Origin of the sequence: Halomonas sp. AOP13-D3-9 (assembly GCF_052379125.1) — a bacterium.
Classification (GTDB): Bacteria; Pseudomonadota; Gammaproteobacteria; order Pseudomonadales; family Halomonadaceae; genus Vreelandella.
The window spans coordinates 57672-115342 of sequence record NZ_JBQSYH010000008.1; the positions used below are offsets into that span (position 1 = coordinate 57672).

48 protein-coding genes (2 of these 48 cut by a window edge) are annotated in these 57671 nt (G+C 55.3%); 21 read left to right on the top strand and 27 right to left on the bottom strand.

Annotated features, from left to right (window positions below; all coding sequences use genetic code 11):
• Window positions 1–130 carry the end of a DMT family transporter gene (locus tag ACT3UM_RS10365; RefSeq protein WP_498898493.1) on the top strand. Its footprint begins 758 nt before the window's first position, so 130 of the gene's 888 nt are visible here — the last part of the coding sequence; its start codon lies off the left edge, out of view; it ends in the stop codon at window positions 128–130.
• Window positions 131–224: 94 nt separating this feature from the next.
• On the opposite strand, the gene betC is transcribed toward ACT3UM_RS10365, so the two are convergent.
• The 10 genes from betC to ACT3UM_RS10415 all read right to left on the bottom strand — a co-directional run bounded on the left by betC (window position 225) and on the right by ACT3UM_RS10415 (window position 13213).
• Window positions 225–1739: a choline-sulfatase gene (gene betC / locus ACT3UM_RS10370; protein WP_498898495.1), complete on the bottom strand. Its 1515-nt coding sequence runs from the start codon at window positions 1737–1739 to the stop codon at window positions 225–227.
• An 86-nt stretch (window positions 1740–1825) separates the two neighbouring features.
• Window positions 1826–2635 carry an electron transfer flavoprotein subunit beta gene (etfB, locus tag ACT3UM_RS10375; RefSeq protein WP_498898497.1) on the bottom strand — a complete coding sequence of 270 codons (810 nt, stop codon included), beginning with the start codon at window positions 2633–2635 and terminating at the stop codon, window positions 1826–1828.
• Entirely contained in the window at window positions 2625–3938 is a 1314-nt protein-coding gene (gene etfA, locus ACT3UM_RS10380; protein ID WP_498898499.1) for an electron transfer flavoprotein subunit alpha, read from the bottom strand. Before etfA ends, etfB begins: the two co-directional genes overlap by 11 nt.
• Entirely contained in the window at window positions 3935–5938 is a 2004-nt protein-coding gene (locus ACT3UM_RS10385; protein WP_498898501.1) for a (Fe-S)-binding protein, read from the bottom strand. Before ACT3UM_RS10385 ends, etfA begins: the two co-directional genes overlap by 4 nt.
• 221 nt (window positions 5939–6159) lie before the next feature.
• Window positions 6160–8244 (bottom strand): dimethylglycine demethylation protein DgcA, encoded by a 2085-nt coding sequence (gene dgcA, locus ACT3UM_RS10390; RefSeq protein ID WP_498898503.1) that lies wholly within the window; start codon window positions 8242–8244, stop codon window positions 6160–6162.
• A 23-nt stretch (window positions 8245–8267) separates the two neighbouring features.
• Window positions 8268–8813, bottom strand: coding sequence for a DUF5943 domain-containing protein (locus ACT3UM_RS10395; protein ID WP_498898505.1), 546 nt, complete (start codon window positions 8811–8813; stop codon window positions 8268–8270).
• A gap of 180 nt (window positions 8814–8993) precedes the next feature.
• Window positions 8994–9995, bottom strand: coding sequence for a dipeptidase (locus tag ACT3UM_RS10400; protein ID WP_498898768.1), 1002 nt, complete (start codon window positions 9993–9995; stop codon window positions 8994–8996).
• Window positions 9996–10205: 210 nt separating this feature from the next.
• Window positions 10206–11351: a choline metabolism transcriptional regulator GbdR gene (gene gbdR / locus ACT3UM_RS10405; RefSeq protein ID WP_498898507.1), complete on the bottom strand. Its 1146-nt coding sequence runs from the start codon at window positions 11349–11351 to the stop codon at window positions 10206–10208.
• Between the two features lie 413 nt (window positions 11352–11764).
• Window positions 11765–12448 carry a LuxR C-terminal-related transcriptional regulator gene (locus tag ACT3UM_RS10410; RefSeq protein ID WP_498898509.1) on the bottom strand — a complete coding sequence of 228 codons (684 nt, stop codon included), beginning with the start codon at window positions 12446–12448 and terminating at the stop codon, window positions 11765–11767.
• 207 nt (window positions 12449–12655) lie between these two features.
• On the bottom strand, window positions 12656–13213 hold the full coding sequence (locus ACT3UM_RS10415) for a response regulator (protein WP_498898511.1): 558 nt from the start codon (window positions 13211–13213) through the stop codon (window positions 12656–12658).
• A gap of 246 nt (window positions 13214–13459) precedes the next feature.
• On the opposite strand from ACT3UM_RS10415, the gene ACT3UM_RS10420 reads away from it, so the two are divergent.
• From ACT3UM_RS10420 to ACT3UM_RS10430, 3 genes are all read left to right on the top strand, one after another.
• Window positions 13460–15340: a putative bifunctional diguanylate cyclase/phosphodiesterase gene (locus tag ACT3UM_RS10420; protein ID WP_498898513.1), complete on the top strand. Its 1881-nt coding sequence runs from the start codon at window positions 13460–13462 to the stop codon at window positions 15338–15340.
• A complete protein-coding gene (locus ACT3UM_RS10425) occupies window positions 15340–16305 on the top strand; it encodes a GGDEF domain-containing protein (RefSeq protein ID WP_498898515.1) in 966 nt (321 codons plus the stop codon). The genes ACT3UM_RS10420 and ACT3UM_RS10425 overlap by 1 nt, the downstream gene beginning before the upstream one ends.
• Before the next feature lie 609 nt (window positions 16306–16914).
• Window positions 16915–17535 carry a LysE family translocator gene (locus ACT3UM_RS10430; protein ID WP_498898517.1) on the top strand — a complete coding sequence of 207 codons (621 nt, stop codon included), beginning with the start codon at window positions 16915–16917 and terminating at the stop codon, window positions 17533–17535.
• A gap of 141 nt (window positions 17536–17676) precedes the next feature.
• Here ACT3UM_RS10430 and ACT3UM_RS10435 read toward each other — a convergent pair whose 3' ends face one another.
• From ACT3UM_RS10435 to ACT3UM_RS10455, 5 genes are all read right to left on the bottom strand, one after another.
• Complete coding sequence (locus ACT3UM_RS10435) at window positions 17677–20454, bottom strand: aminotransferase class I/II-fold pyridoxal phosphate-dependent enzyme (protein ID WP_498898519.1); 2778 nt, start codon at window positions 20452–20454, stop codon at window positions 17677–17679.
• A gap of 48 nt (window positions 20455–20502) precedes the next feature.
• Entirely contained in the window at window positions 20503–21552 is a 1050-nt protein-coding gene (locus ACT3UM_RS10440; RefSeq protein WP_498898521.1) for a C45 family autoproteolytic acyltransferase/hydrolase, read from the bottom strand.
• Window positions 21549–23021, bottom strand: a complete 1473-nt coding sequence (locus tag ACT3UM_RS10445) for a biotin carboxylase (protein ID WP_498898523.1) — start codon at window positions 23019–23021, stop codon at window positions 21549–21551. Before ACT3UM_RS10445 ends, ACT3UM_RS10440 begins: the two co-directional genes overlap by 4 nt.
• A gap of 185 nt (window positions 23022–23206) precedes the next feature.
• Entirely contained in the window at window positions 23207–24085 is an 879-nt protein-coding gene (locus ACT3UM_RS10450) for a carbon-nitrogen hydrolase family protein (protein WP_498898525.1), read from the bottom strand.
• Window positions 24086–24955: 870 nt separating this feature from the next.
• Entirely contained in the window at window positions 24956–25186 is a 231-nt protein-coding gene (locus ACT3UM_RS10455; protein WP_498898527.1) for a hypothetical protein, read from the bottom strand.
• A gap of 98 nt (window positions 25187–25284) precedes the next feature.
• On the opposite strand from ACT3UM_RS10455, the gene ACT3UM_RS10460 reads away from it, so the two are divergent.
• Window positions 25285–26373: an ADP-ribosylglycohydrolase family protein gene (locus tag ACT3UM_RS10460; RefSeq protein WP_498898529.1), complete on the top strand. Its 1089-nt coding sequence runs from the start codon at window positions 25285–25287 to the stop codon at window positions 26371–26373.
• Here the strand turns inward: ACT3UM_RS10460 and ovoA are convergent, their stop codons facing one another.
• Both ovoA and ACT3UM_RS10470 read right to left on the bottom strand, forming a co-directional pair.
• Entirely contained in the window at window positions 26374–28521 is a 2148-nt protein-coding gene (gene ovoA / locus ACT3UM_RS10465) for a 5-histidylcysteine sulfoxide synthase (protein WP_498898530.1), read from the bottom strand.
• Between the two features lie 188 nt (window positions 28522–28709).
• Complete coding sequence (locus ACT3UM_RS10470; RefSeq protein WP_498898533.1) at window positions 28710–30017, bottom strand: MFS transporter; 1308 nt, start codon at window positions 30015–30017, stop codon at window positions 28710–28712.
• 230 nt (window positions 30018–30247) lie between these two features.
• Between ACT3UM_RS10470 and ACT3UM_RS10475 the strand changes: the two genes are divergently transcribed.
• From ACT3UM_RS10475 to ACT3UM_RS10510, 8 genes are all read left to right on the top strand, one after another.
• Entirely contained in the window at window positions 30248–30724 is a 477-nt protein-coding gene (locus ACT3UM_RS10475) for a LabA-like NYN domain-containing protein (protein ID WP_498898535.1), read from the top strand.
• A 332-nt stretch (window positions 30725–31056) separates the two neighbouring features.
• Window positions 31057–32409 carry an NADP-specific glutamate dehydrogenase gene (gdhA, locus tag ACT3UM_RS10480; RefSeq protein ID WP_498898537.1) on the top strand — a complete coding sequence of 451 codons (1353 nt, stop codon included), beginning with the start codon at window positions 31057–31059 and terminating at the stop codon, window positions 32407–32409.
• A 111-nt stretch (window positions 32410–32520) separates the two neighbouring features.
• On the top strand, window positions 32521–32934 hold the full coding sequence (rnk, locus tag ACT3UM_RS10485) for a nucleoside diphosphate kinase regulator (protein ID WP_498898539.1): 414 nt from the start codon (window positions 32521–32523) through the stop codon (window positions 32932–32934).
• A gap of 205 nt (window positions 32935–33139) precedes the next feature.
• Window positions 33140–33994 carry a diguanylate cyclase domain-containing protein gene (locus ACT3UM_RS10490; protein WP_498898541.1) on the top strand — a complete coding sequence of 285 codons (855 nt, stop codon included), beginning with the start codon at window positions 33140–33142 and terminating at the stop codon, window positions 33992–33994.
• Between the two features lie 129 nt (window positions 33995–34123).
• A complete protein-coding gene (locus ACT3UM_RS10495) occupies window positions 34124–34810 on the top strand; it encodes a TonB-dependent receptor domain-containing protein (protein WP_498898543.1) in 687 nt (228 codons plus the stop codon).
• 127 nt (window positions 34811–34937) lie between these two features.
• Window positions 34938–38342 carry a bifunctional diguanylate cyclase/phosphodiesterase gene (locus ACT3UM_RS10500; protein WP_498898545.1) on the top strand — a complete coding sequence of 1135 codons (3405 nt, stop codon included), beginning with the start codon at window positions 34938–34940 and terminating at the stop codon, window positions 38340–38342.
• 119 nt (window positions 38343–38461) lie between these two features.
• Complete coding sequence (locus tag ACT3UM_RS10505) at window positions 38462–38869, top strand: hypothetical protein (protein ID WP_498898547.1); 408 nt, start codon at window positions 38462–38464, stop codon at window positions 38867–38869.
• A gap of 102 nt (window positions 38870–38971) precedes the next feature.
• Window positions 38972–39205, top strand: a complete 234-nt coding sequence (locus tag ACT3UM_RS10510; RefSeq protein ID WP_498898549.1) for an NAD(P)-dependent oxidoreductase — start codon at window positions 38972–38974, stop codon at window positions 39203–39205.
• Window positions 39206–39337: 132 nt separating this feature from the next.
• Here the strand turns inward: ACT3UM_RS10510 and ACT3UM_RS10515 are convergent, their stop codons facing one another.
• From ACT3UM_RS10515 to ACT3UM_RS10555, 9 genes are all read right to left on the bottom strand, one after another.
• A complete protein-coding gene (locus ACT3UM_RS10515) occupies window positions 39338–40771 on the bottom strand; it encodes an NAD-dependent succinate-semialdehyde dehydrogenase (protein WP_498898551.1) in 1434 nt (477 codons plus the stop codon).
• Window positions 40772–40981: 210 nt separating this feature from the next.
• A complete protein-coding gene (locus ACT3UM_RS10520; RefSeq protein WP_498898553.1) occupies window positions 40982–41302 on the bottom strand; it encodes a HigA family addiction module antitoxin in 321 nt (106 codons plus the stop codon).
• Window positions 41303–41316: 14 nt separating this feature from the next.
• Window positions 41317–41610 (bottom strand): type II toxin-antitoxin system RelE/ParE family toxin, encoded by a 294-nt coding sequence (locus tag ACT3UM_RS10525; RefSeq protein WP_498898555.1) that lies wholly within the window; start codon window positions 41608–41610, stop codon window positions 41317–41319.
• 147 nt (window positions 41611–41757) lie between these two features.
• Entirely contained in the window at window positions 41758–42939 is a 1182-nt protein-coding gene (argE, locus tag ACT3UM_RS10530; RefSeq protein ID WP_498898557.1) for an acetylornithine deacetylase, read from the bottom strand.
• Window positions 42930–43688, bottom strand: a complete 759-nt coding sequence (locus tag ACT3UM_RS10535; protein ID WP_498898559.1) for a FadR/GntR family transcriptional regulator — start codon at window positions 43686–43688, stop codon at window positions 42930–42932. The genes argE and ACT3UM_RS10535 overlap by 10 nt, the downstream gene beginning before the upstream one ends.
• Window positions 43685–45100, bottom strand: coding sequence for a YfcC family protein (locus tag ACT3UM_RS10540; protein ID WP_498898561.1), 1416 nt, complete (start codon window positions 45098–45100; stop codon window positions 43685–43687). Before ACT3UM_RS10540 ends, ACT3UM_RS10535 begins: the two co-directional genes overlap by 4 nt.
• A gap of 203 nt (window positions 45101–45303) precedes the next feature.
• The gene (locus ACT3UM_RS10545) at window positions 45304–45429 is read right to left on the bottom strand and encodes a hypothetical protein (RefSeq protein WP_498898563.1); all 126 of its coding nucleotides are present in this window, start codon (window positions 45427–45429) and stop codon (window positions 45304–45306) included.
• The gene (locus tag ACT3UM_RS10550; RefSeq protein WP_498898565.1) at window positions 45422–45946 is read right to left on the bottom strand and encodes a cupin domain-containing protein; all 525 of its coding nucleotides are present in this window, start codon (window positions 45944–45946) and stop codon (window positions 45422–45424) included. The genes ACT3UM_RS10545 and ACT3UM_RS10550 overlap by 8 nt, the downstream gene beginning before the upstream one ends.
• A gap of 2 nt (window positions 45947–45948) precedes the next feature.
• Entirely contained in the window at window positions 45949–48177 is a 2229-nt protein-coding gene (locus ACT3UM_RS10555; protein WP_498898567.1) for a glycosyltransferase, read from the bottom strand.
• Between the two features lie 132 nt (window positions 48178–48309).
• On the opposite strand from ACT3UM_RS10555, the gene ACT3UM_RS10560 reads away from it, so the two are divergent.
• A complete protein-coding gene (locus ACT3UM_RS10560) occupies window positions 48310–48990 on the top strand; it encodes a TVP38/TMEM64 family protein (RefSeq protein ID WP_498898569.1) in 681 nt (226 codons plus the stop codon).
• Between the two features lie 579 nt (window positions 48991–49569).
• Here ACT3UM_RS10560 and ACT3UM_RS10565 read toward each other — a convergent pair.
• The gene (locus ACT3UM_RS10565) at window positions 49570–49782 is read right to left on the bottom strand and encodes a hypothetical protein (protein WP_498898571.1); all 213 of its coding nucleotides are present in this window, start codon (window positions 49780–49782) and stop codon (window positions 49570–49572) included.
• A gap of 388 nt (window positions 49783–50170) precedes the next feature.
• Between ACT3UM_RS10565 and ACT3UM_RS10570 the strand changes: the two genes are divergently transcribed.
• The 7 genes from ACT3UM_RS10570 to ACT3UM_RS10600 form a co-directional block, all read left to right on the top strand.
• Window positions 50171–51793, top strand: coding sequence for a BCCT family transporter (locus ACT3UM_RS10570; protein WP_498898573.1), 1623 nt, complete (start codon window positions 50171–50173; stop codon window positions 51791–51793).
• Between the two features lie 498 nt (window positions 51794–52291).
• Entirely contained in the window at window positions 52292–52984 is a 693-nt protein-coding gene (locus tag ACT3UM_RS10575; RefSeq protein WP_498898575.1) for a GntR family transcriptional regulator, read from the top strand.
• Between the two features lie 39 nt (window positions 52985–53023).
• Window positions 53024–54241 carry a CaiB/BaiF CoA transferase family protein gene (locus ACT3UM_RS10580; protein WP_498898577.1) on the top strand — a complete coding sequence of 406 codons (1218 nt, stop codon included), beginning with the start codon at window positions 53024–53026 and terminating at the stop codon, window positions 54239–54241.
• 13 nt (window positions 54242–54254) lie between these two features.
• The gene (locus ACT3UM_RS10585; protein ID WP_498898579.1) at window positions 54255–55544 is read left to right on the top strand and encodes a TRAP transporter large permease; all 1290 of its coding nucleotides are present in this window, start codon (window positions 54255–54257) and stop codon (window positions 55542–55544) included.
• 122 nt (window positions 55545–55666) lie between these two features.
• Window positions 55667–56713 carry a TRAP transporter substrate-binding protein gene (locus tag ACT3UM_RS10590; protein WP_498898581.1) on the top strand — a complete coding sequence of 349 codons (1047 nt, stop codon included), beginning with the start codon at window positions 55667–55669 and terminating at the stop codon, window positions 56711–56713.
• Between the two features lie 11 nt (window positions 56714–56724).
• A complete protein-coding gene (locus ACT3UM_RS10595) occupies window positions 56725–57237 on the top strand; it encodes a TRAP transporter small permease (RefSeq protein ID WP_498898583.1) in 513 nt (170 codons plus the stop codon).
• A 77-nt stretch (window positions 57238–57314) separates the two neighbouring features.
• Window positions 57315–57671 carry the start of a hydroxymethylglutaryl-CoA lyase gene (locus ACT3UM_RS10600; RefSeq protein ID WP_498898585.1) on the top strand. Its footprint extends 576 nt past the window's final position, so only the first 357 of its 933 coding nucleotides appear in the window; its start codon is at window positions 57315–57317; its stop codon lies off the right edge, out of view.

Genomic DNA, 57671 nt, shown 5'->3' on the forward strand with positions numbered 1-57671 from the left:
AGAAACCCCCACCACCTCGACGCTGGTCGGCGGTGGCGTGGTTATCCTAGTGCTGGTACTGCATGCCTGGCTAGGATTGCGCCTTGAAAGGCAGCATCTGCAGCTTTACCCAGGCTTTAACGTCAAATAGCCAATAAACAGAAAGCCCGCCAGGAAGCGGGCTTGAACGGTGATTAGAGACGAGATGGGGTTTTCGTAAGTAGCTGTCGAGCGGTTATCGCTGCTTACTCTCCACGGGGAAAGCGCTTATTCTCTTCGAGTATATTGAGATCCATATGGTTGCGCATGTAGCGCTCTGAGGCCACCTGCAACGGCTGGTAATCCCAAGGGTAGTAAGCACCATTGCGCAGCGCCTCGTAGACGATCAGTCGGCGTGCCTGGCTCTCGCGCACCTCGGCGTCGAAGCGAGCCATGTCCCAGCGCTCGCGGCAGTGTTGCTGAAACTCATTGAGCAGTTCGGTATGCGCAAGATCCTCGGCCAGATTGTTAAGCTCCTGCGGATCTTCTTCGAGATTAAACAACTGCGGTGGATCGAGCTCGCAGTGGTTAAACTTATAGTGACCCTGACGGATAGTCACCAACGGCGCATAGCTGCCCTCAGCGGCGTACTCCATGTATACCGGAGTCTTGCGGCTGCCCCCCTGCATAAGCGGCAGTAGCGACTCACCGTCGGTCCACGGTTCGATCGCGCTAAGGTCGATACCCACCAGGTCGGCCAGGGTGGCATTAACATCCATCGCCGATACCGGATCGTCAACCCGGCGCGGTTCGATTCCCGGCGCGCTAATCATCAACGGCACGCGCGATGAACCTTCGTAGGGGCTCATTTTGAACCATAATCCGCGCTCCCCGAGCATATCTCCGTGATCAGAAACAAACAGAATAATGGTGTTGTCGAGCATGCGGGTGCGCTCAAGCACGTCAATAATGCCACCCACTTTGTCATCGATGTAGGACAGGTTGGCAAAATAACCCTGGCGCGCGCGGCGGATATTCTCAGGCTGAATATCAAACTTGGTATAGTCGTTGGCGTTGAAGATGCGCTGCGAGTGAGCATCCTGCTGGTGGTAAGCAATCTCGCTCACTTGCGGCTCAAGGTGCTCGCAGTCGTTATAGAGATCCCAGAACTTGCGCCGCGCCACGTAAGGGTCGTGGGGGTGAGTAAAACTCACGCACAGCGCCCAAGGTCGCTCCCCTTGACCACGCGCCAGATCGTAGAGTTTCTGCTCGGCATGGAAAGCGACCTCGTCGTCATACTCCATCTGGTTGCTGATCTCAGCCACACCGGCACCGGTCACCGAACCCAGGTTGTGGTACCACCAGTCAATACGCTCACCGGGTTTGCGGTAGTCAGGCGTCCAGCCAAAGTCAGCCGGATAGACATCGGTAGTCAGGCGCGACTCAAAGCCGTGCAACTGATCCGGGCCGACGTAGTGCATTTTGCCTGATAGGCAGGTGTGGTAACCGGCACGGCGTAGATGGTGCGCCCAGGTCGGAATGCTTGAGGGGAACTCGGCGGCATTGTCGTAGACACCGGTTCGCGATGGGAGCTGACCCGACATAAAGGCGGCACGACCGGGGGCGCACAGATAGCTGGGAGTATAAGCATTGCGGAAGCGTACCGAGCGCTTGGCCAACGCTTTCAGGTGTGGCATGTGCAGAAAGTCTGCTGGCCCGTCATCAAACAGCGTACCGTTAACCTGATCAGCCATCAGTACCAAAATATTAGGTTTAGTCATTGCCGCCCCAGTATTGTTGAATTTGGATATTGCAGGCTCAGCGTGCATTTATTTGCGAAGGAAAAACGCGCTAACTTAGATTAACCTCAACGCAATACACCTTCTTCCTTGAGTAGCGTAAAAATCGCCTCGGCGCCCTGTTCCGGCGTCACATCACTCAGCAGTTGACCACCGTTACTATCGGCCTTGGCGGCAGCTGCTTTGAAACGGTCACGCGCCGAGGCAGACTTGACGATCTTAAGCCGCTTGGGCCGCTTGCGTGCAGGCTGAACGCGCCACTGTGCTTGTAGTTCGTCAATCACGCTAGCACAGGCGCAATCAGCCAGCTCACCGCGTCGCGCTGGGCCAAAGGCGCTCTGGCGAGCGGCCGGCGCGCTGTTATCCACCGTGGCGATGGCAGGTAAGCGTACCCGCAGACGACGGCGCTTACCTCGCGGCAGGGCCTGTAGCACCGTGGCCACTCCCTGATCGATGCTTTCCACTTTGGCTAAGCCACTGATAAGTGGCCAGCCCAGCATTTCGGCCAGCATATATGGCACTAGGCCCGAGCCCTCACCCGTCTCGGCGCGCGTCCCCGTCAGCACCAGTTGTGGTGCCGCGAATCGCAGTATGTTTGCTAAGGCCGGGACAACATCGGCATTTGGGGCCTGCTGAATGCGTTTGACCCTGCTAATTCCCATCCCCAGATAGCCACGCAGGGCTTCCTCACTGGAGGTAGCACTGTTGTCAGCATGAATGAGTTGAACGGTGGCGTCACCAAGGGACAATGCCATTTCCACCGCACGGGCGTCATGCTCAGCATGCCGCGCCCGCGCGGTCAGTGGATGACGCCCCACCGACACCAGAACGGCAACGCTGAACCCGTCGCTACTCAATGACTTGGCGTTATGCGGCATCGCGATTCTCCTGCTGCTGTTCTTGATAACGCTCGACCCGAGCGACCAGCGCAGCAAGCACCTCACCAGCCTCGCCAATCACCGCGAGATCAGCACGTTTGACCATATCGCAGCCAGCATTGAGATTGATAGCCACGACCTTGTCACAGTGCTGAATGCCCTGTAGGTGCTGGATAGCCCCCGAGATGCCCACCGCCACGTAGACACGCGCGGACACCCAGGTGCCAGACGCCCCCACCTGACGGTCACGGGCCATAAAGCCATCGTCCACGGCAACACGCGATGCCCCTTCGGTAGCGCCCAGCACTTTCGCGGCGTGGTGGAAGGCATCCCACTGTTTAACTCCGTTGCCACCGGAGAGGATGAACTCTGCCTCAGCCAGCGCTACGCCAGCGGGATCCACGGCCACCTGCCCCAGGTCTTCTATACGCGATAGGGTGGTGGGGATTGTTGCCGCCAGACTCAGGTGCTCAGCCGCGTGACGCGTCTCATCCACCGGCTCGGCGCACTCGGCCAGCGCCAGCGCAACACGCGGCAGAGGGCGCTGGATATCCAGGCTCCCAGCGGCACCACGGGCAGTACAGCGCCAACCCAAAGAGGCCTCATTATCCGCTTCCACCTGCCACACCCCCGTGGCAGCGCGTTCACCCAGACGTAAGGCAAGCCGCCGCCCCAGGTCGGCTCCGCCCAGGGGTGAGTCTGGCAATAGCCAGAAGCGCGGCGTCATCTCCCGTTCGACGGCGCTTAAAGCCGCCAAACGCGCTTCAGGCGCAAACCCCGCGTAAAACTCATCATCAAGATGCACGACGCGATCGATACCGGCTTCGCCCAGCGCCCGCTCCTTAAGCTCGCCGCCCCCCTCGCCCTTATACTCACCAAACAGGATCGCCACCACAGCGCCGGGCTGTTCGGCGTCGGCATCCGCCACACGTCGGGCCAGGCCCAGCAGGTCCTTGTCGTGACCTGAGAGACGCCCGCCGGTCATATCGGGCACCACGGCCACCAGGAAGGCGGGTTGATCAATCGTCACCGTGCGGCGGCTATCGCGGGCCGCCGTCGTTGTTGCGGTGGACTGCCCTCCTTGCTGGAGGCCACTACGGTCAATCCGTTTGACGCCATTGGGGCCGATAAAGCCGATGGCACGAGGATCCTTGCGCACCACGCCGTTGGGGCCCATCCATTCGCTAACCGCTCCGCCGCCCCTGTTTACACCCAGGGCGGCCAGCACCGCGGCGTTGTCGGGGTGCAGACGGTTTCGGGCGATCCACTCACGACGTGGGTCGCGGCGAATAATCTCACTCATACGATCACCTCTTCAGCAGTCGTCGATGCAGTGGTTCGGCGGGGTGCGCCGGACACATCGTCAGCGGAACGCTCAACCAGCGCATCGGCCACCAGTTCGGCGATATCGCGCACTTCGGCGCTGGCATCCACCACCCCTTCCAGCATGGCGGTACATTGAGGGCAGCCCACTGCGACCAGTTCGGCGCCGCTCTCTTTGACGTCATTCATGCGCATGTCGGGAATCCGCTGCTTGCCGGGAATATCGGTAATCGGTGCCCCGCCGCCGCCGCCGCAGCAGCGCGAGCGGTAACCGGAGCGTTCCATCTCCTTGACCTCGATGCCCAGCGCCTTAAGCACGTTACGTGGTGCCTCGTATTCACCATTATAGCGGCCCAGGTAACACGGGTCGTGATAGGTGACGCTGCCGCCTTTCCAGGGGGCAAAGGTCAACCGGCCAGCCTCGTACAGTTCGGCGATAAAGGTGCTGTGATGACGTACCTCATAATGACCGCCCAGCTCGCCGTACTCATTGCCCAGCACGTGAAAGCTGTGGGGGTCGCAGGTAACAATCTGCAAGAAGCGATACTTGGCCAGGGTGGCAATATTGCGCTTCGCCAGGGACTGGAACGTCGCTTCATCGCCCAGACGCCGCGCCACGTCGCCGCTGTCGCGCTCTTCAGCCCCTAATACCGCGAAGTCTACCTCGGCGGCCTTCAACACTTTAATGAGTGCCCGCAGAGTGCGCTGGTTACGCATATCAAAGGCGCCATCCCCCAGCCACAACAGCACGTCGACCTGCTTGATGTCGGCCATGAGCGGTAGGTTAAGATCCGCCGCCCAGTTGAGCCGCGAGCCAGGGTCGAAACCGCCGGGATTGTCGGTGGCGATCAGATTATCGAGCACTTCGGCGCCTTTGTTGGGCGTTTTACCGCGCTCGAGCGTCAAGTGGCGGCGCATATCGACAATCGCATCCACGTGCTCGATCATCATCGGGCACTCTTCGACGCAGGCGCGGCAAGTCGTGCAAGACCAGAGAGTGTCGGCGTCAACCAACGCTTTCCCTTGCAGAGCCACAATGGGCCCATGGGGAGAGCCCTGGTACTCGCCCACTGGCTTATCAGGATAAGGAGAACCGGCATAGCCAGCATCGCTCCCCCCAGCCATACCCACCACCATGTCCTGGATCAGCTTCTTGGGGTTGAGCGGCTGACCGGCGGCAAACGCCGGGCACACCGCTTCGCAGCGACCACATTGTACGCAGGCGTCGAAGCCAAGCAGCTGATTCCAGGTAAAGTCGGCAGGCTTTTCCACGCCCAGAGGCGCCGCTTCATCCTCAAGGTTGAGTGCCTTGAGGCCCGTTGACCGGCCAGCGCCCCCTTTCTTGGAGGAAAAGCGTTCGGCGCGTCGATGGAAGGCCAGATGTAAAGCACCGGCGAAGGCGTGCTTCATGGGCCCGCCCCAGGTCATGCCGAAGAACATCTCCCCCAGGCCCCAGGCCACGACGCCCGCTAATACCAGTGCCAGCAGCCAACTACTGCCCCCTTCAAGCAAACCTTCAGGCAGCAGACCTACCGTGGGCAGCGTGATCAGGAAGACGCTTATCGAAAACGCCATCAGACTCTTGGGCAGGCGCATCCAGGGGCCCTTGGAGAGCCGAGCAGGAGGGTTAAGCCGCCGCCGCGCCACGAAGAGACTACCGATGAACATGGAGGCGCTAGCCAGTAGCAGTAATCCGCCTAACAATGGGTTGGCGATACCCAGACCGTGCACCAGGATCATCAACACGGCGGCAGCCACGAAGCCACCGGCGGTGGCCACGTGGGTGTTGGAGATCATTTTGTCACGCCCCACTACATGGTGTAGATCCACCAAATAGCGGCGCGGCAGGGCCACCAGCCCCTTAAACAGGTTTACCCGCGAGGGGCGGCCCTGACGCCACAGGCGTATACGGCGTACAGCGCCGATTACTGCCAGAGCCAAGGCAGTAAAAATCAGTATCGGCAAGAGCGTTTCGAGCATGGTGCTCACCTCATCTTTGGTACCATTGGCTTTGGCGGCGGCGCTGCGCCGGGGGCAGACCTACGCGAGGGCGCTGTAAACCCATCCTTGGGCGCTACTTTTGCCATCTGCCCGCCATGGATGGCGGAAATGCCGTAAACTTATGGAACTGTTTTACGGCCCTGGCAAAAGACCCTCGCTACGGCCTGCCCCCGGCGCGCTGGCGCTGGCTCTCGCTCAGATCAAAAGTCCTTGCAGATCCGCAGGGCATCGTAGATGGCCGCATGGGTGTTACGCGGTGCCGTGCAGTCGCCCAGACGGAACAGCAGGAAGCCATCTCCTTCCTTGCCTTTCTCATCAACCAGGCTCGGCTGCGGCTGAATAGCGTAAAGCGCTTCCAAATCCACCTGTCCCTTGTTGCGGGACTGTTCTTTAAGTGCGTAATAAAGCGCTTCATCGGGGCGCACGCCGTTCTCGACCACCACCTGATCCACCACGCGCTCTTCCAAAGCCCCGGTGTACTCATTTTCGAGCACCGCCACCAAGCCGTCGCCCTCGCGGTAAACCTTATGCAGCATCAGGTCGGAGGACATGATCACCTCCTTCTCGTAAAGGCTGCGGTAGTAGGTGGGGAAAGTGGTTCCGCCCACCGCCGCACCGGGCTTGATATCGTCGGTGACGATCTCCACCTTGGCGCCCTTGTCGGCGAGAAAATCTGCTGCAGAGACGCCTGAGAACTCGCAGATGGCGTCGTAAATCAGCACGTTGTTACCTGGCGCCACTTTGCCTGAGAGAATATCCCAGGTGCTGACTACCAGGCTCTCCTCGGCATTCTCCGAGTAGCCCCAGTCTGGGTGCTGGCTAAGGAAGGGCTGGCCACCGGTGGCAAGCACCACGATATCCGGACGCAGATCGAGCAGCGTTTCCTCATCGGCGCGAGTACCCAGACGCAGGTCGACTTTTAGCCGCGCCAGCTCTAGTTGAAACCAGCGAGTGATACCGGCAATCTGATCGCGCTGTGGGGCCTGGGCGGCAATCGTGATCTGCCCACCCAAAGCGTCAGCAACCTCAAACAGAGTGACGTCGTGACCGCGCTCAGCAGCGACACGCGCCGCCTCCATCCCGCCGGGGCCACCGCCCACCACGACGACTTTGCGTTTGGCGCCCTCGGTTTTCTCAATGATGTGGGGCAACCCCATGTACTCCCGGGACGTCGCCGCATTCTGGATGCACAGTACATCCAGCCCCTGGTACTGGCGGTCGATGCAGTAGTTAGCGCCCACGCACTGTTTGATCTGATCAATCTGGCCCATCTTGATCTTGGCGATCAGGTGAGGGTCGGCAATATGTGCCCGGGTCATGCCTACCAGGTCTACGTAGCCCCCTTCGAGGATACGCTGAGCCTGATTGGGATCCTTAATGTTCTGGGCGTGAATCACCGGCACGTTCACCACTTCCTTGATCCCCGCCGCCAAGTGCAGGAAAGGCTCTGGCGGGTAGGACATATTAGGAATGACGTTGGCCAAGGTGTTGTGGGTATCGCAACCGGAGCCGATGACGCCGAAGAAGTCCACCATACCGGTGGCATCGTAATAAGCGGCGATCTGTTTCATATCGTCGTGAGAAAGACCGTCCGGGTGGAACTCGTCGCCGCAAATGCGCATGCCGACGCAGAAGTCGTCGCCCACTTCAGCACGTACGGCTTTAAGCACTTCCATACCGAAGCGCATACGGTTCTCGAAACTACCGCCCCACTCATCCTCACGCTTATTGACTCGTGGGCTCCAGAACTGATCGATCAAATGCTGGTGCACGGCAGAGAGTTCAACGCCGTCGAGGCCCCCTTCCTTTGCACGCCGCGCGGCCTGGGCGAAGTCACCAACAATACGCCAGATCTCTTCTTCCTCAATGGTCTTGCAGGTCGAGCGGTGCACCGGCTCGCGGATACCAGAGGGTGATACCAGGGTCGACCAGTCGAAACCGTCCCAGCGGGAGCGGCGCCCCATATGGGTAATCTGGATCATGATCTTGCCGCCATGCTTATGCACAGCATCGGCCAAATTCTGAAAGTGCGGAATAATGCGATCAGTGGACAGATTTACCGAGCTCCACCAGCCCTGGGGGCTATCGATGGAAACCACCGATGAGCCACCGCAAATACATAGACCACAGCCCCCTTTGGCCTTCTCCTCGTAGTACCTGACGTAGCGCTCCGTGGTCATACCGCCGTCGGTGGCATGCACCTCAGCGTGAGCGGTGCTGACCACACGGTTGCGAATGGTCAGCTTGCCGATGTCGATAGGCTCGAAAATTGCGTCGAATGCCATGTTTGTCTCTCCTCTCCCCCTGGCTAGCGGGCGGCGTCGGTCAACGGCTGGACGGTAAAGAGGCCGATGTCACAGCCCTCTTCGGCGGCACTCTGGGTCTGCTCGGCCACAGTGCGCAGCGAGCTCCCGCTGGCAGCGAGGATTTGATCCATGGCACCGGCGAACCAGCCGGTGAACATGTACTCCTCTTTTTTACCGGTCTTGCCCAATTGGTAAACGAAAGCGCTGTGTTCGAGACGCACCTGAGCCGTGCCCGACTCGAGATCGATCTGCTCAGTAAGGAAAAGCCCCCAGCCGCGCTGGGAGAGACGGTTCATGTAGTGTTCGAAGACGGCCACACCTTCGATGCCGTGGCATTCGGCCTCTTTTTCACACCAGTGCCAAGCACTCTTGTAGCCGGCGTGATAGAGAATCTCGGCATACTTCTCGGCACCCAGCGCCTCTTCGACGGCCACATGGTTGTTGATAAAAAAGTGCCGTGGTACATAGAGCATCGGCAGGGCGTCGCTCGTCCAGACGCCTGTTTCGCTATCCACTTCAATGGGCAGTGCGGGGGCCAGTTTGGTCACGGTTGTATTCCTCGAATCATTGTTATGTCAGGTTATCGACGGGGCTACCCCGGGAGCATGCCTACGAGGAGGCGCTATGAATCCATCCTTGGGACGCTACCGACGCCATCCCTGGCGTCGGACCTCCTCTACGGCATGCTCCCGGCGCCCCTCACTTCGGAGACAGCCGCCTGCACTTAGTCAGGCGCCCCAGACATCCTTAAGCACGCGCACCCAGTTCTCGCCCATGATCTTGCGCACCTGGGATTCACTCATACCGCGCTTCAAGAGCGCCTCGGTGAGATTGGGGAACTCACCAATGGTGCGGATACCCTCAGGGTTGATGATCTTGCCAAAGTCCGTCAGGCGACGGGCGTAGCCCTTGTCATGAGTCAGCCACTCGAAAAACTCTTGACCATGCCCTTGAGTGAAATCGGTACCGATGCCGATAGCGTCCTCACCGACGATATTCATGATGTACTCGATGGCCTCGCAATAATCCTCGATGGTGGAATCGATGCCTTTTTTGAGGAACGGGGTAAACATGGTGACACCCACAAAACCGCCGTGGTCGGCAATAAACTTGAGCTCTTGATCGGATTTATTGCGCGGGTGCTCTTTGAGACCCGAGGGCAGGCAGTGGGAGTAGCAGACCGGTTTTTGGGATTCGAGAATGACTTCCTCTGAGGTTTTGGCACCGACGTGGGAGAGGTCGCACATAATGCCGACGCGGTTCATCTCTGCAACGATTTCACGACCAAACCCGGATAATCCGCCATCCCGCTCGTAGCAGCCGGTACCCACCAGGTTCTGGGTGTTGTAGCACATCTGTACGATGCCCACGCCCAGCTGTTTGAAGATCTCTACGTAGCCAATTTGGTCTTCAAAGGCGTGGGCATTCTGGAAGCCGAAGATAATGCCGGTCTTGCCCTCTTCTTTTGCGCGAGTGATGTCAGCAGTCGTCCGTACCGGGCGCACCAGGTCGCTACACTCCGCCATCAGCTGGTTGGACTTGACGATATTATCGACCGTGGCCTGAAAACCTTCCCACACGGAGACGGTGCAGTTGGCAGCGGTAAGACCGCCGCGACGCATGTCCTCTAGCAGTTCACGGTTCCATTTGGCGATGATCAGACCATCAATGACGATGGCGTCATTGTGCAATTCAGAGGGGGTCATGGCTAAGCTCCAACATTGGTTAATGTAGCGAGCATAGCGCTGACGTTGGATTGGACTGCTCTTGGAAACGACGGCGGAAATTCCAAAAGCGTCATGGTGTCGTGAACACGACCACTACCCGCGCACCCGCTAACCTTTGCAGAGGAGGAGGAGTACTTTAGAGATAGCAGCCACTAAAAAACCTGCTGCCCGGAGGTGGGCAACAGGTTTGAAATAGTGGTGACGAAGTACCTATCAGCTCAGTAGCGTCACGCTGGCAAAGGTAGGCTCGCCCTGGGCATGGGCAAGCGCCTGCTGGGCACTCGAAAGAGGTTCGCTTTTGTAAGGCTCGCCCCCCCATCGCTTAATTAGCGATGGCGACTTAGCGGGGTTATTTCCTTGACGGTCATGCACACCCAAGCGCTCATTCCTCGGCGGCACCCCAAAGTATTCACGGTAACACTTGGAAAAATGGGGCGTAGAGACAAAGCCGCAAACGGACGCAATTTCGATGATCGAGAGAGGCGTTTGCTTGAGCAATTGCCGGGCACGCACCAAGCGTAGCTTGAGGTAATAGCGAGACGGAGAGCAGAGTAGGTAGCGCTGGAACAACCTTTCTAACTGGCGCCGTGAAACATCCACATACCTTGCCAGCTCATCGAGTTCGATCGGCTCCTCAAGGTTGGATTCCATCAACGCCACAATCTCCAGCAGCTTGGGCTGGGTAGTACCTAGCACGTGCTTGAGCGGCACACGCTGCTGATCCTGCTCGTTACGCACACGCTCGTAGATAAACATCTCGGAGATACCTGCCGAAAGCTCACGCCCATGGTCGTGGGCAATCAGATTTAGCATCATATCCAGCGGTGCGGTGCCGCCAGAGGCGGTGAACCGATCACGATCAATAGAGAAAAGGTGCGGGGTCAGAATGACGTTAGGGAACGCTTCCTGCATGGAGGCCAGGCACTCCCAGTGCACGCTGGTTTGGTAGTAATCAAGCAGCCCCGCCTGACCCAGCGCCCAACTGCCCGTACAGACCGAACCTAATCGTTTTAGCTGGCGCGACTGGGACTGCAGCCAGCGCACGTGCTCGCGGGTGACACTGTGGTGAGGGCCTACCCCACCACAAACGACCACCCACTCAAGCGATAGCGGGGTATGCATAGAGGCATCAGGGGTCACATGCAGCCCATCGCTGGCACGCACGGGCATACCGTCTTGAGTCAAGGTATACCAGCGATACAACTCACGGCCGGCTAATTGATTAGCCATCCGCAAAGGGTCTATCGCGGAGGCCAGAGAAATCAGTGTGAAATTATCTAACAGCAGAAAGCCAAGGGTTTGCGGTTCACCCGCCCGATCAGTCTTTGCTGCCGGGTCTTTTGCTTGATTTGATGTCATGGTTTTACCCTCCGTCACCTTTTAATCATCATTTTTTTCTTATTAGTATAGGCGTCGCTGGCGTATTTTAGTTTCCCCCCTTACTGTCGTGAATACTTTGCTCGTGCAGGAGGGGCATTGCTCTTTGGTCGTATATTGGCATGAACAGGACGGAAAGCGACAACACTATCACGCGAATCTGGCGATCAGTCGCAAATACAATGCTGGAGGTCGCTTCCGAAACTCTTGGTTAGGTTAACGGAGACAACAAATTCAGACTTAACCGCAGCTCTCTCCTCGCATCATCTTCTCTAATCAACAGAGGAAAAGCTGCTATCCACTAACTGATATATGAAGGACGGCTAGGCGACGCGATTATGGTCAGCTTTTCTGGCATCGGAGAAGCCAGCTGTCAGATTTCCAAGCCGTAAGCTTCAACCAGGCCCATCAGTGTCTTGGGGCGTCTCCAATAAGCCCAGCCGAATAGCTTCGTGGACTAAGCCTGCCGTGTGCCTAACGCCTAGGCGGCGCATGATATCGGCACGGTGGGTTTCAACAGTTTTAATACTAACATTGAGCTGATCGGCAATGGCTTTACTGCGAAAACCGCTGGCCACCAGTTTTAGTACTTCGTTTTGACGTGAGGTTAACGGGTTTCCCTGGAATGCCGCCGCCCCCACCACCGAAGCGGCATCGACAAATTTAGCGGGCTCCATAGCCGTAAATACAAACCGCTCGCCCAGCACTGCTTTTCGAATAGCCATTTCCAGTTCATTCACATCCGCATTCTTGTGAAGAAACCCATAGGCGCCCTCCTCAAATAGACGGCGAATAAAGCTATCGCTGGAATAAGTGGAAAGTACTACCACCCGAATACCGGGGCAAAGATCACGCAGTCTGCTCAGCGTCTCAAGCCCTTTCAAATAGAACACTGCCGCATCAATCAGCGCCACTTCCACATCATAGTCAGCAGCCTCTTTTATAAGCTGTTGCTCATAACCCACCTCGGCAACCACCGTCATATTGTCAAAGGTTTCGATAAGGGAGCTGATCGCGGAGCGTACTAGGCGATGTTCATCAGCCAGTAATATCCGGATGGTATCTTCTGTACGTTTCATGGAAATATGCCACGGACCTTGACAAGATAAACCCCGAAGTAAAACTCCCTCGCGAGCACGGGTTCACTAGTTATAGTGTGTCTATTAAGTTTCTTCCCGCTGCGGGACGCAATAGAAGGCGAAGGGGTCAGCAACAAAGCAAGTTGCGCCCACTTGACCCGCAAGGTAACTCACTGACGACTAAATCAGTATAAGCAAAAACCCTGATTACTGTTCTGGTTGTAGGATGCCCAAGTGGAGTGCTTGGCTAATGATATCGTCAAGCGAATAGTTGCCTTGGGCAGGATCAATAAACGTACCTACATCTTGGGTGAGGTCTTTCAATGCCAGCTCGTGAGATAAACGCTTAAGTATCGTAGGGCACAGAAATATTTTGCCTTTTACCGCAGCTTGGAGCGCTATTTCAAGCTCGCTGACACCCGCCTCCCTCAATAAAAAACCATTGGCGCCGCCCCCTAACGCTCGCTTTACTTCAGCAACACTCGGATTAATCGATAGAATAATAATCCCAATTTTTGCACCACTTTCACGCAAACGGCGGGTTGCTTCAAATGCCGTATGGCTAGGCAACTGGGCATCAATCAAGACCACATCAACGCGCAGCTTTTGGGCCACTTCGTAGAGTTGCTCAGAGCTATAAATACTGGCGACCACCTCAATATCTTTAAAACGCTCAATGACACGACACAGCCCCTCACGAACGAAGCCGCTTTCGTTGACGACGACTACCCTGATAGATGACTCAGAACTACCCTGTGGATTCATTCGCGCACCTCCACCCATGCCTACCTGTGTCGCGGCAAGTCCTGCCTATTAGAACGCTCCCTGTCACTGCTAATAAAAAACGCTCAAATCTCTTTTCGATGTGAATACTCACTACCATCGCGTCAGCCGCTTATGATAACAAAGCTTTTCAGCGCCGACAGAGACTACATATAAACCCTGAGTTAAATTTGAAAAATACCAGTAAGACTGATTAAATAAAACGACAGTCTCGTTCAAAGCAAGAGCGTGAATGCCATCGGCGTCACCACCCTTGTGCTCATTCCCCATCAGGCACCCTCTATGGATGACAATAGCGCCCGCTTTACCCGTCTTAAAGACGAGGACGCTCGGCTGACCGAGCTGCGTTCGCTCAATATCCTGGATACCTTCCAAGAAGAGCATTATGACCGCTACACCCGCATAGTCTCTCAGGTCTTTAATACACCTATCGCTGTGATTACGCTAATTGATGAGAATCGCCAATGGCATAAATCATCGATTGGCATGGAGACACGCGAAGTCTCACTGGAGCACTCTTTTTGCGTACACGCCCTTGAGCATGGTTACCTTGAAGTATCTGACACGCTGGATAGTGACTTCTTTCGTCACCATAAGGCCGTCACAGCGTTTCCTTATATCCGCTTTTACGCCGGGGTTGTTCTCTACGGCCCTAGCGGGCAAGCCGTTGGCACCCTGTGCATTAGTGACACCCAACCGCGCGCCTTGAGTGAAGTCGAGCGCTCCTGGCTGATTGCCTTTGGCAAAATTGTCGAAGAACAGATTAATCTCCGGTCACAACTGCTTAATGTGCGTCAGCAGGCTAGTCGCATTAATCAGCGAGACATTCGAACCGGGCTACCCGACGAAATGCTGTTTGGGGAAACCCTCGATAACTTAATTCACCTAGCCAAAGTAGAGTCGTACCACCTGGTTGTTCTGCACCTGCGTATCAATAATCTCGACGAAATCAGTCGGCTCCACGGGCGCGAAAATCGCAACGCCATTCTTAAACATTTTGCCGAGCGCCTCACCGCTCCCGATACCGACGTACTGGCAGCGGGGAGTATGGATAATGATCGCTTCGGCGCAGTGGTCTCTATCTATTCGCTGCGCGATCTTTTTAATGTGATCAAACCCATCGTTAAAAAGCTAAATACCCCCATTGACCTGAATGGACATACCATACGGCCTAGTATTGATGTGGGTATCAGCGTTTCTCCGGATGACGGCATTAGCCCAGATGACTTGCTTGAAAGGGCGCGGACGGCCCTAAAAGGGCCTAAAACTTATGAAGGCATCCATATTTTTACCCAGCGCACTGAAGAAAGCGCGCTACGCCGCCACAAGATTGAACAACGCCTAGAGTCGGCACTGCTCGGCAAAAAGTTACATCAGCACTACCAGCCGTTGGTGCTTGCCGACGGCAGCCAAGTGATCGGATTCGAAGCCTTGGCGCGCTGGCAAGACCGCAAGCTGGGAACCGTTAGCCCTGGCGAGTTTGTGCCCATTGCCGAAACAAATACGCGATTATCTCGACTACTGACTGATTGGTCGCTGGAATGCGTGTGTGAAAAAGCGCCTCACTGGCCGCTAAAGCCCCATGACCCTCCGCTAAAACTGGGTATCAACATCCCCGCGAACCAGTTTTATCAGCGCAACTTTGTCGAGCATATTTTACAAGCGCTTCAGGCGCATGGCTTGACTCCGCAGCGCCTAACGCTGGAGCTTACCGAAGAGAGCCTGCTAACCGATATCGACACCGCCGTATCAACCATGGGCAAGCTGCGAGACAGTGGTATCTCCCTGGCGCTAGATGACTTCGGCACCGGCTACTCATCGCTGAACTATCTAAAGCGGCTGCCTGTCGACGTGCTGAAAATCGACAAAAGCTTTATTGATGACCTGCCCCATGACAAAAAAGCAGTCAACCTTGTCAATGGCATTATTCGCATCGCCCATGGTCTCGGCCTGGAGGTTATCGCTGAAGGCGTCGAGTATGAAGCGCAGCAAAAGGTATTACACGAACTTGGCTGCGATATGCTGCAAGGCTACTTGTTTAGTCGACCGGTAGATGCGGACAAGGCGTTGGCATTGCTGCACACATGGCCCCATTCGGCAGTCGTTTAATGGCCAAGAGGGATCACATAAACTTCCCAAGCAGCCACCCATCTGGCTCCCAGACATTCGCCACGCCTTCTACCCTGGAGGAGTGGCAGACGCATGTTCGAATGCTGCAAAAAATAAACGAGGTAGGTCGTTTAGGCTATTGGTTAATGTCGCTAACCGCTAGCGACGTGTACTGGTCTGACATGGTTTATGAATTTTTTGGCGTCGAGCCAGGATGTTTTGTTCCCGATCAAAACGCATTCATGGCGATGGTGCACCCCCAGGATCAAAGCAAAGTAGCCAAAGCCTTGCTGGAAATGCATGACACCCGGCTAATTGATATCAAGTACAGAATTATCCAGCCAAACGGCAACATCCGCTGGCTGCATGAAGTTGCCGATAATACATCGCCAGAAGACCTCGATATTCTTATCGGCACTTTGCATGACATCACCGCGCACAAATCACTTGAAGAAAAGCTAAGAAAACAGGCCATCACCGATGACCTGACAGGAGTGTTTAACCGGCGTTATTTCATGAAGCGCCTACGGCAAGCCTACTCCCATTTCCGGCGCAGCGGTCAGAATGCAGCGGTGCTGCTCTTTGATGTCGACCACTTCAAAGCGGTCAATGATACCTATGGCCACGCTATGGGGGACCGGGTACTGAGGCGAGTCTGCCGCCTATTTCTGGAACGCTTTAGAGAAACCGACATTGTCGGACGCCTGGGCGGCGAAGAGTTCGCCGTACTGTTGTTTGAGGTGACATCGGAAGCGGCAGTGACCGTGGCTGAAGATATCAGACAAACACTGGCAAACCATGGCTTTAAGACCGAAGCCGGTAGCACCTTTCATATATCCATTACTTGCGGTGTGTCCAGCTTCGCCACGGATGACCCCACAGAAGACAGTATCCTTCACCGCGCCGATAAATCACTGTATCTGGGCAAACACCATGGTCGTGATCAGGTTGTTGGTGAAAGTTAGTAGGGATACTACTGAAAACGCGCATATGCAGGCATACCTGATGACGTTGCCAGTCTCAGTTAGGTAAACAGGTTAAAAAAACCGATCCAGAACAGCGCCAAGGAGTGCGCGTTCAAACTAACAGCGTCCACCACTAACGCTCTGGTTGGCATGCAGTAGCCGACTATTCTTTCTATGCCTTCCCCACAGATTCCGAAAACAGGCGCAGCTTTCGAGAAACACACCGTATCAGTTTGTGTCTACAGATCTCCTGTCCATCTATCTGATATGCTTCTAATCAATGTCATGGGATCTGTTTTTTTACTGTTTACATACAGCACAGCAAACAATTGACTATTCCGATGAAACCATTCAGTGGCTATACCAGTCCTTTAGCAGCGTCTAATTGCGGGTTACCTAAGCGTCCGATTGCAGGTTATCGAATAATCGGTAGCATCGGTTAGCCGTCAGTGGGTGTGTCACATCGCGGTACTCAAGTGTAAAAAGAGAAGCGTTGTCTCAAAGGAATGGCGCAACAAATCTGTAGGTAGAATTGCCACGCGGCACTTCAGGGCTTACAACTATATGGCGAGATTTAGTTAATAATTCAACAACTGGAAGATTAACGCTATGTCGATTGAGCTTTGGCTGTCGTTTGTGTTGGCTTCGTTTTTGGTGATCGCTGCCCCCGGCCCTGCCGTTGCCCTGCTGGTCATGACCGGCATCAATCAAGGCCGCAGGGCGGCTCTGGCGATGCTGCCCGGCTTTTTCTTGGGCGACCTGGTGGCTATGTCTCTTTCGTTTGCAGGCGTAGGCGCCCTGTTGATGGCGTCGGCTGAGTTATTCACGCTTGTGAAGTGGCTTGGAGTGATCTATCTACTTTACCTAGGCATCAAGATGTGGCGTGAATCTGGCCAGTTGAATAACCTGGAAGCCGCTGGGGCCAGCGTTAAGCAGGGCACTGCAAAGGCCTTTTGGGTGACACTCTTGAACCCCAAAAGCATTCTATTCTTTATGGCCTTCATGCCACAGTTTATTAACCAGTCCCTGCCCTTGGCGCCCCAGCTGGCGATTCTGTTTACCACCTTTCTTGTGATAGGCCTTATCTCAGATCTCGGCTATACACTGCTCTCCACAACCAGCCGACAGCTGATGAACGCCAGGTTTCGACGGCTGTTACACCGCTGCGGTGCCGGTAGCTTAATCGGCGCAGGGGTGTTGATGACCGTGATGCGCCGCCCTGCTGCCTAAACAATCTGATTCGCCTATCTCGGCCAATGCTGTGCGTCTCATCTCGCGGAACAAAAAACCAACAGCGATGAGCCTCAAGATCATAGTGGCCGTTTGGCAGCCTCACACCTACTGGGGTGCTTGGCCACCAAGAGAGATGGCTCAGCAAGCGCGCGGGCTGTCTAACGCCTCTTCGGTAAACACCAATAGACCCAACTCAGGTCGATAGCCATGAATCTCTGTCACATCCAGGGCCGTTAAAAAGGTAAGGATCGCTTCACTGATCACCTGCCCAGGCACCAACACTGGAAAACCCGGCGGGTAAGGAATCACGAAGCTCGCGGAGACGATATCTCGGCCTGCCCGCATCTGCGTTTGCACTTCGTTATTGTCAAAGCGCAGGTACTCGGTGTTTTCTTCATCGTAGGCGAGGAAGTAGGCGGTGCGGATATCGCCCTGAGGGGTGTCAGGGTTCGCCCGGAAGGCGTCGTGAAAGCGGCTAAAATCAGGTAACGGCGGCAAATCCTGGGTTAAAGAACGCACGTTATGTTCGATAATCTTGCGCTCGGGTCGGCTACTCTCTTCCCAACGGGTCTCGAATTCTTTAGCCAGCTTGATCAACACGTCGAGCAGGTAGGCGATAGAACCACGGGTGGTACCGATATTGGTCATAAAAAGCACGGTGTTACGCGAGGTCTTATTGATCTGAATACCGTACTTGTTCATCAGGTATTCATTCTTGAAAGTATCACCGTCAATCCCCGTGGCACCAATCGCGATGGTGACACGGGAGGGGTCAACCACAAACTCGTCACGGGCCCAGGCCTCTTCCATCTTGTCCCAGCCGGTGACCGGGTCATAGTAGGACTCAACCCCGGATTCACGATACGCCGCAGGCACCATATCGCTGTTCTTGAGTACTCGAAAATACTTTTGCAGCAGCGGATGGCTGTAAAGCTGCTCACGCAGCGACATTGCCGCCTCAACCTGGGCATGCACCAGCTCGAAACCTTCCATCTCCGCCTGCATTCGCCCCACGTCCAGTGAGGCAATGATCTGGTAGTTGGGCGACGTTGAAGTGTGTGTCATGTAAGCTTCGTGGAAAGGTGCCTCCACCTTCTGACGATAATCCTGATCGTAGACGTGGATCATCGAGCCCTGACGAAGCGAGGTCAGCGTTTTGTGCGTGGAGTGGGTGGCATAGGCGCGAATGCGCACCGTTTCAGGGTCAGGCATCAGACGCTGGTCTAGCCAGGTAGCATCGTCTTCGGGGTCGAGGGCGTCGAACGACGCTTTCCAATCCGCATACTCCTGGTGATACTCCTCGCTTTTGTAGAGTTCGCGCAGAGTGCGGGCCGCATGCATGGCAGTACGTGGCCGGTAAGTAGGATTAAATCCGGCAAAGGCAAACCACGCCTCATCCCAAAGAAAAACCAAGTCTGGTTTGATTGCCAGGCACTCCTCCATCACCCGACGGACGTTGTACACCACGCCATCGAAGGTGCAGTTGGTGAGCAGCAGCATCTTGACTTTATGCAGTTGGCCAGCGCGTTTATAGCCCAGCAGCATCTTCTTAATTTCATGCAGCGGTACGGCCCCGTACATGGAGTAGTCGTTAAGCGGGTAAGAGTCGAGGTAGCTAACCTCGGCGCCGGCCAGCATCATGCCGTAGTGGTGAGATTTGTGGCAGTCGCGGTCAATCAGCACGATGTCTCGAGGCTTGACCAGCGCCTGCAACACAATCTTGTTGGCCGTCGAGGTGCCGTTGGTGACAAAAAAGCTTTGCCGTGCGCCGAACGCTCGGGCGGCGTACTCCTGAGCCTTTTTGATTGGTCCGTAAGGCTGCAACAGCGAATCGAGCCCGCCAGACGTAGCCGATGTTTCGGCCAGGAAGATATTGATCCCGTAGAAATCGATCATTTGCCCAGCCCAGTGGGAACGGGTAATCGACTTGCCCCGGGAAATGGGCATGGCGTGGAATACCCCGGTGGGCTTTTTGCTGTATTCGCGCAGGGCATCGAAAAACGGCGTGCGGTAGCGATTGTCGATAGCCCGCAGAATGGTGTGGTGCTGCTCGATATAGTCAGTTTCGCGATAGAAGATACGGTTGAAGTAGCGGATATCGCGACTTGCCGTGGCCTCCACATCGCCGCTGGTGACCATAAACTGATCGATCTCGGGGCGCAGCTCGTTAATCATTGAGCTGAGAAGAATGCTGCGCTCGGCTTCAGTTTGATGATCGAGATGGCTCTCCGACAGCCCTGCCAGGTAGTTGCGCAGCGCGCTTAGGTTGTATTTGGACTTATAGGGAAACTCATAGCGAATCAGGCAGGCCTGAATGTTGGGGTTAACCAGCACCGCGATCAGCGCATCCTCAAAACTTCTCACCGTGACGACGTCGTAAACGAACTTGTCCTCAGGGCGGCGCATGTTGTGGAAAGCCTCGCGCACCACCTCCTCTTCCTGTATCGAGAGGTTATCGACAATCAGCAGCTCGAAGTAAGGCTGGGCGGAACTGTTGGAGGCAGGGTGACCGCGCCGGAGCTGGTTGAGGGCGTCCATGGTCTCCATGTCCTCGGCGCCTGCATCGCTATCCGACAGGTCAACATGGCGGCGGCGATAGGATTCACTAATCAGCGCCCTCACTAGCCGCTTGACCACCTTATCGAGCAGGGCATACTCCTTGCGCTCGAACAGCAGCCAAAGGTGACGGAAGTCTTCTTTGGAGGGGAAAGCATGGTAATCCTCGATAATTTCCAGGCGCGTTAGCTTAATGCCAATGGCTTTAACGAGGTTTTTGGCTCGGGTTTCGTCATTTATGCGCACCAGCTGGCCGAGATCACGCTTGAGCGCGTTCCAGGTGTCAGCCCGCAGTTGGGTGATCTTGTGGTAAAAACCCAGGGCAGTGTAAGACGTTTCGGTTAAGTTATTTTCTGGCATAACAATACCCGTACTTAATTTGATTAACGACTATCTGGCAGCCGACCATCAGGCACTATTCAGGTTGCGCGCGCCGTAGTGCACCTCTAGCTGCTCTTCAGGAAAGTTAGCGAAGCTAAGATCCAGGCACTTGCCCGGCCAGCGAACCTGAACATGCCCTTCCCGTGGCCAATAGAGAGCGGTATAGACAGTGCCTAACCCTCGAGCATAGTCGTGCCGAAATAGCGGTGGTGACGAAAAAGCCGATATTAAACGTGCTTCAGTGGTGATCTCGTCGCTTACTAGAATCGAAAGTTGACGTTCACGAATCAACGTCTCTGAGGCGAGCGCATGGGCATACCATTCAATTTTTTTCTGATGGTTAGTGGCCACTGGTACCCGCCGAATACTGGCAGGCCGATCGGGCGCGATCATCGCCGTCACATAGCGGCCGCAGGCATCGGTCACCGTAATGTTATAGGCCATATGCGTGGGCACTCGGGAGAGCACCGCAGCGGCTTCAGGCACTGTGGTACAGAATTCGAGGATATAGCGCAAAATGATAGGCGCGCCAAAGCCGTCGCCCACCACGGTGCGTCCACCAAAGGCCAGCGATACCGCCAGCCCCGACTCATTCATGCCGTCGAGCACGCCCCAGAGGCAGTCAGACATGGCAATCACGCCCTGGCCATTCCAGCGCGTATAAAGAATATTGCCCTCGCAGAGTTCCGGCGGATAGTCATAGTTACGCGCCAGCAGCGTTGACCCCGGCCTCGCCAGCACCGCCTGGGAGCAGCCAGTAATATAGGGCGGTGGCCGGTATAGGCTGAGCAGCCGCGCGGCCAGATCGCTGCCACCGGCAAGCTCACACAGTTGGCGGTAAGTGCCGAGAAGTTCAGGCATATGCTGGCTCAGCGCATTGTAGCAGGCAAGATAGGCCGGTCGTTCGCGCTCCCCTGCACTCAGGTACCACTGAGCGTAGGCGGGCCAGTGATAGTAAAACATCGACTGCCACTTGGCCCCCGGCAGCGGCTCATAGACACTGCGAAACATCAGCGACTTTTCTTGCCCGCCACTCTGATTTTTGCCCGTAGAGGCTTCTTCGTTGGGAATAGTCACAGAATTTTGAAGTTGCCACCGCCGATGGCATGACTCACGGCAACTTCCTCCACGACAGGGTCTTGAAGCGCCTGACCAGCATATTCACCGCGAACACCCTCGATCCAGGCCTTGGCGCGCTCGTTGAGATTAAAGTCATCGTCCATAAGGCGCCCACGGGTGATCAGAATACCTAGGTCTGCGCCTTCATAGCGAAAATCGCCCGCCCCACTGATGCGCATAAAGAAGGCTTCCTGCTCATTTTCGGCGGCGTGGGGATGGTAGCTGTAGTGATCGTAGCTAATCTTGCCATCGTCGCCCATACGCCATACACCGGTCTTCGGCGCCTGGGTCAGCAGGTCAACGCTCTCGTCGGTGTGTTTGATCACCAGTTGGCTCCAGCTATCGACGCTCTCAGGATGCGCCCAACGTTCGTTTATATCGTCAATATCAAGGTCAAAATCGAGGTCTGAAAACTCCAGCAGGTGGAACAAAAACAGCGGAATATCGGAGTGCGCGAATGCCGCCACGTTGGTCAGCGAACTGGCGCCGGTGACCCGCGGATTAAGCTCGCCGAGGTAGACTTCGTCGGTATCGATATCGATCAGGAAGTCGAGCTCGAAATAGCCACGGTAGCCTTCCTCGCGCAGCGCCTCGCCGAATTTGAAGGTGTATTCCCGCGCCTTATCGCGCACGTCCTGGGTGAAGGCACCGGCGAACATTTCGTTGCCGCACCAGCCGCCCTTGTAGGGCGTTAGCGTCTTAAAGCCCACAAGCTCCGTCATCAAAGGGCCAACAACCGTACCACAGCGAGTCGCACAGGCCTCAATGGCTGAGCCACGGCAATTAATGCGTTTCATGATCTTGACTTCGTCTTCTGCCTCGATCTCTTCGGCGTGCTTGTAATAGTCGCCTTCGCTGGCAATAAAGTAGGTGGTATGGCCCGAGTCACCAAAGGCGGTTTGCACCACCAGGTCGGTTCCAAGCTCCTTACTGACGTCGCAAAGCTCTTGATAACTGCCTACTTTTGTCAATACGTTAGGCACGCTAGGCACCCCGGCTTTATTGCCGATGCGCACCGTCTCGATCTTGTTATCCATGCGTTGACGCAGCGTCGCCGGGGGAAAGGCAATCTTGAGCCCCAACTGCTTACAGACCGCTTCGGTATGCTCATCAAACATCAGGAAAGCCGCCGTACCGGCGTCATCGCCGGTGGCCCGCGACTTCAAAAAATCGATGACTTCCTTATGCTCAAGCAAGTAGTTGTTGATGTCTTCAATGCCCTCAAAATCGCGGGGAAATTTTCCTTTAGGCACGAAGACGTTACGCTGCCGCCCCTCGAAACAATCTATATAGTTGATATGACGGAAGTTACTCACCCAATCGCCAATCCCCAGCAGATTAAAATTAGTGGCCGAGATAAAGTAAATGGGTTCTTTGTTATTGCGAAAGTGACGACGAACATCGGCAATGGAAGTGATTTTACTCATGGTTGATGCTCCCTGGGTGGCGGAATGAAGGCGAGCGGCATGCCTTGCAGTTTCTTCTTGGTGATTTGATGGCTCAGCTGCGTCATCTATTGCCGCGGGGTTACTTGCCGCTAACCCCAGAAGTCGGCGCAGCATATCCAGCAAAAATCCCATTGTTGGTCTCCTTGTCACGGCCATTGCCCAGCTTAAATTTTCGGTGCCGTAACAAGATCAGTACGCACCGGCTTGGCTAGCGGCCCTAAGGTATCCAGAAAAGGGGAGGAGCCGCTTTCGCTTGCATAAAGGGTAAAATTCACTTGGCGGTCCCGGAAGCTTTTGAGCGGCTGCCCAAGGCCGCGAAGTCCGTTTTCACGTTCACGCCGTACTCGGTTTAAATCAATTTCAATCGGCATGACTTCTTCGCCAATGCCTGCCTGGTGAATAACGTCACCTGATGGCCCTACTACGATGGAGCGACCATTGCCGAGGGCCCCCGCACCATTGATATCGAAAAAGTAACACTGGTTAACAGCAGCGTTGGTGCGAGCTATGGAGAGCTCGATATCGCGGTCGATGGTGTCGGTCATAGTGGGGTGTAAAATCACCTCGGCGCCCATGGCCGCAAGAGTTCGGGTAGTCTCGGGAAACCACATGTCGTAACAGATCGAAACGCCGAAGCGACCTACTTCGGGCACATCAAAGATCACAAACTCGGTGCCGCTTTCGATGCCTGCCTCGTATGGGCGGAAAGGGAACTGTTTACGATAGCGGGCGATAACATGGCCCTGAGGGTTAATCACCGACGTCGTGTTAAAGACCCCCGCCTCGGTCTGCTCGAACATCGAGCCGGGAATCAACCAGATTTGATATTGCTCGGCCAGGGCACAGAACAATTGCTCAACTTCGCTGGGCATCGGCATGGCATAGTGAGGCGACGCTCCCATCGGCATCAGCTCACTGAAGAGAACCATCTGTACCTGAGGAAAGCGGTTCATGAGCGCATCAATGCGATTGCGCATAGCATCGGTGTTGTCGCCATGGTGCAGGGCATGCATCTGGACACCGGCAATAGTGAAGTAGGTCATCGTAATCCCTCCTTGTTAAGCAATTTCGTTGTGTCTTCCAATGCTCTACCCCTCTCGACTGCTACTATGGGTGAGCCCCTGATGCATTACTGCTCTAATTGTTGATATTTATTAGCAATGTCTCATAGTGATAAGCAGAATTTGCTAGGCGGCCACCTTCATCTCCTAACAGTTTTTTACAATGCATTTTCATACTGGTTTTTTTGCGCGCGTAAGTCTAGAGCTTTGAAAATAGCAACGTTCAGAGTGTCAACGAAACATAAATTAAAAGTGCGATTTATCTAATATAAAAAAGTCATTAAAAAGTAAGGGGTTTTCAAGTGTGGACGACCGCTTAACGTAATCCTAAACATTCGTATATTGTTGCTCACGAAAAGCAACATTGCCTTCATTAAATGCACTGACGGTCTTTCAACTGATATGTGCCAAGGTAAGGGCGAACTGCTCGCCCTCTTGCACGGTAGCCGAACGTCCATAAAGGCACCGCAAAGGCATTTTGGGTGACGCTATGAAATGCCAAAAGCATTCTCTTCTTTTATGGCCTTCATGCCACAGTTTATTAACCAGATTCAGCCCTTGGCGCCACAGCTGGCGATTCTGTTTACTACGTTTCTTGTGTTGGGGATCCAGCTACACGATGCTGTCGACCACTAGTCGACACCTGATGACCGTGATGCGACGCCCAACCGCATAACCAATCTAATCGGAGGTTATTTATGCCACGCCCGATAGCGAAGAAGGACTTTCCTGTCTCCAACGTCAGGCACTTTCTTGAACCTGGCCGGAATGTGTTGGTTTCATCACAATGGCATCAACAAACCAATATCATGACCATGGGTGGGTATGGATTTATCGGGCTTAGGGCTGGCCCTAGCTCAGCGTTATATTGATAAAAACCAAAACAATCAGCGCCGCTGCCGCAGGCCAAGGACTGCGCAGCACCACTCCGAACATGGTCAGCGGAATTAGCACGGTGAGTGCCGCCAAAACATGCGGCAGTTCTGCCAACCCGCTTTTAGCCATACTCGCTATATACACCAGCCCAAGCACGCCAAGCAGAAGCCCAAACCCAACATGACGGTTACGCCATCGTGATGGCATCTTCCTATCTCCCTGTGTGGTTAAGCGTTGATCGCTCACCGTTCGCTAATTTGAATATTACCCATAAGATGGCAAGACACACTTAGAAGAGCGTATCCATGACCGATAACGTGCACTCCAAGGCTATTGCCGCGCTTAGAAATCTGTTTATTGGTGATTCACTGGCGATGCCCGTGCATTGGTTCTACAACGTTCACGATATCGACCGTGCGTTTCCAAGCGGAATCACCACGTTTGCAGCGCCGCCGGAGTTTCATCCGTCATCGATTATGTCCATGCACTCCACCAGCGGCGGTGGGCGCAAACGCGCTGTTAGCTCCGCACAGCGCGAGATCGTTGGCGATGTGATTCTTAAAGGCAAGCAGTCATACTGGAACCGCCCAAACGTGCACTACCACCAAGGCATGCAGCCTGGGGATAACACGCTGAACGCCTATTGCGCGCTGACACTGATGCAAACAATGGACGCGCCTGATCAGCACTATGACCGCGACACCTTTCTGCAGGCCTATATCCGCCTAATGACCGCAGAGATACCGTCCCATCCGGATACCTACGCCGAGTCTTACCATCGCGGCTTTTTCGCTAATCTCGAAAAAGGCCAACTTCCTCATAAATGCGGCGCCGTTACCCACGACACGCCTTCCATTGGCGGCCTGATCACTATTGCTCCGTTGGCAATTGGCGAACGCTTAAGAGGCACTTCGCTGGCCGATACCCGCAAGCTTTGCCGCAGCCACCTGGCGTTGACCCATCCGGACAACTTTCTAGCGGATGTTTGCGATGCCTACGTTGAGCTGATCGACGCGCTACTGTTCCGTGATGACAATACCAACGTGCTGGAACTGCTGCTGAAAGCAACCCGTGGCTTACCCAGGCGAGACCTAACAAAGCTGATAGACAGCGACCGCCCTGAGAGAGAAGTGATCGGCAAAGTGCTCTCCACCGCTTGCTACATCACCGATGCTTGGCCCGCGGTACTCTACCTGGCCTGCAAGTACCACCAGGAACCACTGCGCGCCTTACAGATCAACGCAGAAGTCGGCGGCGACAGCGTGCACAGAGGTGCTGTATTGGGCGTCTTGCTTGGCTTAATCAATGGCGAAGAGGCTGGCAGCCTCTTCGCCCGGCTAACCGAACACGCGTCGATTAACCGGGCCATTGAAGGCCTGACTTTGAAAGGCTAGTTAGGAGCGACGCTCCCACAGGGTGACTTCCGAAAGGCTATGCTGATATTTATGCATGGTCTCACGGATCACAAAGGGCACTTTTTCGGGATCGCTGATCATCTTGAAGTGGGGCTCGAGCAGCTCCTTCAGGCCATCCAGGGTGCTGAAGTTTTCGCCATTTTTCTTGAAGCCACCAATCCACTCCTCCATCGGCGTGTACTCTTCCAGCCAGGTATAGGGCGAAGCAATCATTAAGACGCCACCGGCATTGATGCGCTCATGGATGCTTTGCAGGAACTGGGAGGGCTTATATAGCCGGTCGATCAGATTAGCGGCCAACACCAAATCGTAGCCGCTAAACTGCGGTTTGAGGTTGCACGCATCGCCCTGATGGAAGCTAACGCGATCGGCGACTTCCTCGAGGCCCAGACTGGCCAACGTGCGCTCCTGATAGCTGACCAACTCACCCTCTTCGGTGCGGGTATAACGCAGCACTTTCTGCTCCGCCATTTCCACGCCCTGACGGATAAAGTTGGCCGAAAAGTCCACCCCATCGACGTGCTCAAACTCGCGGGCCAGCTCAAAGCTGCCGCGCCCGCTGGCGCAGCCCAGATCCAGAGCGCGTTTCTTCTGACGACCGGCCATGGCGGCTAGCGCCTTGTTGGCCAAGGCCTGCGGGAAGTTGGCAACCCCAAACCACTCATCGCCGTAATGAAATTCCGCGTACTCCGCCATGCGTGCATCGCTTTCATAATAAGCACTGGGTAGCTTAACTTCGGCATCCGACACGACATAGCGGAAACCCGCGTGCTGGAAGAAGTGGCGGCGAAACGCATAGCGCGCGCTGAGGCGGGTTTCGTTGCCGCAGGAGATCCAGGAGCCTCCCTTGATCAGGTTATGCTGATTGTCGAAGGTCGGGGTGGTGAAATCATCATAGAGCGGATGCACATCAAAGCCTGGGAACGGGTAGGTCGGTGTCTCCACCCATTGCCAAACGTTGCCCACCACATCGAACCACTGGCCATGCTGGAAGCGCGTTACCGGGCAAGAAGAGGCGCCGTGATCCAAATGCAGATTGGCGTTGGCCGGTTGATCACTTTCAAGCTCTGAGACACCCGCCTCCTCCGCCAGACGATGCCACTCGTCTTCCGTTGGCATACGCACAGGCTGCCCCGTCTGTTGGCTTTTCCAGTTACAGAAGGCTTTGGCCTCGTGGAAATTGACCTCGACAGGCCAATCCCAGGGCATCTCCACCTCTTCGGTTATTAGGCGCAGAAACCACTCGTTCTTCCATACCCAGAACGTCGGATGGGTCGCCTTGGCAAACTTGCGCCAACCCAAGCCTTCCTCCGACCAGAAGGCGTCGGTTAAATAGCCTCCTGCTTCAACGAACTCAAGAAACTCGCTGTTACTGACCAGAAACTGGCTCGCCTTAAACTCTTCAACCTCAGCACGGTGATGGCCGTACTCGTTGTCCCAACCGTACCAGGGATCGTCAAACGACTTACCAAGCACAACCTCACCCTGGGGAACCGTGATCAACGTATTCTCCGGCGGCTCACCGGCGGTGCGAATGGGCGCCCAGACAGCTTGCGGAGTAACCAGATCAATCGACTGCTGGCGAATCAGCACCGACGACGTTTCAAGATGAATGCGCTCGTGCTCGATCCCCATGACGATAGGCCAGAACGGACTCTCCCAGCCGATGGGTAGCGAAACCGGCAGCTCGCGAATCAAATTGAGCACCGCTGCGCGCACCTTGGCGCGATAGTCCATCACCTCACTGACCGACGGCCACGAATAGTGAGCTTCGTTAAGATCATCCCAGCTCATTTCGTCGACGCCTACGGCGAAAATAGATTCCATATTGGGGTCTATCCGCGCAGGCAGAAGCTTGGCCAGCACCAGCTTATTGACGAAGAACGTTGCGGTATGCCCCAGATAAAAAATCAGCGGATGCCTGAGGGCAATGGGCTTACGAATGTACGCCTCTTCACTCGCAAGCGTAGTAAACAGCGACTCATAGCGGTCAAAGGTGGACGTGAAGCAGGCTTCAATCTCTCGACGCGTTGCTTCAGGATCGTTGCCTGCCAACTTCACAGTGCGGGGAAAAAGGTGAGTTGAGGACGTGTCTTGTAGCCCCAATGGCGAGCTTATGGAAGTCATAGGTTAGAGCGCCTTTATCTTTAAACGACGATGGTTGGCATAGGTAAACATATGACGACATTAAAAACCAAAAACCCGTACAAAAGCTAGCGATAGTTGTACAAGACTTTCCAGCACAGCCTTCGTCAACACTTGGCACAGGCATAATCGCTCGCCGTTCATTTTAATACGACCTAACAACAAGATACTCAGGGCGTATCATTCTCTTCTACCGCGGGTTCGATGGGTTCGCCATTTTCATCCAGCAATTGGTGGTCATAGGCTGCTTGAAGGCCGGTATCTTCAGCTATCGGCTGCTCTTCTTGTGCTTCTTCTACCGTTTCGTCTGTCCAGTCTGCCCAGTAATCGATATGGCCTGGATAGATGGGCGATAGCACCGCAACCAGGATGCCCACCACGGAGAAGATCGAAAACGCCTCCGCATAGCCAACGCCATCCACCAATATACCCACCACCGGAGAGCCCACCGCCTGCCCAAGCGCACAGGCCATAAACGGCAGTACTGGCCCCATTGATAGTCGCCCCGGCAATAGCCGGATACCCGTCATTAGATACAGTCCCGTTAAGCTCATATAGGCAAGCCCGAAGACCATCGCGGAAAACATGGCCAGCGGTAACTGACTGGGGCTAGCGGCCAGCAATGCCAAGCTTGAAGACAGCATCATCAGCATCAATGCCTGGGTAATGGGCGGGTTATTGCGATCGGCTAAATCACTCACCACGGCACCGCCGAGCCCAGCGATACCCACCGCAAACCACAGCCAACCGGTCTGGTTAGCGGGCAGCGCACCCAGGGTAACCGCCAGGTCGGGGGCGAAAAGCCAGTACGGCGCAGACACAAAGCCCATGGCGAAGGCGAATAGCGTAAGCCGTATTAGCCGCGACCACTGCAACCGGGTGATGGGCGGCGGCGGTGCAGCGTTGGCGGGAACCACCCTTGATACTGAAGGAATGAAGTACCATGCCGCCGCCACCCCCATGCCGGTCAGAACGGCAAAGATCGTGTAGGTCAAACGCCACGCGTCCGACAGAAATACCACCGTCGGCACCGCCACGATAATCCCCACGCTGGTGCCTGCGTTCATAATGGAACTGACGCGCCCGTGCATCGTCCGGCTCACTAGCGCCTGCATCGCGGCGGTGAGTGCGGGCATCATCAAACCGGTGCAGATACCGCAGATAAACACCCCAATACCCAGTGCAAGTGGGCCTGACGCCTGACTGATCAGCCCCAGACCACTCACCCCAAAACCACCCGAAAGCATCGCCAGATTACGCGCACCGAGCCGATCAGCGGCAAGCGGTGCCACCAGTGTGGCCAGCACAAAGCTGATAAACGGCAGTGCCCCGATGATACCAATGAGGTACGGTGTGAGCGCCAGCTCGGCGCTGATGGAGGGCACAAACAGCCCAAACGCAAAGCGCGCCAGCCCGTAACTAATCGCGACCAACGCGGCACCGAAGATGGCAAACCCTATGTTCGACAAGGTTCTCATACTAACGACTCCTCGGCCGCGTGTTACATAAAAGAAAATCCCCTGACAGCCTAGTTGTCCCGATGGCTATCTGCACACCTCGGTGTCGACATTGGATACGGAAGGGGCGCTTTACGGCGTTGTTCGGCAAGTTATCGGGGTTGCTGTCGCGATAATACTCATGGCAAGCAGATACATTTATCCACTCAAACCGTTTAACCTGATCACTAACGGGGAAAAGGTTACTTTTTATGACGAGCGTCGCGATATTTGTCGATATCCAAAATGTCTATTACACAGTTAAAGCGTCGTATCGCCGCAACTTTGATTACAACAAATTCTGGGCCCAAGCCACCGCTAATAGAAACGTGGTGAAAGCAATTTGCTACGCCATTGATAGAGGCGACCAAAAGCAGCGAGAGTTTCAAAACATCCTCAGAGCGATTGGTTTTGAAGTAAAGCTAAAGCCTTTTATTCAGCGCGCGGATGGCTCCGCAAAAGGCGATTGGGACGTGGGCATTGCGCTCGACGCCATGGAGTACGCAGAACAGGCAGACGTTGTTGTGCTTGTATCCGGCGACGGCGACTTTGATCTGCTGGTCAAAAAAATCCGTGTTAAGCATGGAAAAAGAGTCGAGGTTTATGGTGTTCCCCCGCTTACTGCAGCGTCACTCATCAATGAGGCCAGCGAGTTTATCGCGATCGATACAGGACTCCTGCTTGGTTAAATTACATTCATGAAAAAGTCACTACGCTGCCTTTGATAACTCTTTCCAACAGCAGGCCACCGCAAGAGGCCGGCGTGACAGGTTTTCGGCTGGCAGCGCATCTCGACGCAATAAAAAAGCATCAACCTCTTCAAAAACGTTTATCCATCGTTTACTGAGTTTTGAAAAATAAGCGCAGCGAACCACTCTATCGCCTACTTTAGTCTAAATTTCCCGCGCTATTTGCCCATACCGAACCGGCATAGGCTATGCACAGCAGGGTGCTGCCAGTTAAATATTCACACGCTCTGGCCAGCCACTACTCTGTTGAATAACGATGATGACATGCCCCGATGCCCTACGTTCACGATACGCTAACGCGACTTAATAAAAGCAGCCCTGCACAGTCAGAATTTTATCAAGCCACCGAAGAAGTGCTCGAATGCCTGCGCCCGCTTCTTGAGCAAAGTGATTACTATCATGACCACAGCATTATTGAGCGAATAGTCGAGCCCGAACGACAAATCATGTTCCGGATAAGCTGGGTAGATGATGCTGGGAAAGTGCGGGTCAACAAAGGCTATCGCGTTCAGTTCAACTCTGCCCTTGGCCCTTACAAGGGCGGCTTACGTTTCCACCCCAGCGTTACCTCGGGCACCATAAAGTTTCTCGGCTTTGAGCAAATTTTCAAAAATGCGTTAACCGGCTTGCCGATAGGCGGCGGGAAAGGCGGTGCCGATTTTGACCCGAAAGGAAAATCGGATAACGAGATCATGCGCTTTTGCCAGGCGTTTATGAGCGAGCTCTACCGCCATATTGGCCCTCACTGCGATGTGCCCGCTGGTGATATTGGCGTCGGTACGCGTGAAATTGGCTATCTCTTTGGTCAGTACAAGCGACTCACCGGCCACTATGAAGGCGTGCTAACCGGCAAAGGGCTTAACTGGGGAGGCTCGCTTGGCCGCAAAGAGGCCACCGGTTATGGCGCGGTGTACTTTGCGCAAAACATGCTGGCTGCCCGTGGAGAAGAGCTGCGCGACAAGACCTGCCTCGTTTCCGGCGCGGGTAATGTCGCCATCTATACCATTGAGAAGCTATATGCACTGGGTGCTAAGCCGATCACCTGCAGCGATTCACGTGGCACCCTCCACGATAAAAACGGTATTGATTTAGGCTTACTCAAACAGCTCAAAGAAGAGCAGCGCACCTCGTTAGAAGCCTACTTACACGAGCACCCTGACGCGCACTACATTTCTGCACGTGACTACCCCCAGGGCGGGCATGCCGTATGGCGCATTCAAGCCGATGCGGCGTTCCCCTGTGCGACCCAGAATGAGCTGACCGAAAGCGATGCGGAAATCCTACTCGCTAATGGCATAACGTGTATCAGTGAAGGGGCCAACATGCCTTCTACCAAAGAGGCCGTCGACCTTTTTCTAGACGCTAAGATTGCCTATGGACCCGGCAAGGCCGCCAATGCAGGAGGCGTCGCTACCAGCCAGCTAGAGATGGCACAAAATAGCAGCATGGAGCAGTGGTCACTGGAAAAAGTCGACCAGAAGTTAAAACAGATTATGGCCAATATTCACCGCAAGTGCGCAGAGACCGCCGAAGAGTTTGGTGATAAAACCAATTTGGTACTAGGCGCCAACATTGCAGGCTTCAGGAAGGTAGCTGACGCCATGATTGAGCAAGGAGTGACCTGATCGTCTTTATTTTATAGATCGCTTATACTCTAAAAGCACGCAGTCCTTCCTTTATTGGGGAAGGGCTGTTTTTTATTGGTTTAAACTTATTGCTTTCCAAGGAGAGTAATCATGGGACAACGTCCTGCTATTATTATTAACCGTCTTGATGCCGAGCGCCTCCAGCGCTTGATCGACACTGCATCCGATAAAGATATGGCCGTGGCTCAGCTACTCGAGGAAGAGTTATCGCGAGGTGAAGTCTGCGACCCGGAGGATATCCCGGATGACGTGGTCAGCATGAATAGCCAGGTTCGCTTCACCGACCTCACCCGCGGGCTTAAGATGATTCGAACCCTGGTCTACCCGCACTCCCTGGAAAGCGTAGCGGACGGCATTTCCATCATGGCGCCCATTGGCGCGGCATTGATCGGCCTCAAAGTGGGCGACATCATCGAATGGCCGTTACCCAACAATACCGAAGCCCGGCTCCGCATCGATGCCATTTATTGGCAGCCCGAACGCGAAAAGCAGTTCCATCGTTAGGCGCTGGCAAATAACGTTTATAAGCCCCATCTCGCTTAAGACGTCTGAGTTAGGCTCAATCAAATCGCAAAATTGACCATCAAGCCACCTGCAAGGCCTCTGGCCAGCAGGCTTTATGCAGTGTTCCCCAACGTTTATAGAATTATTATCGCCTTCTTCCCGTTTGCTCTATAGTCGAAGAATGCTAACCGGATGAATCCAGCCTATGGCCGTTGACCTACAAGCGCTCTACCCCAAACTAATTCACCTGATGCTGGACACTGTCTTCGTGGTCGATAAAGACAACCAGATCATTTTTGTGAGTGATGCCTGTGAGTCGCTACTCGGTTACCTGCCCAACGAGTTGATCGGCACCCTGATCACTCACTACATGCACCCTGACGACTTAGCAGCCACGCAGGACTCTATTACCCGAGTGATGGACGGAACGCCCCACGTGGATTTCCGCAACCGCTATATTCGTAAAGACGGAGGCACCGTACATATCCTGTGGTCGGCCCGCTGGTACGAGGAAGAGGAAGTGCGGGTAGGTGTTGCACGCAACGTTACCGCCCTGATGCAAGCCGAGGAGGAGTTACGCTTCCTCGCCCATCACGACCCTCTGACCAAACTGACCAACCGAGCGCTCTTTTATGATCGGCTGGCGTCAGGACTGAACGCGGCCCACCGTCACCAGAACAGCCTAGCGTTGCTATTTCTGGATATTAATGGCTTCAAAGCCATTAATGATGCTCATGGTCACGCAGTGGGTGACCGCCTGCTCTGCACGGTAGCCAGCCGACTGGAAGGCTGCGTGCGCGAAACGGACACGGTAGCCCGCATGGGCGGTGATGAGTTCACGGTGCTATTAACCGACATTCAGTCATCAACTGCCGTGGCTGAAAAGGTGGAGCAAATTCTCACGGTCATCAACCAGCCGCTAGGCGCTGAGTTCGGCGAGGTACACATGCCCACCTGCAGTATCGGTGTGGCCTGTTATCCAGACGATGGGAGTGACGCCGATACTCTTCTAAGCCGTGCAGACAGCCATATGTATCAGATCAAAAGGCGCAGTCGTTAGTGTGCGACGCGCTCTTGCCACGCTGTTAAGTGGCGCTGTACGACACCTTGTAGCCCCAAAACATCCCCCGCGTCTAGCGCTGCGACCATCGCATAGCGCTCTCGGATACTCCGCTCACCCCACCAGCTTTTGGCCATCCTGGCCCTGCCCCACGCATGCCCTGCTCACGCAGCCAATTCACTTGATCGGCCAACGGCCGGTTGCCAGCAAGGGCTGTTTGGGGCGCGTTACCAGTCCGGCCCCTGGCAAGCAGAGGCCACCGGCTTTTTGATTAACTATGAAGACCAGGTCGTCAAGCAGCCGGATAACAGTCTAAAGAACCTCGGAGAAACCCGCTATCAAGGGATCGAAACGCGCTTGGCCTGGGCGCCGCACTCCCTGCCCTTCAGCCTCGAAGGCACCTGGACTTGGCTCGATACTGAGCAGCGCAGTGGGGAGCTGGCCGGCAACGTGGTTCCCAACGCACCGAATCACCTGCTCAACCTATTGGCTCGCTGGGAACAGGGTCGCTGGTTCGGCAATATCGGCGCCCGCTACGTGGATAAAAGCTTCGCCGATGCAGCCAACACCGCCCAAGAGACCGAGAACGGTAGCACCGGCCCACTGCCTGATTACTGGTTAGTCGATGCTGGAAGGCACCTTCTGGGCCGATTTGGAGCCCTCATCGTGAGGGCTGGAGTGCACCACATGGATTGCCAAGATAACCTCAATCAGTATTTTTACCAACGCCATGGGTGTGGCCGCGCCAAGCATCTATACCGTGTTTGGGGACAAAAAACGCTTGTTCCTGGAAGCAATGCGCCTTACCTAGGGTAGGACGCCCACACTGGCCGTAGCACTGTTTTGGCACGCTGGCCACCTAAAATGCCTGAAGAAACGTTAGCGAATGGCGGTAACGTGTGTATAAAGTATGTTATCAACATTGATGTCATCGAGCTGCCCCATGCCCAAACGGTTCCGAAGTTCTGAGCACGCTAGTCTACGAATTCCCCTACTCGCCGCAGTTGCAATCGCCATCACCCTTTTGGTAGGTATCGTGGTCGCTGCGCTAGGCATCAGTAGCTATCGTAGCACTCAGCAGTCGGTGACGGCGGCCACGGATGACACCATTGCACAAATTGCCTCCCTGCTTGAGGAGCATATCGGCCGCATCTTCGAGCCCGCTGACAACCAGTTGCGCCTGCTCGCCTACAGTGATTTCAGTAGTGCCCGTTCCTACCAGGCACAGCTGAACCTGCTCCCTTTGGCGAGAGAGGTGCTGGCCGGCAACCCCATGTTACAGGCGATCTACGCGGCGTACGGCAATGGCAGTTTTGTCTTGTTCCGTTCGCTGCATAGAGCAGAGGTCGCGAGTCACTTTTCTGCGCCCCCCACCGCCGACTTCATGATCCAAACCATTGAGCCGTTGCCCCTCAACCAAGTCCGCGGTCGTTACCACTTCTTTGGGCCCGAAGATGAGCTGATCGAAACGCGCGAACTTCCCGACTACGTTTTCAACGCGCTTGAAAGGCTTTGGTATCATGCCGCTCGCGAGACCTCCACAACGATCCTGACGGCTCCCTATTTGTTCTTCACGACGCAGGTGCCGGGCGTTACCATGGCTAGGCGCAGCGTCGACATCAACACGGTTGTCGGTCTCGATATTGAGTTCGAGCAACTCATCGAACACCTCAGCAGCCTTCGTGTCACTGAATCAGGTCAGATTGCCATCGTTGACAGCGAGGGTACCGTGGTAGCGCACCACGAGGCATTGCAAATGCTAATCCCGGAGGGGAGTGAGCGTTTTCGTCTGGCGGAGCTGAATGAGCTGGCGTCAGAACCCTTGAAAGAAGCCTACAGGCTCGACCTACGTAGCGACGGCCACCCCACCATCAGGTATGACGACAATGGGTGGTATCTGGTGCGTATCCCGCTGTCACCCATTGGGTCGCTGGAGCTCTCCGCCCTGCTGGCAATACCTCAAGATGAGCTTTTCCTCAACGCCGACCGCTTATTGGGAAAACAGGTGCTGGTAGCGCTACTGATTTTCGCCTTTGCGGTGCTGATTGCTCTCCTATTGGCTCGTCACCCAATCGTCTCGCTGCAACGCATCGCCCGCCATACCCGCGCCATTGAAGCCTTCGACTTTACCGAGCGTACCCTGGTACGCTCTCATATCAGCGAAATTGACCAGCTTGCCCATGCCACCACTCAGCTACAGCGCACCCTGGTCAACTTCCTCGCGACCAGTGTGGCGCTGAGCCGGGAGCGGGATGTCGACAGTGTGCTCGACAAGATATTGACTACCGTCACCGATGCCACCCGAGCCAACGGAGGTGCCATTTACCAGCTGACGCCTCAAGGGACACTGGCGCGCTCCTGCACGTATGGCAACGTCTCGACGGGTGGAGAAAGTCCTCCCATCAAGGTGAAGCCTGAAGACGGTGGTTTAATCGCCAGTGCGTTTGCCAACAGGCGTACCGAGATGGAGGAAGTGGAGGGCACACTGTGTGTAGCCACCCCCCTGCTTAACCGCGATGGACAGCCGCTTGGCGCCATGGTCGCCTGGCTGCCACTGCTTATTGATCAGCCTGCCACACGTGAAGACAACCGCGTTGGGTTCATTGAGGCCCTGTCATCGAGTGCCACCGTCGCCATCGAAAATAGCCAGGTCATTGCTGAACTGCGTTTACTCGAACGCGGGGTCCAGGCGACTCCCAATGGGCTGGTCATGGCCGACGCCAGGCAGCCTGACACGCCGCTTGTGTATGCCAACGATGCCTTCTACCAAATTACGGGCTACACGGCTGAGGAGACCTTAGGTCACAACTGCCGCTTTCTAAGGGGCCCCGATACTGACCTTCAATCGATTGAGCATATTCGCTGGGCACTCAAGGCGCACAAGCCCGCTGAAATGACCCTACTCAACTACCGCAAGGATGGCTCACCTTTCTGGAACCACCTCTCACTGAGCCCAGTCTTCGACGTCGAGGGGCACTGCACTCACTATATCGGTATCCAGCAAGATATCAGCCAACAGCGCTCCCAGGAGGCGCTTCTCGCCCATCAAACAACCCATGATCTGTTGACCGACTTACCTAACCGCAGCGAATTTAATGCGCGTCTGCAGGCAGCCTTTGAACAAGGCAGCAAAGCGTACGCAATGCTCGTGGTGATGCTGCTGGATTTGGATGGCTTCAGGGCCGTCAATGACGGCCTGGGTTACCACATCGGCAACCAGCTGTTGGTAGCGGTGAGCGAGCGATTGCGTCAGGTCGTGGAGAGCGACGCGACCCTCTCACGCCTGGGCGGGGACGAGTTCGCTTTGCTACTCACGGGCATTGACAGTCAACAAACCGGAATCGATATGGCGGAACGGATGCTGAACACCTTCGCCATTCCCTTCGTGATCGACAGCAAGCCGCTGCATATCAGCGCCAGCATCGGGATTGCCTGCAATGGCGAAAGCACACTATACGCTTATGAACTGATGCAGCGTGCCGACTTAGCCGTGGCCGCCGCCAAACAATCGGGGCGTAATACCTGGAACTGGTATCAAGGCGACCAGCAGCGACTTACCGAAGAGTCGGTTCTGCTGCGCCACGACCTCCATACGGCGCTGGAAGAAGGCCAGTTCGAGCTTTATTACCAGCCCATCGTCGAGGCTGTGAGCGGACATATCCATGGGCTAGAGGCGCTGATCCGCTGGCACCACCCTGAGCGGGGAATCATCTCGCCTGGCGTGTTCATTCCACTGGCCGAACAGACGGGGCAGATCATCCCCCTGGGGCGCTGGATCCTGCGGCGAGCCTGCCAGGACGCCGCCACCATGCGTGCCCAAAAGGGGCCGGTCGTGCCCGTTGCGGTGAACATCTCCTCGCTGCAGTTCCGACGCTATGGCTTCCTAGAGGACCTTCAGGAAGCACTAAACGATGCCAGCCTGCCGCCGGAATGGCTGGAGTTGGAAGTCACCGAGAGCGTGCTCCTCCACGGGGTCGAGCCCGTCATCGAGCTCATCAAGGCGTTTAAGGAGATGGGGGTACAGACCGCTCTGGACGACTTTGGCACCGGCTTCTCCAGCCTTAGCTACCTGCGCGACCTCCCTATCCATAAGGTGAAACTGGATCGGGCCTTTATCCAGGACATCATCACCAACCGCAACAATGCCGCCATTGTGCAGGGCATTATCACCATGGCCCACCACCTAGGCCTTACCGTCGTCGCCGAGGGCATCGAGGAGTGGGAACAGCAACAAGACTTAGTACGCCGACACTGCGACCTACTGCAAGGTTTCTATTTTGCAAAGCCTATGCCATTAGCAGCAGTCATGGCCCTGCCCGGCCTGCTACCTACTTCGGTCACCCTCTAGGCAGGGCTAGGCGGAGTCGCGCGATTTCGAATCAATAGAGTCAGAGTCCGCCCCTTGGTCTCGAATTTTGAAAGTTCATCAAGGAGAATGCCGATCCAATCTGGCTTCACCAGAATGAGATGTGGGAACTGATACCTGAGAAAGAGTCGTTTTTCGAGCCGGATTCGGCCACTGAATTAGAAACAACGGAAGAGGCTGTCACCCTCAAGGCGCGTTTTCAGATTGAGTTTTTGTTTCGCGATGCCAAGCAGTTTCTGGGCCTCAACGACTGTCAGGCACGCAAGGAAAAGGCCTTGCACTTCCATTTCAACGCGTCCATGACCGCGCTGAACTTGCTCAAGCTTGAGGATCGACAGCATCAATCCGGCGATAGACGGCGGGTGATTTCTATCGCTCGCTGGAGAACCCGCAACGCCAACGCGCACCTGCTGGAACGCTTTTCTTCTTACTTAGGTCTGGACTTCAATGGCATAAAATCCCGGCCCAACTTTGAGGAGATGTGCCACTACGGCGCTATTGCATCATGAAACTGTCCGAACCATTGGGAACTTAGAGCGCCGAAAAATAAAATACTGCAAAAAAAGAATGATTTTATAGTGTTGGCGTTGTAGCCCCTGGTTCACAGCGCATTGATCGCAGCACTTAATTCCGGAAAGTTGCGCAGTGTTATCATTGATGCCACCGGCCCGGAACCACTACCCGAAAAACACCCCTTTTGGAGCGACCCGCACATTATTCTGACGCCACACATTGCATGCATTACGCGGATAGAAGCATGTATCCCTGTCGTGTGTGAAAATATCCAACGGCATCGTCGCGGCGATACGTTGGACTACGTGGTCAATCCGGCTCTTGGATATTGAGCCTGCGCCCTGCCATGATGGAACGCATCAAGGCGACACTGCCCTACAGGGACAATTCAATCCCGGCAAGCAGCTGTGAGCAGAAAAGAAAATACCCGCGCCCTCCCCTTATGGAAATGCGCGGGCAAGTTGTTACGCCCCTGCTTGTGAGATGAAGCGCGTATCAAGATACGCATTAATCGCCTCGCTGCCGCCTTCAGTACCGTAACCCGAGTCTTTCACACCACCAAAGGGTGTTTCAGGCAGGCCGAAGCCTATGTGGTTAATCGTCAACATACCGCTTTCGATATCACGCCCCAGTGCCATCGCCGTTGCGTTCGAGCGTGTATAGGCGTAGGCGGCAAGCCCATAGGGCAATCGGTTAGCTTCCATAACTGCCTGCTCATAGGTCGAGAAAGGTACCAACAGTGCCAGAGGCCCAAAGGGCTCTTCGCTCATTGCGTTGGCATCCATTGGAACCTCTGACAGAACAGTGGGCTCGAAGAAGAAACCTTTACCTTCAAGGCGCTTGCCACCGAGACGAACCTTCGCGCCTTTCTCTATTGCGTCGTTTACAAAACGTTCGAGCGACTCAAGCCCTCGCTGGTGGGCCATCGGCCCCATAGTGGTATTTTCATTGAGGCCATTGCCAACGTTGATTTCGCTAGCAGCGGCAACGAACTTATCAATAAATCTCTCGTAGATGCTTTCCTGGATGAGAAAGCGTGTCGGCGCGATGCATACCTGCCCAGCGTTGCGGAACTTGGCGACAGCAAGCTGCTGAGCGGCAACATCGAGATCGGCATCTTCAAAGACGATAACCGGTGCGTGACCGCCGAGCTCCATCGTTGCCTTTTTCATATGCTGACCGGCTAACGCCGCAAGATGCTTGCCGACGGCGGTTGAGCCAGTGAACGAGATTTTACGAATGGAGGGATGCGCAATCAGATACTCCGAAATCTCAGAGGGTACGCCAAAGACGAGGTTGACGACGCCTGCCGGCACCCCAGCGTCAGCATAGGCACGGATCAGCTCGGCAGGGGCCGCAGGCGTATCTTCCGGTGCCTTGACGATAATGGAGCAGCCTGCCGCCAGCGCAGCAGATAGCTTACGAACGACTTGGTTGATCGGGAAATTCCAAGGTGTAAAAGCCGCAACCGGGCCAACGGGTATTTTGACGGCCAACTGCTGGACATTCGCCTGACGCGAAGGAATCACTTGCCCATAGGTGCGTCGCGCTTCCTCAGCGAACCAGTCGATGGTATCGGCGGCCCCCAGGGTCTCAAGGCGCGCCTGCGCCAGCGGCTTGCCCTGCTCGGTGGTCATGATCATGGCAATCCGGTCAGCACGCTCGCGTAACAGTTCCGCGGCTCGGCGCATCACTTTGCTACGTTCAAATGGAGAGGTTGCCTTCCAGGTATTAAAGCCATGCTCTGCTGCGCTGATCGCCAAATCGAGATCATCCTTCTCAGCATGAGCGATATGGCCAATGGTCTCTTCTGTCGCCGGGTTAATCACTGGTATCGTCTTGCCGGCTATCGCACTACACCACTCGCCATTGATAAAAAGCTGTACGTCTGGGTACATAATTACCTCTAATGTGATCGTAGTTAGTGCCGGTAGTGGTACAAGCAAACAGTCCTGAAAGATACTTTACCTGTACCAAGAAATGACGCTATTTTCGCCTGAATCCAACCAGAAAGCTGTCGCCTAGTGCTGGCTCAGGGGATATAGCGCCCCCTCAAGCCTCCACCTCTTTGGGGTCGGTAAAATCCTGATAGATGCCATGAGTGCTTATCAAGCCTGCCTCAGGGGTACCAAAGGTTTCACCCGCCTCACATTCTTTGCTGCTTGGTCATAGGCTTTATGGCGAACATCCCATAACTCAACAGCGTGTTGGATATTCAGCCAGAACTCCGGTGTATTCCCCAAAGCCGCTGCGAGCTTGATCGCCATAGGAGCAGTCAACACCCCTTTGTCATGCGCTATCCGACTAAGCGTATTTCTGTGCACACCCATTGCTTCAGCGAGTTCGTTGATTTCAATATTCATCGGATCCAGGAACTCGGTCACCAACATCTGACCAACCGTCACAGGACGACGTTTTGTATTCCTCATTTTCTCAACCTCCTCTAGCCCCTATACGCGTGAGGATCTAGATATGTATCCAGGGCAGTACCGTCACTCCAACGAAAAATCAGCCGGTACTGCTTGTTAATCCGGATTGAGCACCATCCAGATAAATTGCCCTGAAGATGTTCAAACCGATTACCTGGGGGCAGTCTCAAATCCGATTGATCAGTTGCCACATCTAGTATTTGAAGCTTCCTGAACAAAGCCCCTTCGATGTTATTGGGTATCTTTTTGTGGCTCTGATCATCTTCGTAAAAGGCTTCGAGCCACTCATCTCTGAATTCAACAGCCATAGTGCCCCACTTATTATATGCACAACACAATTGTGCATCAACCTATAGTTGCCATCAAGAAACGTTCTGGGGGAGGCGGAAATCATGATGCCTGAGTAGCAGCCGGCAACATCCTGGTCGCTACCCAGATATATGCGCGGGACGCGATCATTTTCCTGAAGATACGACCATCGCCTCACCTAGTGCCTGCATAAAACGGCTGCCCGCTTCAAGCTGGTCGATATCGATATACTCATCGGGCTGGTGGGCCTGGCTGATGCTGCCGGGGCCGCAGATCACCGTGGCCAGCCCTTCGCGCTGGAACTGGCCAGCCTCAGTGGCGTAGGCCACGGCACCGCCTATTGCCTGCTCACCGAGCAACGCTTGGCATAGCGTCAACGCTTCGGCATTGTCGCGGTCGGCCAGCGCGGGGACAGTGGCATTCAGCGTTTCGGTGACAATGCTGGTTTGCGGGGCGCGCTGGTGCATCTTGGCTTCGAGTTGGCTGGCGTAGTCGGTAACACGGCCTAACAGCTCGTCGACGCTGTCCTGAGGCAAGTGCCGGATCTCCCAATCGAAACTGCACTCTCGGGCCATAATATTGGTCGCCGTCCCGCCAGCAATCTTGCCAACGTGAAGACTGGAGTGCACCACGTTGAAGGCCTCATCCACACGTCCCTCCGCCTTCAGCTCGCTCATAACGTCTTCGATCTTGGTGACTAGGCGTGCAGCCACATGGATCGCCGAAACCCCCTGATTGACCTGGCTAGAGTGAGCGGCTTGGCCGGTCACGGTGGTGCGCAGGTTGGTGGCGCCTTTTTGTGCCACCACTGGTGCCATCGAGGTGGGCTCACCGACAATCACCGCTGCCGGGCGCGGATGGTCGGCCATCAAACGCTCGATCATCCGCGGCGCGCCCACACAGCCTATCTCCTCGTCGTAGGAGAGCGCTAAATATATAGGCTTTGGCAGGTTCAGCTGAGCCCAGCGCGGTACCTCAGCCAAGGCGCAGGCGATAAAGCCCTTCATATCGCAGGTACCGCGGCCGTAGAGGCGGCCATCGCCCTTATCAATCAGCTTGAACGGATCACTGGACCAGGGCTGGCCGTCCACCGGCACCACATCGGTGTGTCCCGACAGCACCACGCCGCCTTCGACAGCGGGGCCGATGCGCGCCAGCAGGTTGGCCTTGCTGCCATCATCGCTATCGATGCGCCAGTGCTGTACACCGTGTTCATCTAAGTAGGCCTCAACCCACTCGATAAGCGCTAAGTTGGAATCGCGGGACACCGTGGGAAAGCCCACGAGTCGATCAAGCATGCTGGAAGCGTTGGGCGTTGTCAGGGGCATCGTGGATCCTCACTTGAGTCATTGGAGGGACGGCCGCACTCGGCCACAGCGGCTACCTTAGCCATATAATCTTCGGCGGCCTCCATATGGTCATACATTAGCTGCGCGGCGCGCTCGGCGTCGCGGGCGCGAAAGGCTTCAATTAGATCAAGATGATAATCGTGGCCGTAATAGTTCAAATCAATGCCGGTCAAGGCGGGGTCGTACTGCTGGGCCACCACTACCTTGAGCAGCAGGCCGTTCAGAAACTCGATCAGAAAGCGCAGTAACGGGTTGGGCGAAGCCGCGGCGAGCAGATTATGGAAGTTGATTTCATCTTCCCTCTCCGAGACACCGCGCCCGTCGCGCCGATAGCTGCAGCAGCGCCCGGCGGTGGCTGTCAACTGGGCCAACTCTTCCTCGCTGAGTAACGGTGTTACCTGGCGCGCCAGTGCCGGTTCCAGCAGCTTGCGAAGTGCGTAGATGTCAGGAATCGACAGATCACGACTAAAGCAGAAATTCCATAGCATCTCGTTGGCCGTGTCGGCACTGACTTCGGTGACACCGGCCCCTCCTCCGGGGCCGCTTTTTACCCGTACCAAACCCTGAGTTTCGAGCGACTTCAACGCCTCACGAAGTGTCCACTTACTGGTTGAAAAACGCTCAGTAAGGGCGGACTCGTTCTCCAATCTGGCCCCGAGCGGCAGCTCACCGGACAGAATCCGTTGCCGCAGCCCCTCGGCGATCTGATCTGAACGCTTCTGGCTCATGCAGGCCCCCAACCAATCATCACCGCAAACGCCAGAAACCCCCAACTGAGCAGAAATATCTTGACCAGCAGAGGGAAGAAGAAGCGCACCCAGCGGTCATAAGGTACCCGAGCGATCGCCAGCATTGCCAAGGTGCCACCGGAAGTGGGAACTATCAAATTAGTCAGACCATCACCAACTTGGAATGCCAGAATCGCAGTCTGGCGGGTCATGCCGATCAGATCTGACAGCGGAATCATGATGGGCATAGTCGCCATAGCCTGCCCGCTACCCGAGGGGATAAAGACGTTGATGACCGAATGGACCAATGTCATCGCCAGCGTTGACACCAAAACCGGCAGCCCAGCTAGCGGTTCGGCCAGACCATGGACGATGGTGTCGCCGATGCTTCCTTGCTCAAGCAGTACCTGGAGGGCGCGTGCCAATCCAACCAGCAAAGCGCCGGTACAAACTGAAGCGGCGCCCTCAAAGAAGTAACGATTGATATCGGTGGGTGAGAGTTTAGCCATCGCGCCGATAGCGAGCGTCATGGCGATGAAAACACCGGAGATCTCGTTGATGTACCAGCCATGGGCGAAAACGCCGTAGAGCATAATGCCAAGGCCAACGACAAAGGTGCCGATGACTCTTAGATCTGAAGCCGATAGTCGATACTCGCTGATTGGCTTGTCAAGCGACACCTTTTGTTCGTCACTTTCAAGCAACGACGCACTCGAATCCTCACGCAGACGCTGCATGTAGCGACTGGTGTGATGGGCCAGAAGCGCCAGAGCGCATAGGCATAGCACGCTTCTCAGACCGGCACCCGAGAACATTGGCAACTGTGCGATTTGGTCGGATACGCCGACGGTATAAACGTTGATCGGTGAAGTCGCGAAGCCAATCCCAACGCCACCGAGGGCGATCGCCGTGCCCACCAGCCGGTCTCCGCCCATGGCAAGCCCCAACAGAACGGCGAGCGGAATCAACGCAATGTTGTTCTCATAGCCGACCGCAACACCCAAGACGCCGAAGACGAAAGTCATCAACCAGATCAAGATGGAAGGACGCTCGTGCCCCAGCCGCTTTACCAGGGTGCCTACCAGATTCTCCAGTGCTCCGGTGGCTTCCATCACGCGGAACAAGCCACCACCAATGAAAACGATGACGATGATGCTGGCGGCACCAATCATGCCAAGCGGAATGGAATGAAAGATCGAAAGTATGGATGGGGCCGACTGATCAATAAGATGGAATGTCCCAGGAATCACCGCGCTGCGACCATTGATATCATGGCGATCATAGCTACCGGCGGGGATGATCAGCGTTAATACCCAGACCACGCAAATCAGGCAGAAGATGAGAATGGCGGGATGGGGAATACGTTGATACCAAGGCTTACGAGCAGTCGTTACCGAGCTATGTGCTTTCATGAGCACCTCCTTTTTTGCGGTTGCTGTTGTTGTGCTGGGCGCTCAGAGCCATGTAAGGGATCGCTGTCATCCCCACGGCATTTTTAACTATTATAATAAATACTAAATTATGCGAAGTGGTGGATTCCTGTCAAATCCTCTTAATGTCTTTCACGGCGACCAGCCGATAGCCGATGTCGACCATCAGCCGCTCACTAACGCCCTTATCGACGATTGGCGCGACCCAGCCTGGAGGCGGCAACTTGCACATGGGCCTCTGCCCCGGCACCGCGGGGTAGCCACTGCTCAAACAGCGTATAGCTGCCATCCGTTGCCGCGTTATCAGCCAACACGCTCCATACCCCCCCCATTCCACCAGTAGGCGGGGGCCTGATGTACGCTAGAAGCAAACGGTTGTACGGCCGCTTCGGGCAGCGCCTCGGTGGTCATATTGCTGGGGCTGGGGGGATCGGCGGCGGGAAGCCCCAGGATAGGGATCTGTCCATAATCCCGCGAGAGTTGCTCCACCAGCCTGCGGGGCGGTAGCGCATTGACCTTCGCAGGCAGGGAGAAGCCCATCACAAATAACTCAAAACCGGCAGGCAGGTAGAAGTTCAGCAACTGAGTGCCCGGCGCATCAACCACAAACGAGTGCTGGGCGAAGCGCGGAATACCCACAAAGCTGCCGGGGCCCGCCGAAATCTGCTGGCCACCCGCTTGGTAGGTGCAGTGCCCGCTGATGATGTACATACCCTCATCGGCCGGATGCGCATGGGTACAAGGGCCGCCGCCCTGATCGGTAACCAACTGATCAAGAAGGCAAAAATCACCACCGGTCTGCACGCCGTATGTACTGGTGACTCGCACGATTATTCAGCGCGCTTCTTACGTCGTGCCTCAATCACGTAGCGGTACACACGTAGTATCGCCATGGTAAATTGCTCAATGCTCTGCTCCAAAGCGTAGCCTGAGGCCTGACCGCTCATCCGCGCTTTAAGCGCGTCATCGTTGAGCAGGGTATCGATACGTTGACACCAGGATTGAAGGTCAGGCGCTGTTTTGTAGCCATTAACACCGTGCTGGACGATATCCTCAATGCCGCTTGAGCGAATCACCACCACAGGCAGCCCCGCCGCCATGGCTTCTAGCACTACCATGCCCTGCGTTTCCGAGCGCGATGCGAAGACAAAAAGCTCGGCCAGATGACAGTAGCAAGCCACTTCGTCGGGTGGGACTGCGCCAACCAGCGTGACGTGCTTGCTAAGGCCTAACGCTTCGATACGCGTCTGCAATCGCTCACGGTCATGCCCCTCGCCAAGGAGTAGCAAGTGAAAATCGTGCTCACTGCTATCGCGTAAAAGCGCTAAACCATCGAGCATAAAATCGATGTTTTTTTCTTTACTTAGGCGTGAAATCGACACCAGCACGCGTTTGCCTTCCAGCCGGTAGCGTTGGCGTAGCGTATTGAGAACAGCGCTGTCAGCGCTGGCAAAACGTGCGTATTCAATACCCGTCGGCTGAACAAAGATCGGTTGTTTGACCCCAATAATACGCAGGTACTCTTCGGCGGAGCTTGTGGGCACAATCACCGCATCGCAGCCGTTGGCAAAGCGCTTGACCAGTGTGTGGGAAATCAAATTGCGAAACAACGGCCCTGGCAGCGGCACATAATGAGCATAGTGCTCCAAGCGCGTGTGATAGGTGTAAACCACGGGCACCCTCAATAAACGGCCCAACAGCTGACCGGTGCGGCCCATCCAGAAAGGATGGTGAACATGAATCACCTGCGGAGCAAAGGCGCGTACACGCTTAACCAAACGCCAAGAGAAAATGTTAGCCAAGCGAAACTCTTTATGGCGAACGATTGGCAAAAGCGGGGCCAGTCGCAGCACATCGACTTCCTCGTCGGATTGCTGGGGGTAGCGCGGGGCGACGATCAGCACACTGTTTTTAAGCTCGGTGAGGCCACGTTTTAAGCGCTCGATGGAGATCGGCACGCCGCCAATAAAGGGCAAGTAATTGTTGGTGAACATGGCCACCCGAAGAGGCGTGCCAGTGCCAGCGTCCGGGTCAATATCGAAATTGGGGTAATAATCCTGTTCGGTAAAAATGCGGTTGTAGAGCCAGAGCGCGATAGCAATGAACGTAGAAACGATCAAGATAAAATTCAGGTAGCCGACATAAAACAGTGAGTAGATGAAAAACCAAAAACTCTCCAATGTACGCCAGAACGGGTGTTGGCCGATATCCAAGCGCTGTTCGCTGATCTGAACAGTCTCACCGTCGACGCTGACCGAGACAAAATGATGATAGCTCTCGTCATCATTGAGCACTAGCCCACCGGCGCCGCCGGTGACGATGTAGTCCGTGTTGCCGTGCTGTTGGTGATCAAACAATGGCACCCGGGAGGAGAATACCGCATCCACCCCAGCCTGCTCGATCAGACGAGTGAACGCTTGGCGTGCGGTGTCCTCAAGGTGGTAGTCATCGTCATCTTCCAGACCGAAAAGCCCTGAGCGATCCACCGGGTAGAGCGGATGGGCGCTGAATAGAAACTGATTCGATTCACGCGCTGTGGCGAGCACTTCCTTAAGCCAGCGCGTTTGCCAGCCGAAATCGGTGGTGCCGGTGCTGTCGAGAAAGGTGAAGCGGCTTTTTCCTGCGGCAAAACTAAAGTGATAGGGGCCGAAGTGGTCATAAAAACGAAAGCCACCGAGTCGGCTCTCCTCGTGGGGGCCGAAGGTCAACAGGTACGGCATTTCCAAGTAACTTAGGGTGCCAAACAGCGCACGGTATTTGTCTTCGCCGCCGCTGGCGACAGCATTACCTGCCGAAATGACAAAGTCATAGCCCTCGCGATTGAGGCGAGGGATAATTTTGCGCTCAAAAATACCCACCGAGTTGTTAATGTTGCCCAGCACGGCAAAACGATACGCCTCACGCTCAGCCAGCATCGTCTCAATGGCGTTGACCTGGATGGCGTGGTCGCTGGCAAAATCTTGTTCAAAAAAATTAAGGTAAGCCTTGTAACCCAGCAGTGCGGCAATGAGGGCAAGATTGAGATAAAAAAACCACGATATGAGTCGCTGGCGGGGCACTCGGCGTGTCTCCTAGACATACGGTTAGCAATAAGGGCGATAAGCTGCCACAAACAGATACGCACGTCGACACCACTATTTTTATTCGCCACGTACGTAATCGACATTTAGCGTAACCAGGAGACAAGACAGATGGCGCGTTCCATTACAATAGTGCTAAGTGTGTTAACGGTTCTGCTAGCACTCGGTGGGCTATGGCAATGGCTGACGGTCAATGACACGGTGACAGTGGAGAGTGTTCGTGCGTGGGTTGCCGCATTCCCTCAGTGGCGAGATTCGTCGTGGGCGTTCGTGCTGGTAACGGCCGTCTATGTGGCCGCACTTTTGGTGATGTTTCCGCTGAGCATTCTGGTGGCGGTCACCGGTTTGCTTTTCGGCCCGGTGTGGGGGTTTGTGTATGCAACGCTTGGGACACTGGCGTCATCGGGAGTGTCGTATGCTGTAGGGCATTACCTCGGGCGCGAGGCGTTGATGAACTATGGCGGCAAACACATGAAAGGGCTTTCGCACTACCTATCCCGACGTGGCATCCGTGCAATGACACTGATTAACCTGCTTCCATTGGCACCTTTTACTCTGACTAATATGATGGCTGGTGCCTTTCACATCAAGTTTCGCGATTACATGATCGGCTCAACCTTGGGCATTTTGCCAGGGCTAGTCGCAGTCACGCTATTGGGCAGCCAGCTTGGCGATCTTGTCACCGCCAGTAACACCCGTGATGTCATGCTGTCGCTGGCCGGTCTAGGGCTCGGTATCTTGCTATTATTTGTGCTGCGTCACTACTCGCGGCGCAAATCGCGTACGCGCTAGCGATTTGCTTTTACTCAGCCGACAATAAACTAGCTGCCGCTAGCGACTGCAAACTGATCACGTCGATCTTAAGCCTGGGCGGCACGCCCACGCTCGACAAACAGGCATGGAGTTAGTGGCAGATAGCGCTATCATCCTCGATAACGCTTAGGGTTTCCGACACACCCTCTTCGTGTGTTAACTACCGTTATTAAATACCGTTCTTGAAACAGACTCGAGCCCATCACGAAACAGATGGTCACTGCATTAAGAAGCTTAAGAGCAGGGTCTATTGCTCGAATGACTTATCGACAACGCTCCAACATAGAAGCGCCTTTGGGCACCTATCTACTATGGAGCATATTATTGTGTAAAACCGACTCTAACTGGGTGCCTCGCTAACAAGCTATAGCGCATCACTCATGCCCATAAAGATTGGCATCCTGATGGCGAGATCAATGTGCGGATCGGTGCCGTGTGAAACGTCACAGCGCTTATGCAGGCCGAGAAGGCACCAATAATGTTCATGGGCATGCCGCGGATGACCGAGTGCTCTGTACGGTGGCACGACAGCTGGAAGGCTGATAAGCCACAGTTCACTTAAGCAGCCTGTACTAGGCTGGCTTTAGTGGAAAATTGATCAGATATGCGAACTAATATGACAAAAGCGTAGCTATTGAGCCTAACCCCCGCTAACGCCCATAGCGGCTGGGACGAGCAGTGCACCGTTAACGAGATAATATCCGCTCGACCATAGTAGCCAACCACGTCCAGGGCCTGTTGACGTAGTGCGGCAAAACAAATATCACTCATGGTATGGGTAGATCAGAGCGCCCTGGCAAGGGCGCTCGCTAATACGGAGTTTTGTGCAATAAGAGCCAAAAACTAAGCTTCATCACGTAAACGGCATTTAGGCCGGAAGGATGTTCTGGTTGATACGGAAGAGGTTGGTCGAAGGGAAAGACGATGAGACCGCACAGCACATCCGGGCCTACTTGCCCCACTAGCTTGCCTTTATCGTCGATATGTCTGGCCTTGCCTAAAGCCCGTTCGCGACCATCCCATAACATCTTAAACACCTGTTAACAAAGGTCGCTCTTCAGGTATTTTCATCCACTTGCTTCCCCCAGCTTGGCGTAATCGGAAGATAACTCCTACGTTGTTTTAAAGACAGATCGTAAAAATAAAGAGAGACGTAACGATGGATGCACTTGCGCGAAAGCTGGGCCTCAAGACGGATCCCACCATATTTTTCACCTCTGCCGGGATTATGATCCTTTTTTTAGTGGCACTGTTGATTGCGCCGGGCCCAATAGGCGAAGCCTTCGGCGCGGGGCGGCAATGGATCGTGACTAACCTTGGCTGGTTTTTTATTTTCGGGGTCACCAGCTGGGTGGCGTTCCTGCTGTGGGTGGCGATCAGCCGGTTCGGGGCGATTCGCCTGGGCGGCAATGATGCCAAACCGGCCTACACCAACGCTTCCTGGTTTGCCATGCTGTTTGCTGGCGGTATCGGCACGGTATTGATGTTCTGGGGCGTGGCCGAGCCGATTTCCCACTTCGCAGCTCCCCCGCGGCCGGATGTGGAGCCCTTCACTGTCGCCGCCGCCGACGATGCCATGAGCTTTTCGATTTATCACCTGGGGCTGCATACCTGGGCGATTTTCGCCATGCCGGGGCTGGCGTTTGCTTACTTTATCTATCGCTACAACCTGCCGATGCGTTTCAGCTCGGTTTTCTTTCCGCTATTAGGCGAGCGCATTTACGGCCCTATCGGCAAAGCTTTAGATATCTTCGCCATTCTCGGCACCCTGTTTGGCGTGGCGGTTTCCATCGGCCTGGGCACCCAGCAGATTAATGCCGGGCTAACGGAATTGTTTGGTGTTCCGGATGCGGTGATAACGAAAGTGCTGATCATCGCCGTTCTGACCACCGTCGCCGTGGGGTCTATCGTGGCGGGGCTGGATTCAGGCGTTAAGCGGCTCTCGAACATCAATATCGGCATGGCCGTTGGCCTGCTGTTATTTGTACTGTTTACCGGTTCGACCGTTTTCCTTTTACGTGCGGTTGTTGAAACCTTTGGCCTCTACATCACCAACCTGCTGCCCATGGCGTTCTGGAATGACACCCTGGCACGCTACTCAAGCGAAGGCGGCGCCTGGGGGTGGCAAGGCAGTTGGACGGTGTTCTATTGGGCCTGGACAGTCACCTGGTCGCCGTTCATCGGCATCTTTGTCGCACGGATTTCCCGCGGGCGGACTATTCGCGAATTCGTTTTGGGTGTGCTGTTCGCCCCCTCCATCTTTACGCTGATCTGGTTTGCGATCTTCGGCTGGTCGGCGATGGAAATTGACGGGATTGGGCCAGAGGCCCGGGCAGCCATGGGCGATCAAGCAGGTGTTTTGTCCGCTGCCGTCGCTGAAAGCATTCCGCTTGCCATGTTCGCGTTTTTTGACAACTTCCCCGCGGCTACCTTGATTCAGGGCTTAGCGGTGGTAATCGTCGCCATCTTCTTTGCCACCTCTTCAGACTCCGCCTCGCTGGTCGTCGATATGCTGTGTACCGGCAGCTCAGACCCTGGCCCCTGGCACCAACGGGTATTCTGGGGCGTATCCGAGGGCATGCTGGCCGCCATGCTAATCGTGCTGGCGGGCGATGCCGGGCTTACTGCCCTGCAGGAGGTAATCACCGTGGTCGGCCTGCCGATGTTTATTCTGGTGTTTATCATGATGTTCGCACTGTACCGCGGCCTCTCCCATGAGGAGCTCAGCGAAGTGCGAGTAGGCAGCCGACCCAAGCAGGAAGAGCTGAAGCCGGAAGATTAGGTGGCATAACACAAGGGCCTGCAAAGAAATGCAGGCCCTTGTTTTCAATAAGCGTTAGCTTGAATCTTTGGTTGCCAGCTTCCTAGGACACTACTCAGTCGTGAATGCGTCTCGCTTCTAAGTGGTTATGGAAAAATTATCGAGCGATCAGTTCCGAAGCATCGCAATCGTTTTTAACCTCTTTACAAAGTTTATTAAACGAGAAATTGATGCTGTTCAATCAGTTGCTTGAACACAGGGAAGCTCACGATCGCTGAGAAGGTTAGGGCATCTTTCACAAGGCTTGTCCTAAAGACTGCTGGAAGTTCGGTCTGTCATTGATAATCTGCAATACCAATAAAGAACCGACACAGAAGCGTGGACATATAGCCTCGATGTTTGCAAAACCTGAGGCGATCCATAGCTCTTATTGCATACAAAAAATACTAAAGTCTAATTATTTAGCGCTAAAATTGTGGTCTACATTACAAGTTGTATGCAACTTTGGGCGCAAAATCGATGGACGCTATCCCCACAAACACTTCAAGAGTGGTTCAGACCGCCACGGCTAGAGTCCACGATGTGATCAAGCAGCGGATTCTAAATGGCCATTACCAGGCGAACGAATACCTTCGTGAAACAAGCGTAGCCTGCGAGCTTAACGTCAGTCGCACTCCCGTGCGCGAGGCACTGCGGGAACTAGTGTCGGAAGGTTGGCTCGAAGCCATTCCCCATCGTGGCTCACGCGTGGTGGCTTGGACAACGAAAGATGCTCGCGAAGTATTCGAATTACGTTTGGTGCTAGAGCCCTTAGCGGTTCGCTTAGCCTCCACACAGATAAGCAAGTCATGCTTTAAGTCTTTAGAAACCCTAGCGACTCAAATGGAATCGCTCACCGAACAGGTCGACACAAACGCCGAAGCACGCAACGGCATTGCGTCACTTAATCACGAATTTCACCGAACGCTGATTCTCGCTAGCAACAACCAACGTTTAGCAAACTTGCTCGAAAATGTCGTTCGCACATCGGTCATTCATCGTAACTTCGGCAACTATGACCTTGCCAACCTTCGCCGAAGCATGCGTCACCATCGCGAGATTCTGGAGGCCATCGCTGCTGGCAGTCCCGAATGGGCTGAGAATGTAATGCGCGCCCACTTGCTGGCTGCGCAGGCATTGCACGTCCCGCACACCAATACCCCCTCCGGTTAGAGAGGCATTGGTTGATTATAAAGAGGCCTAAGAACAACAATGAGACAACAAAATACGCCCTCCCCGCTCCCCCTTGAGAACATTAAAGTTCTTGAGCTAGGACAACTCATCGCAGGGCCCTATTGCGGCCAAGTGCTTGCAGATTTTGGTGCTGAGGTAGTGAAAGTCGAGCCTCCCGGCAAGGGGGATGCTATGCGGCAGTGGGGAGAAGCCGATCAGGAGAGTGGCGACCCATTGTGGTGGAACGTGATTGGCCGCAACAAACAATCGCTGACCCTCGATCTTCGTCAGCAGCGCGGGCAAGACGTGTTGCGTCAATTAGCGGCGCATGCTGATGTCATCATCGAAAACTTTCGCCCCGGCACCATGGAGCGCTGGGGACTAAGCTACGACGAACTCTCCCGCCACAACCCAAAGCTGGTCATGGTGCGGGTCACTGGCTTTGGCCAAGATGGCCCTTATGCAACCAGGGCTGGGTTCGCTTCAGTATGCGAAGCCATGGGAGGGCTACGCTATTTAAGCGGCTATCCTGATCGCCCCCCGGTGCGGGTCGGCATCTCAATCGGCGACACACTGGCTGGCTTGCACGCCGCACTAGGCACGATGATGGCCCTTCATCAGCGTGAGCGAAGCGGAAAAGGGCAAGTGGTCGATAGCTCGATATTTGAGTCTGTACTGGCAATGATGGAGAGCTTAATTCCTGAGTATGCTCGCGCTGGAAAAGTCCGCGAGCGCAGCGGCAGCTTCTTACCCAAAATTGCCCCCTCAAATGCTTACCCAGCCCGTGACGGGCGCGACGTTATTATCGGCGCCAATCAGGACACCGTCTTCCGCCGCCTCTGTGAGGCCATGGGGCAACCTCGACTAGCCGACCATCCTGACTACGCGACCCATCGCGCACGCGGGGAGAACCAGCAGGCTATCGACGACCTTGTTGCGGCCTGGACCCAGCAGCACGACGCTTCTCACATCGTGGATATCCTCGCCGAGGCGGGAGTGCCAGCAGGGTTAGTCTACCGAGCCCCCGATATGCTGGACGATCCACACTTCCAGGCGCGTGAATCGATCGTAGAGGTACCTGATCGCCATGGCCGCCCATTGCCGATGCAAAATGTTTTCCCACGGCTCTCCAGCACCCCAGGCAGTGTACGTAGCGTCGGCCCTGCCCTGGGCGAGCACACCCATACAGTACTCGCCGACTGGCTGGCGCTCTCAGCCGATACTCTCGACGCTCTTCGCGCCGACAACGTGATCTGAGGGGGAGAGCATCATGGATCCCATTATCGTTCTTGCCATTTTAGTCGGGCTGATTGTCATCGGTTTCCCTATTTTCCTAGCCCTGGGCTTATCCGGGTTGGCCGGCCTCTATATGGCGCGCGGCTCATTGGCGTTTTTTTTCGCTCCCACATCACTGTTTGGTCAGCTTAATGCCTTCGAGCTGATTGCCCTGCCCCTCTTTATTCTGATGGGTAATTTCCTGGGAGCGACCCCGGTGGGGTCGAGTCTTTTCACTGCCGCCGTGCGCTGGCTCAACTGGCTGCGGGGGAGTCTGGCAATCTCTTCGGTGGGGGCTTCGGCCATGTTCGGCGCCGTATCGGGGGTTAGTCTAGCGGGCGTTGCAGCAGTGGGGTCGATTGCCGTACCGCAGATGCTCCAGCGCGGTTATAGCCGATCGTTGGCCGCCGGTGCTGTTGTTAGTGCTGGTGCCCTGGCCATGCTGATCCCTCCCAGTGTGCCCTTTATTATCTATGGCGCCGTCTCTAGCGTCTCTGTGGCGGATCTATTTATCGGCGGCATCGTGCCCGGCATTGTGCTCGCGTTGGCATTATCACTGTTCATCTACATTCGAGTGTGGCTGAACCCTGAAGAGGCGCCCGCCAGTAAAGAGCGCTTTACCTGGAAAGAGCGCTGGGCGAGCCTGGCCAACATCTGGCACGCTGCGCTGTTGGTGGTGGCCGTGCTGGGCTCGATCTACTCGGGCCTCGCCACGCCCAGCGAAGCCGCTGGCATCGGCGCGGGCGGTGCTTTTTTGATCGCCACCCTGATATTTCGCAGCCTCAGTTGGCGCAAGTTCCTGGAGATACTGGCGACGACTGCGCGCGTCAGTGGCGCCATCCTACTGATTATCGGCTGCGCCAAGATCTTCGGCGACTATCTCAACATGGTGCGCGTACCACAGCTGCTCACCGAGGCACTCACCGCCACCGGCCTGCCCGCCTGGGCGATTCTGGTGGCGGTCATGCTGCTGTTGATTCTGCTGGGCATGATCGTCGATGCCGTGTCGCTGATCGTGGTGACCACGCCGGTACTGCTGCCCCTGGTCACCGCCCTGGGCTACGACCCGCTGTGGTTCGGTATCGTGATGGTGCTCAACCTTGAGATTGCCGTGGTCACTCCCCCGGTGGGGCTCAACCTCTACGCGCTGCGCGGGGTCTGCCCCGAGCTTTCAGTGGAAGAAATCATCAAAAGCGCACTGCCATTTGTCGCCGTTCAGTTCCTCGTGCTGATGCTGTTTGTGTTCTTCCCCGGCCTCAGCCTGTGGTTGCCGGGGCTGATGTAGCCCCGGTGTTTCAACGTCAGTGAAGTGCAACGTTACAAAGGAGCATCACAACAAACCTTTACTCCGACTCATACAACAGCCTCTTACAACAGACTCTTACAACAACAATCAGGAGATTCACCATGACACTGTCTCGCCGCCAAGTGCTGAAGTACGGCACCTTCGCCACCGCCGGTGCCACGCTGTTTGGCACCCAGAGCCTGCTAGCGCCCCGTAGCTACGCCGCGACCACGCTGACGGGCGTCACCTATCTGCCCGACTCCTACAAGGCGTTGACCTATGGCTCCAATCGCTTCGTGGAGATGCTCAAAGAGCAGGGAGGAGATAGCCTCTCGGTGGAGTTTTACGACTCCGGCCAACTGCTCAAAGTAGACGAACAGCTGCCAGCGCTGCGGGCGCGCAGCATCGATTTCATGTTCCATACTTTCTCCTACGTCACCCGCTCCATCCCGATACTGGGCGTCACCGGTTTGCCTGGGGTAGTGGGCGAGCTCTATCGCCACCCAGAGCGCCTGCGCCAGGGCAGCCCACTGATGGAGCTGATCAACGAGGTGCTGGCCGAGGACAACCTCTACATGCTCACCTCCGGTGGCGGCATCCTTGAGCCGGAGTATCTGTGGAGCACCGAGGCTAGCCCCATCCGCCGCCTTGAGGATGTCCGCGGGAAGAAGATTCGCATCGTCGGTTTTGAGGCCACCAAAGCCTTTGAACCTTACAACGTGGGGGCGACCCGCATTCCCTCCTCAGAGACCTACATGGCACTGCAACGGGGAACCGTCGACGCCGGGGTATTCAATATTTCAACGGTGATCGGCCGCAGCCTCCAGGAGCAGTTGCAGGTCTGCTACAAGCTACCGATCACCGGTTTCTCGGTCGCGCCCTTTATGCTGCGGGATACCTGGGACAACCTTGACGACGAGGCGCGCGCCGTACTACAGCAGGCAGCTGACTGGTACGACGAGAACTTCATTGAGCACTGCAACAACGATATTTACCCCAACGAGTACTGGCCCCAGATTGAGGAGGCAGGGGTGGAGATTATCGAGCCTTCCGATGAAGACCTTGAAGCCTTCAATGCCGGCGTCCAGGACGTCTGGGATCACTGGAAGGAAGAAGTCGGTGAGGAGGTCGGCGATCGCGCTATCGCGCTGGCCCTTGGCAACGCTTAAGGGAGAGTGAAATGACAACAATGGCAATGCGTAGCTGGGACGGCCTATTGGCCGTTCTACGCTGGACATCCATGGCAGTGTTAGTCTTCATGATGGTGTCTATCTGCTATGACGCCACCATGCGATATGTCTTCGCGGCCCCCACTAGCTGGAGCCTGGAGATCAACTCCTTTCTCCTGGTTTACCTAGCGGTGATTGGCGCCGCCGAAGCACAGCGTCACGACGCCCATATCCGTATTACCTTCTTTAAAGATAAGCTACCAACGCGTATCCGCGCCTTCATCGACCTGACGACGGGCCTGTTGGGCACGCTGTTTTGCATCATTCTCGTATGGCGTGGCGGCATCATGACGATGCAGGCGTTTGAGTACAGCGAACGTGTTTCAAGCTCGCTAGGAACGCCAATGGTTTACCCCTATGCGCTGCTACCCATCGGCTTCGCCGCCCTGGGGTTACAATTCCTCATCGACGCTGCCCGTGCCGCTAAGCGCTTTCGTCATAACTATCATGAACAGCCATCATAAAGAGCCATCATGAAGAGACAACCTCTCATAGCTAATCGCCTTCGTCACTCCTTGGAGCAACCAGCGGAGAACATATAATGACGCCCCTATCGCCGCCATCCAGTATTGAACTTGTCGAGGTTGCGCCACGAGACGGTTTTCAATCGATACGCAACATACTGTCCACTGTCGATAAACAGCGCTGTATACAGGCGCTACTCGATGCAGGCGTCACTCGCTTGGAGATTGGCTCTTTCGTAAGCCCCAAGGCCATTCCCCAAATGGTCGATACCGGCAAGTTAGTAAAGGCGTTTGCTGGCCGGCAAGATGTGCGCTTCTCTGCCCTGGTGCCAAACCTCAAGGGAGCGGAACTGGCGTTGGAGCACGGCATTCGCGAGGTGGTTTATGTCGTATCGGTGTCGGAATCCCATAACAAAAGCAATGTACGAAGCAGT

Coding starts and splice junctions, on each gene's coding strand:
- ACT3UM_RS10575 (WP_498898575.1), top strand. CDS start 52,292: ATGGACGCTATCCCCACAAACACTTCAAGAGTGGTTCAGACCGCCACG.
- ACT3UM_RS10425 (WP_498898515.1), top strand. CDS start 15,340: ATGGCCAAGAGGGATCACATAAACTTCCCAAGCAGCCACCCATCTGGC.
- ovoA (WP_498898530.1), bottom strand. CDS start 28,521: ATGACTTCCATAAGCTCGCCATTGGGGCTACAAGACACGTCCTCAACT.
- argE (WP_498898557.1), bottom strand. CDS start 42,939: ATGCCCCTGACAACGCCCAACGCTTCCAGCATGCTTGATCGACTCGTG.
- etfA (WP_498898499.1), bottom strand. CDS start 3,938: ATGAGTGAGATTATTCGCCGCGACCCACGTCGTGAGTGGATCGCCCGA.
- ACT3UM_RS10565 (WP_498898571.1), bottom strand. CDS start 49,782: ATGAGTGATATTTGTTTTGCCGCACTACGTCAACAGGCCCTGGACGTG.
- ACT3UM_RS10455 (WP_498898527.1), bottom strand. CDS start 25,186: ATGCCATCACGATGGCGTAACCGTCATGTTGGGTTTGGGCTTCTGCTT.
- ACT3UM_RS10520 (WP_498898553.1), bottom strand. CDS start 41,302: ATGAGGAATACAAAACGTCGTCCTGTGACGGTTGGTCAGATGTTGGTG.
- ACT3UM_RS10525 (WP_498898555.1), bottom strand. CDS start 41,610: ATGGCTGTTGAATTCAGAGATGAGTGGCTCGAAGCCTTTTACGAAGAT.
- ACT3UM_RS10595 (WP_498898583.1), top strand. CDS start 56,725: ATGACAACAATGGCAATGCGTAGCTGGGACGGCCTATTGGCCGTTCTA.
- ACT3UM_RS10585 (WP_498898579.1), top strand. CDS start 54,255: ATGGATCCCATTATCGTTCTTGCCATTTTAGTCGGGCTGATTGTCATC.
- rnk (WP_498898539.1), top strand. CDS start 32,521: ATGGGACAACGTCCTGCTATTATTATTAACCGTCTTGATGCCGAGCGC.
- ACT3UM_RS10570 (WP_498898573.1), top strand. CDS start 50,171: ATGGATGCACTTGCGCGAAAGCTGGGCCTCAAGACGGATCCCACCATA.
- ACT3UM_RS10450 (WP_498898525.1), bottom strand. CDS start 24,085: ATGACCTACTTCACTATTGCCGGTGTCCAGATGCATGCCCTGCACCAT.
- gbdR (WP_498898507.1), bottom strand. CDS start 11,351: ATGACATCAAATCAAGCAAAAGACCCGGCAGCAAAGACTGATCGGGCG.
- ACT3UM_RS10445 (WP_498898523.1), bottom strand. CDS start 23,021: ATGAGTAAAATCACTTCCATTGCCGATGTTCGTCGTCACTTTCGCAAT.
- ACT3UM_RS10515 (WP_498898551.1), bottom strand. CDS start 40,771: ATGTACCCAGACGTACAGCTTTTTATCAATGGCGAGTGGTGTAGTGCG.
- dgcA (WP_498898503.1), bottom strand. CDS start 8,244: ATGGCATTCGACGCAATTTTCGAGCCTATCGACATCGGCAAGCTGACC.
- ACT3UM_RS10460 (WP_498898529.1), top strand. CDS start 25,285: ATGACCGATAACGTGCACTCCAAGGCTATTGCCGCGCTTAGAAATCTG.
- ACT3UM_RS10540 (WP_498898561.1), bottom strand. CDS start 45,100: ATGAAAGCACATAGCTCGGTAACGACTGCTCGTAAGCCTTGGTATCAA.
- ACT3UM_RS10410 (WP_498898509.1), bottom strand. CDS start 12,448: ATGAAACGTACAGAAGATACCATCCGGATATTACTGGCTGATGAACAT.
- ACT3UM_RS10490 (WP_498898541.1), top strand. CDS start 33,140: ATGGCCGTTGACCTACAAGCGCTCTACCCCAAACTAATTCACCTGATG.
- ACT3UM_RS10435 (WP_498898519.1), bottom strand. CDS start 20,454: ATGCCAGAAAATAACTTAACCGAAACGTCTTACACTGCCCTGGGTTTT.
- ACT3UM_RS10430 (WP_498898517.1), top strand. CDS start 16,915: ATGTCGATTGAGCTTTGGCTGTCGTTTGTGTTGGCTTCGTTTTTGGTG.
- ACT3UM_RS10505 (WP_498898547.1), top strand. CDS start 38,462: ATGTGGGAACTGATACCTGAGAAAGAGTCGTTTTTCGAGCCGGATTCG.
- ACT3UM_RS10470 (WP_498898533.1), bottom strand. CDS start 30,017: ATGAGAACCTTGTCGAACATAGGGTTTGCCATCTTCGGTGCCGCGTTG.
- ACT3UM_RS10560 (WP_498898569.1), top strand. CDS start 48,310: ATGGCGCGTTCCATTACAATAGTGCTAAGTGTGTTAACGGTTCTGCTA.
- ACT3UM_RS10475 (WP_498898535.1), top strand. CDS start 30,248: ATGACGAGCGTCGCGATATTTGTCGATATCCAAAATGTCTATTACACA.
- ACT3UM_RS10580 (WP_498898577.1), top strand. CDS start 53,024: ATGAGACAACAAAATACGCCCTCCCCGCTCCCCCTTGAGAACATTAAA.
- gdhA (WP_498898537.1), top strand. CDS start 31,057: ATGCCCTACGTTCACGATACGCTAACGCGACTTAATAAAAGCAGCCCT.
- ACT3UM_RS10415 (WP_498898511.1), bottom strand. CDS start 13,213: ATGAATCCACAGGGTAGTTCTGAGTCATCTATCAGGGTAGTCGTCGTC.
- ACT3UM_RS10590 (WP_498898581.1), top strand. CDS start 55,667: ATGACACTGTCTCGCCGCCAAGTGCTGAAGTACGGCACCTTCGCCACC.
- betC (WP_498898495.1), bottom strand. CDS start 1,739: ATGACTAAACCTAATATTTTGGTACTGATGGCTGATCAGGTTAACGGT.
- ACT3UM_RS10535 (WP_498898559.1), bottom strand. CDS start 43,688: ATGAGCCAGAAGCGTTCAGATCAGATCGCCGAGGGGCTGCGGCAACGG.
- ACT3UM_RS10500 (WP_498898545.1), top strand. CDS start 34,938: ATGCCCAAACGGTTCCGAAGTTCTGAGCACGCTAGTCTACGAATTCCC.
- ACT3UM_RS10385 (WP_498898501.1), bottom strand. CDS start 5,938: ATGCTCGAAACGCTCTTGCCGATACTGATTTTTACTGCCTTGGCTCTG.
- etfB (WP_498898497.1), bottom strand. CDS start 2,635: ATGCCGCATAACGCCAAGTCATTGAGTAGCGACGGGTTCAGCGTTGCC.